Here is a 56,600-nt window from a genome sequence, read left to right as displayed (position 1 = left end):
GTATTCGGTCTCATGCGCATCGCCGACCTGGTGGTGCTGCCCTCGCGCCACGAAGGGCTGCCGCTGGCCCTGCTCGAAGCCCAGGCCCTCGGACGCCCGGTCGTCGCGAGCGCCGTCGGCGGCGTTCCGGAAGTGGTGACGTCGGGCGAGGACGGCTGGCTCGTGCGCGGCGGAGACGCGCTCGCCCTCGCCCGAGCGCTGTCGCTGCTCGCCAACGACCCGCCCCTGCGCGAACGACTGGGTCGCGAAGCTGCCGCGCGCGCGCGTCGACAGCACGACATCCGCGACACGGTGGAGGCCCTCGAGAACCTCTACTGCGAGGTGACCGGAGCGCGCATCGAAGCGCCGCAGTCGCCCCTGCGACTCGTCAGGCCAGCAACGCCTTCGTGAGGTAGGAGGCAATCGCCTGGCGATCGGCGCCGCGCGTCGCATGGAAGATCATGCCGACGTCGGGCAGCAGCTGGTAGGCGGTCTCGGCCTCGAGATCGAGCTTCCCGACCTCCGGCAGATCGAACTCGATCTCGATGCGACCGCCGAGGGTCATCGGCTCGGGGCTCCGCACCAGGCAGCCGTTCTCCGAGAGTGACAGCATGGTGGTCGTCCACTCGCGCGAGCCGTGTCGGCAGGTCGCGGTGAGATGGGTGGCGATCCGCGGCGTCGAGCGCGGGGTGTCTTCGGTGAGCTGCTGGATCAGGCGAAACAGCTCGTGCATGCCGGCGGGACGTCGCACCGCCCCCGCAATGCGCGGGTCGGCGCCGGTGACGCCATGGCGCCCGGTGATCATCAGGATCGGCACCGAGTCGTGCTCGTCGGGCACCTCGGCGAGCTGGCGCTCGTCCAGGATGCGCACGACGGGCTTCATCTCGGGCGAGCCATCGTCGATCGACTCGTGCTCCTCGGGAAGCAGAATCAGATAGCCGAGCTTCCCGAGGATCACCCGGGTCATCGGGGCGTAGGCCTCGGAGGGAGCGTGTGACAGGAGTATGCGCTGCTGCGGGAGCTCGGACATCGCTGCCTGCATCGGCCGACCCTGCGCCGAAATTGAGACGGGCGCGCAGATGCCCTGTGCCAGTAAACTTCCGGTGTGGTTGGAGCGGAGCTGGCCAGGTTCCTGATTCGCCATCGCCTCCAGATCGAGGCGTTGATGCAGTCCCAGCTCGGCCCTGCGGCGCCGCGTCCGGCCAGCCCCGAAGCCGAGCTGCTCCGCCGCTTCCGCTCCTTCGTCGCCGCCCATCTCTCGGGCCGCGGCGCCAGCGAACCCGCCCTGGACGGCGTGCACGTTCACGACCGCCGTGCCGCGGCGCTGCTCGACGCCTGGATCGGGGCGGCCCAGCGCGCCGATGCCGGCGTGGCCGCCGATCTCGAGAGCGCGCTGCGCCCTCTCCAGCAGACCTTCGTGGGACGACTGCGCCAGACATCCCGGCCGCGGCGCGCGAAGGGGGCTCCCCGCGCGAAGCGCCGTGCCGTGACCGCGGCGATCGATCGGGTCGCGGACGGCTTCCTTGCCCTGGACGCGAACTCGGGCCACATCGTCGACGCCAACCCGGCCGCCGGCGCCCTGTTGGGCGTCGCCCGAGACGCCCTGCTCGGGGTCGACGCGATGGCCTTCGTGCCCCAGTCCCGACAGTCGGCCTGGTGGACCGAACTCGAGGCGATGACCGAAGGCGCCGAGCCGCGCCGCTTCGAAGCGAGCCTGCAGGACAGCGCAGGACGCGAGGTGCCCGTGGCCTGCAGCGTCACCCGCTTCGCCACCCGCGATCGCACCCTGGCCCTGGTCGTCGCGCGCCCCCGCTAGCTCGCCCGCGGCCGAAAACGGAGCGGCCGTCGCGGAGAGCCGACCGACTAGCCGGCCAGGTGCTGGCGCAGGAACCCGACCGTGCGGCTCCAGGCCGCGGTGGCCGCCTCGGGGCGGTGGGCGTCGGGCCGCGTGTCGTTCATGAAGGCGTGGCCGGCGTCCGGTACGACGATGATCTCGCTCGCGGGTTCCGCGGGCAGCGCCGCCTCGAGGGCGCGTACATCGTCCACCGGGACGAACTCGTCCTCGGCGCCGAAGTAGGCGAGCAGCGGACAGCCCAGCCGCGGCGCCATCGCGAGGGGCGCCTCGGGCTTCTTCGCCGGGTCGAGGCCGTCCGGGTCGTGAAGCAGCCCATGATCGTGGGAGAGCAGGCCATAGAAGGGCACGGCCGCGGCAAAGCCCAGATCACTGCAGGCCGCCATCAGGGCGTAGCTCCCGCCCATGCAGAAGCCGACCACGCCGACCCGCCCGGCCGTGCGCGTGGCGAGGTAACGCGCACCTTCCCGCAGATCGCCGAGCACCTGGGGATCCGAGAGCGCGCGCATCCAGGCACCGGGGTTGGCGATCTCGACGCTGGATTCGCGCCGGTAGAGATCGATCGCCAGCACGACGAAGCCCTCGCTCGCCAGGCGCGCGGCGAGGTCGCGGGTGTGGTCCGCGAGGCCCCAGACGTCGTGGATCATGACCACACCCGGCCCGTCCCCGGAATCGGGGACGGCCAGGAACCCGAGATCGACTTCCGAGAGGTTCACGTCATTCCCTCGTTTTCTGCAGGCGAAAGCCGTAGTCGCGCAGCAGCGCAGGGATGCCCCGCTTGCCGATCAGGTGAGCCGCGCCCACCACGACGAAGCGGAGCTTCCCGTCCTGGGCGAGCACGGCCAGGCGCTTCGCCATGCTCTCGTTGCGCCCGAAGACGATCTGCTCGTAGAAGATGTCGAGCTCGGGAGTGCGGTGGAGCGAGCGGAACGCGATCTGGGCGAGCTCGGCATCGTCGCCGCGCTCCCAGGCCCGAATCAGGCTCTCGGTCTCGCTCGCGAGCTCGTCGCTGCGACGCAGGGCATCGAGCAGCATGCGCTCCTGCACGTCCCGCGGCAGGCCGGCAAGCAACGCGAACTGGGACTCGGCGGTCTCCAGCGCCGCGATCGGCTTCTTGCGCGCGGCTCGAGTTGCGAACAGCTGATCGATGCCGAACTCGGGGTCGAGGCCCAGCCGCAGGGCCTCGCGCTTGGTGAGATGGGTGGCGAGGAACCAGGGCTCGAACTGCAGATAGGTCGCGAGCGCGTCGCCCCGGTCTTCGAGATAGTCCTCGAGCGCGTCGAGGGTGTCCTCGGAGACGCGATCGCTCAGGGTCTCGGGCGCTTTGACGAAGCCGTAGCGGCGCGCCAGCCGCATGGCGCTCTCGCTCTCGAGTTCGTCGAAGTCCACTTCGAGGACCAGTTCGTCGGAGCGGGCGTAGGCCCGGTCGACGCTCGCCGGCAGTGGCAGCATCGAGGTGCGACCGAGGTGCACCGACCCCAACAGGTAGAAGGCCTCGCCGCCGTCCGGGCGCAAAGCGCGCCACAGCGTGGGGGTCGCGAAGTCAGGCGACTCCGCTTGCGCGGCGCGCGACGTGGTGACCGTCGCGCCGGGCCCGCAGCCCAGACCCACGAACGCCACCAGAGCGGCCATCGCTCGAAGCCCGTGACCCGCCCTGGATTGGGATCGAGACCGACGCATCCCTTCTCTCGTCCTGACTTTTTGCGATTCCCGGACAGCCTTCAGCGATCTCGGACGGCTCCAGCGATTTCACCTCGCGGCCAGCGTTCCGCGTCGGAACGAACCACGCCCGGAAGCCGCGGCGATGATATCAGCTGGCGTCGTGGGACGGCCCAGACGACCTCCCAGGATCAGGCGAGATCGCGGATCGACTCTACGAGCTTGAGCACCGTCCCCTTCGCGTCCCCGAAGATCATCATCGTGTTGTCGTTGAAGAACAGCGGGTTCTGCACCCCGGCGAAGCCCGGGTTCATGCTGCGCTTGATCACGAAGACGTGCTGGGCACGGTCGACGTCGAGGATCGGCATCCCGAAGATCGGACTGCTCTTCTCGGTGCGCGCGTCCGGGTTCACCACGTCGTTGGCGCCGATCACCAGCGCCACGTCGGTCTCGGGGAACTCGGGGTTGATCTCGTCCATCTCGATGAGGTTCTCGTACGGGACGTCGGCCTCGGCCAGGAGCACGTTCATGTGGCCCGGCATCCGACCCGCAACGGGATGGATCGCGAACTTCACGGTGATGTCGTGCTCGGCCAGGATGTCCGAGAGCTCGCGAACTGCGTGCTGGGCCTGGGCCACCGCCATGCCGTAGCCGGGCACGACGATGCAGGAGCGCGCGTTCGAGAAGATGACCGCAGCGTCCTCGGGCGTGTAGCCCTTCGCCGTGCGCGTATCCGGGCCGGCGCCGCTGCTCGCGGCCGTCTCGTCGACCGCGCCGAAAGCGCCGAAGAGCACGTTGCCGAGCGAGCGATTCATCGCATCGCACATGATCTTGGTGAGGATGATTCCCGACGCGCCGACCAGGGTTCCGCTGATCACGAGCCCGGCGTTTCCGAGCACGAAGCCCGTCGCACTCGCAGCGAGACCCGAGTAGGAGTTCAGGAGCGAGATGACGACGGGCATGTCGGCGCCGCCGATCGGGATCACCAACAGGACACCGAGCAGGAGACCGAGGCCGACGACGCCCCAGTAGGGTCCGAGCGCGAGCGGATCGACCACGACCGCCACGGAGAGCCCGAGGGTGAGGAGCGCCAGCGCGCCGTTCACGATCTGCTGGCCCGGGTACACCACCGCCGCGCCGGTGATCAGCTCCTGGAGCTTCCCGAACGCGACGAGGCTGCCGGTGAAGGTGACCGCGCCAATCAACACACCGATCACGATGGCGATGGGCACGATGCCCTCGGGCGCGACCCCCAGGCGCGAGTACTCGAGGAGCTCGGCGGAGGCCACCAGCGCCGAAGCGCCGCCTCCGAAGCCGTTCAACAGCGCCACCATCTGGGGCATGGCGGTCATCTGGATGCGCGTCGCGAGCACGGCTCCGATCGCGCCACCCACGACGATGCCGGCGATGATCAGGCCGAAGCTGACCACCTCGTTCATCAGCAGCGTCGCGACGACGGCGATCAGAAGACCCGTCGCGGCGATCCAATTGCCGCGCGGCGCCGTCTTCGGGGACGCGAGGTTCCGCATCCCGAGGATCAGGAGGATGGCCGAAGCCAGGTAGGCGAACTGGACGATCTGATCGCTCACGCGGCTATCCCCGATCCTTCTTCTTGAACATGCCGAGCATGCGGTCGGTCACCATGAAGCCGCCTACCACGTTGATGGTCGCGAAGACGATGGCGATGAAGCCCAACCAGGTAGAGATCGTCGTGTTCTCCGACCCTGCGGCGAGGATGGCTCCGACGATCGTGATGCCGGAGATCGCGTTCGAGCCGGACATCAGCGGGGTGTGCAGCAGCGGCGGCACCTTCGAGATCACTTCGAAGCCCACGAAGATCGCGAGCACGAAGATCGTGAGCGCGGCGGCGGGATTGTCGAGCACTTAGGCGCCTCCCTCGAGAAGTGTCTTCACGCGGTCGTTGGTGACCTCCCCCTCGTGGGTGAGCATCGCGCCGCTGGTGATCTCGTCTTCGAGATCGAAGGTGAGCTCACCTTCGGGAGCCAGGTGCTTGATGAAGGTCACCAGATTCTTCGCGTACATCTGGCTGGCGTTCGCCGGAATCTCACTGGGCAGGTTCGACCCCGGCAGGATCTGGACCCCGTGGGCCACGGTCGCGCCCGACGGATCGGTGCAGGCGCAGTTGCCGCCGTTCTCCGCGGCCAGGTCCACGATCACCGACCCGGCCTTCATGCCCTGCACGGCGGCCTCGTCGATCAGGAGCGGCGCGGCCTGGCCGGGGACGAGCGCCGTCGTGATCACGACGTCGCTGTTCGCGAGCTTCTTGCCGAGCTCCGAGCGCTGCTTCTCGTAGAACTCCTCGGTCTGGGCCCGCGCATAGCCGCCAGCGTCCTCGGCGTCGCCCGTATCGAGGTCGAGCTCGATGAAGCGCGCGCCGAGACTCTCCACCTGTTCGGCGACGACGGGGCGGGTGTCGTAGGCCTCGACCACCGCACCGAGGCGTCGCGCGGTCGCGATCGCCTGCAAGCCCGCCACGCCCGCGCCGATCACGAAGACGCGCGCCGGCTGGATCGTGCCCGCCGCGGTGACGAGCATCGGGAAGATCTTCGGCAACGACGTCGAGGCGAGCAGGACGGCGCGGTAGCCCGCGATCGTCGCCTGGGACGACAGCGCATCCATCGACTGAGCACGCGTGATCCGTGGCATCAGCTCCATCGAGAACGCGGTGGTCTTGCGGCCAGCCAAGGCGCGCGCGACCTCGGGGGCGTCGAGCGGACGCAGGAAGCCGATGTACGACGCTCCCTCGCGGAGCTGGGCCACTTCTTCCTGGCTCGGTGCCTGGACCTTCACTACGAGGTCGACGGCGAGGGCGTCGGCGGCACTCGAGACCAGCCGGGCGCCTGCCTGCTCGTAGCTGGCGTCGTCGAAGCCAGCGGACTCACCGGCGCCGGATTGCACGACGACTTCGATCTCATCGCGCGTGAGGGTGCGTACCGCGTCCGGTGCGAGCGCGACGCGGCGCTCTCCCGGGGCAGTCTCCGCAGGAACTCCAATGATCACCTGGGAATCCTTCCCGACTCTCTGCACGGAGAGAGCCCGTGCTTGGGTGGCGTTCAGTGCGTGCGAGACGTGTGGGGGTGCGACGCGCGCGGTAGCCCTTCACGCCGGTGTGTCAGGGCACCAGCCCCTTGACCGACGCCGGCAGGTCGCTCGCGACCTGCACGATCGGAATGCCCGTCTGAATGTTCTCGTGCATCTCGACGAATGCGCGCGGCAGATCCTCGAACTTGTAGATCTCTTCGTGGATCGTGGGCTTGAACACGCTGCCGTAGAGCTCGGTGGCCGCGGCGCAGCCCGGCACCGTCTCGTAGTGCAAGTGGTCGATGGTGATCTGGCGGACCGAAACGTTCGCCGAGTTGTAGTCGACGGCCGTCGAGAGCTGCCATCCGGAGGAGATGTTCACTCCCATCCGGCTGAGGATCGCGAGGCCGGCCGGGTAGACGGGACCGCGCAGCATGTCGCAGACGATCTGGCAGCCCTCGCCGTTCGTCAGCCCCTTCACGTGCTTGTTGAACGCCTTGACGTCGTCCTTGCCCGTGAAGCGGTTGAACTCCTTCTGATCGATCGGCTCGATGCCCTGAGCCTCGAGCTGCTTCCGTCGCGCCGGGCTGCCCGAGCAGAAGAAGGCGCGGTGGCCCTCGTGCTTCGCCAGCATCAGGAAGAGTTCGGAGACGCCACCGCCGAAGCCGAGGACGTTCAACTTCGCGCGCTGGTCGCGGCCCACCTTCACGCGGTAGATCCCGAGGGCGCGACGCCACATGTGGTAGGCGGTCGGCGCGCGCAGCGGCAAGGCGGCGATTTCCCAGAGGTTCAGGCCGCAGTCGAGCGGCGCCGGGATGATCTGCCAGGCCCCCACGACCGCCTCTTCGCCGTACCAGCCGATCGAATCGGGCATGTCGTAGGCCCAGATGCGCAGCGGGTAGCCGTACGGGTCGGGATCGCCGTTGCAGTGGGTGATGACGATGTCGCCGGGCTCGAACCCGGTGACGTTCGCACCCACCTCGGTCACTTCGCCCAGCGCGCTGTTGCCCGGGTAGATCTTCCCGCCCCGCGCCTCGGCGATGTTCATCGTGTCGGCGGTCGCGGCGTGGTTGATGTTGTGTTCGGCAGAAACCGCGAGGATCCGGAGCTTGACGTCCTCGGGCCCCACGTCGCGGAGCTTGAGGTCGTCGAGCTGGACGACGCGTGCGATGTCGATTTGGTCGTGGTCACCGCCAACGCGCTCGTGTTCGGCGGCGATCGCCTCGGAGGTGATCGAATAGGCTCGGGGCATGGGGGGGTTGGGTCCTGTGCTAGAACGGCCCCTCGGTGTAGCACGCGCCAACTCGCGCACGCAATTTCCCGAGGAATCCCCAAGGCATGACCGACGGCCTGCGCGATTCGGGCTGGCTCGAGACGCTCTCCGGGCGCCTGGGCGCATCGCCGCAATCGCGCCTCGGGCTGGACCTCGCGCGCCCGGAAGACCGCTCGCGCTGGTGGTGCTGGTGCCGGCTGGCGTCCGAGCGTGATGCCGAGGCGAAACGAGAAGCCGCCCTGCGCCGGCTCGAGACCGACTGGGGCTGCAGTCCCGCGGCGCTCGTCGCCGCCGGGCCCAGCGCCCTGGCCGCCTGTCTCGCCGAGGTCGGGCTGCGCCGACCCGAGCCCGTCGCGGGGAGCCTTTGCCGGGCGGCCCACGCCCTGGTGGTCGACTACGAGGGCGACTTCGAGCGCCTGGCGGGAGCCGCCGACGGCCTGGAGGAACTCGGAGGCGGGCTCGCCCGGCTCGCGCCCGGCTTCGGCGCGACGACCGTGCTCCGGTTCCTGCGGCCACTCCGGGGCGTGTGGCCGGCCGCCGCCGAGACCCCGCTCGCCCCCGCGGCCTGGGCTGCTGCCCAGCATCTGGGTTGGATCTCCGAGGGAGCCGAACCGGCGGACGGCCCGGCGGCTTTTCTCGCGGCGTGTGCGGAGCGGGCGCCCGATCTCTCCCCCGACGAGGTCGAGTTCTGGTTCGAGGCTCTCGGCCAGCGCGCCTGCTTGCGCGGCCGCGTCGATCGGTGCGGACTCGGCGCGGCCTGCCCCGCCCGCGACTCCGACGGGGCCGCGCCGCACGACGGCTTGGAAGGGGACGGCTTCGCGGGCTAGGCTGCCGCCCCCATCGATAGGAACCCTCCCTTGACCGAAGTCACCCGCACGATCCAGAAGCGCACCGGCAATTTCCTCGAAGACTTCCGACCCGGTCAGATCTTCCGCCACAAGGGCGGGAAGACCCTGACCGAGGGGCTCTTCACGACGTTCACCGAGTTCGCGATGACGTCGAACCCGCTGACGAAGAACGCGCGCTACGCCCGCGCGTACGGCTTCGAGGGCCTGACGTCCCCGCCCGGCCTCACGATGCTGATCGCGTTCAGCCAGACCGTCGAGGACATCTCGGAGAACGCACGCGCGAACCTCGAGTACATCGACATGCGCTTCGGCGCGCCGGTCTACGTCGGAGACACGATCGAAGTCGAGACGAAGGTGCTGAACGTGCGTCCGTCGTCGAGCCGCCCCAACCTGGGCATCGTTCACGTGCAGTCGACGGCGCGGAAGAACATCGGCGCGAGCGACGAGGCCGTGGTGATGTCCTGGCAGCGCAAGGTCCAGGTCTACAAGCGCGACGACGACGCCGAGCTTCACCCGGGAGAGGTGGACCCGGATCCGGTCGCCTGCGACCTCTGGCTCCCGGCCCATGACCCGAGCGTCGACTACAAGTCGATGGCGCACCTCTCGAGCCCGGACAGCTACTTCGAGGACTTCGAGGTCGGCACGCGGATCGAGCACTCACGCGGTCGCACCATGACGAGCGAGCACATCCACCTGACCGCGGTGCTCGACAACACGAGCCAGGTGCACTGCAACCAGTTCATGATCGACCAGAACCCGTCCCAGTACGTCGGCGGGCAGCTGATCATCTTCGGCGGCATCCCGTTCACGCTCTGCCTCGGGCTGTCCTCGCCCGACGTCGGCGACAACTCCCTCGGCGACATCTCCTACCCGACGGGCCGCCACACGGCGCCGCTCTTCGCCGGCGACACGGTCTTCGCTGCGACCGAGATCCGCGGTAAACGCGATCTCGAGGGTCGCCCGGATCTGGGCATCCTCGAAGCCCGGCTGCTGGGCCACAAGTTCGTCCAGGACGCCGACGCGCCCGCGAGCGACGACGCCCCGGCCGGCTGGAAGAAGGTCCCGATCTTCGAGCTCGACCGCGAGATCGCGGTCAAGCGACGCAGCCACTACGCCTAGCGTGGCGGTGCCCAGACGAGTTCCCGGCGCCTCCCGGGCGGATGGGTTGCGCTAGCGTCCGCCCAGCGAAGACCCCCCGCTCCCCGCGCCGCCCCCTCCTGGCCGGCGCCCCGGGACGGCCCCTGACAAGCGACGACCCGCGTCTCCGTCCACCGCGTCGGAGGCGCAGAGGAGGCGACCATGCGAAGTGCCAAGGATTTCTTCCAGCCGATGGCGATCGGCGCGCCGGCCCCGCCGCGCGAGATCCCCTTCACGCCTTCCCGGATGATCCACTTCTTCGACCCTTCGAACCCGAAGATGGCGACGAAGGTCCCGGACATAGCGAAGAAGTGCGACGTCCTGCTGGGCAACCTCGAGGACGCGATCAAGGCCGACAACAAGATCGCGGCGCGCGAGGGGCTCGTGAAGATCGGGCGCGAGACCGACTTCGGCGATTGCCAGCTCTGGACCCGCGTGAACTGTCTCGAGAGCCCCTGGTTCCTCGACGACATCTTCACGCTCGTCACCGAGATCGGAAACGAACTCGACGTGATCATGATCCCGAAGGTCGAAGGCGCCTGGGACATCCACTACGTCGACCGCCTGCTTGCCCAGCTCGAGGCGCGCGCCGGCATCCAGAAGCCGCTGCTCATCCACGCCATCCTCGAGACGGCGCTCGGCGTCGCGAACGTCGAGGAGATCTGCGCGGCGAGCCCGCGCATGCAGGGCCTGTCGCTCGGACCGGCCGACCTGGCCGCGTCGCGTCGCATGAAGACGACGCGCGTGGGTGGCGGTCACCCCGGCTACCTGGTGCGCACCGACCCGGAAGGCGAGGACATCGAAGCGCCGCGCACCACGGCGCAGCAGGACCTCTGGCACTACACGATGGCGCGCATGGTCGACGCCTGTAACGCCAACGGGATCCTCCCTTACTACGGCCCCTTTGGCGACATCAAGGACACGGTGGCCTGCGAAGACCAGTTCCGGAACGCCTTCCTGATGGGTTGCGTCGGCGCCTGGAGCCTGCACCCGGTGCAGATCGACATCGCCAAGAAGGTGTTCAGCCCGCCGGTCGAGGAGGTGCTGTGGGCGAAGCACGTCCTCAAGGAGATGGGAGATGGTACGGGTGCCGTGATGATCGACGGCAAGATGCAGGACGATGCCACGGTGAAGCAGTGTCACGTTATGGTGGCGCTCGCGAAACTTCTCGCGAAGAATGACCCCGAGCTGCGCTCGTCCTACGAGTTCAGCGAGGCGGACGTCGCGGACTAGCCCGACCGCCGCCCGAGGTTCCAGCATCGACGGTCTTCGCCCACACCGCGAAGGCGCAGGAGGGGAGACGATGTCCTTCACCCAACGACTCGGGCGCGGGACCGCGCTCCTCGTGTGCCTGTGGCTACCGGTCTCGGCGTTCGCCGCGGAGCACGCCTTCGAGCGCACCGAAAAGCGGGAAGACTGCGCGAGTCACGAAGCGCTGCGTCAGCCGCTCTTCGGAGACACCCACGTCCACACCGCCTTCTCCTTCGACGCGCGCTCCCAGAGCACGCTCAACACTCCGCGCGACGCCTACCGCTTCGCGAAGGGTGAAGAGATCGGCATCCAGCCCTACGACCCCGCGACCGGCAAGGCGATGCGCTCGATCCAGATCGATCGGCCCCTCGACTGGACCGCCGTCTCGGACCACAGCGAGATGCTGGGCGAGGTGCGGGCCTGCTACGTCGAGGGTTCGCCCGGCTACGACTCGGACGCCTGCTGGTACATGCGCAACCTCGGCCCGATGGCGATGGTGAGCGCGGCGCGCACTCTGCTGGGCCGCGAGCGCTTCAACTTCTGCGGCGACAAGCGCGACGGCGCGTGCGCGGTGAACCACCGCGCTGCGTGGCAGGACATCCAGGACGCCGCCGAAGAAGCCTATGACCGCACCGCCGAGTGCAGCTTCACGGCGTTCGCGGGCTACGAATGGACCGCCTCGGTCGGCAACGGCGAAAATCTCCACCGCAACGTGATCTTCCGGAACCACGTGGTCCCCGACTTCGCCATGTCCTGGGTCGACACCCCTTCGGCCTACGACCTCTGGGTCGGACTCGAGCGCCAGTGCGTGAAGGGGAAGAAGGGCTGCGACGTCCTCACCATCCCGCACAACTCGAACATCAGCGGCGACGGCCTGATGTTCGCGAGTGGCAAGCTCCGCACCGAGAAGGACGGCGGTCTGCGCGTGACCAAGGAAGAGGCCCGACGCCGGCAGCGCTACGAGCCCCTCGTCGAGATCATGCAGCACAAGGGCGACTCCGAGTGCCTGCTCGGCGGCGACACGGTCGACGAAGCGTGCGCCTTCGAGAAACTCGACTACGACTCCTTTGCGGGCGTCTCCCGCCTGGCACAGCTCGGCATCACCTCGAACGTGACGCCGAAGCCGAAGCGCTCGGCGATGGTGCGCGAAGCCCTCAAGAAGGGCCTGCTCCAGGAAGCGACGATCGGCGTCAACTCGCTGAAGTACGGAATCATCGCGAGCACCGACACCCACCTCGCGGCCCCCGGTCTGGCCATGGAGTACGACTCGAAGGGCCATGGGGGTGCGGGCAACAACGCGGTCTTCGGCCTGCCCATCGGTCTGCCCGACAACCTCGAGTTCAACCCGGGCGGCCTGGCCGTGGTCTGGGCCGAGGAGAACAGCCGCGACTCGGTGTTCGCCGCACTCACCCGCAAGGAGGCCTACGGCACCAGTGGTACGCGTCCGGTCGTCCGATTCTTCGGCGGCTGGGGCTACGAAGGCGGCCTCTGCGGAAGCGACGGTTTCGCGGAGGCGGGCTACGACGGTGGCGTCCCGATGGGCGGCGATCTCCCGAAGCGCCCCGCCGACGCGGGGGCGCCCCGCTTCGCGGTGTCGGCCCTGCAGGATCCGGGCACCGATGCCCACCCGGGCATGCCGCTGCAGCGCATCCAGATCGTGAAGGGCTGGGTCGAGGGCGGCGCGTCCCGCGAGAAGGTCTACGACGTGGCCGGCGGCGACAACGGCGCCTCCGTCGACACGGCGACCTGCCGTCCCTCGGGCGCGGGTGAAGCGAGCCTCTGCAGCGTCTGGGAAGATCCGGACTTCGATCCGAACGAGCGTGCCTTCTACTACGCGCGCGTGCTCGAGAATCCGACCTGTCGCTGGAGCCAGCAGCTGTGCGTGAGCGCCGGTGTCGTGTGCAGCGACTCGAGCACGATCACGCGCGGCTTCGAGGGCTGCTGCGCCGAGGACCATCGCCCGGTGATCCAGGAGCGCGCCTGGACCTCGCCGATCTGGTACTCGCCGGGGCGCTAGTCCGCGTCAGCGATCGACGTGACCGAGGTCGCGGCCGGGAGCGACCCGGTCGCGCACGAGGCGTTTGAGTTCCTTGCTCTCGGGGAAGCGGCTTTCCGACGCGCGGGAGAAGAGCGCGTCACCGTCGAGGCGCACGTCGAAGACCCCGCCCTCTTCGTTTGGCGTCAGACGCACCCCACCGAGATCGCTCTCGAAGGTCTGCAGGAGTTCCTGGGCCATCCACGCGGCGCGGAGCAGCCAACGACAGCGGGTGCAGTACTCGATCTCGACGACGGGTCGCGCGGTCACGGCGCCTCCTCGCCAGCCGCCGGAGGGGTCGCAGCCTCCCCGATGGCGGCAGCCAGCTGCCGGACCGACAGGGGCGCCGACCCCTCGGCCTTGTTGTTGATGGTGATGAAACTCGGGCGCCCCGACGCGGTCGCCGACGCCACCAACCCCGCCAGCGCTCCGCGCGAGGACACGTCGGGATCGACGATGCGATCGAAGGGCGCGTAGCGCTCCTTCGCCTGCTCGTAGCGACGCCGCCCTCCCAGGTTCCAGCGCGCCACCAGCGCCGGCGCCCGCGGAAAGCGCGCGGCCTGTTCGGCGAGTCCGGGCATGCTGGGGTGGACGGTCAGACAAGGAGCAGCACCCGCCGCGTCGAGGGCCTCCGCATACGCGTCGGAGAGCCACGGCTCGTGGCGGATCTCGACCGCGTAGAGCACGCCCTTCGGCAGGGCCTCGAGGAAACGGTGCAGGCGCACTGCCAGCGCACCGATCGGCTCGGCCTCGCTCGTGCGCTGGGGCGTGAACTGGAAGACGAGCACACCGGCGCGCCGTCCCAGCCCAGCGGCGAAAGGCGCCACGACCTGGTCGCTCGCGTAGGCGGGGTCGAGGTAGTGGGGGTTCGGCTCGCCCGCGCGCGCGCCGAACCGCGGGTGCGACGGAAAGCGTTCGAGCGTGCACACGTCCTGGCCCTTCGCGAGAAAGCGAAAGCCCTCGGGCACCACCTCGGCGTACGCGCGATACGCCTCCTCCGCGAGGGGGGCGTAGTAGCTGCGATCGATTCCGACCGCCCGCAGCAGTGGATGCTGGGCGTAGGCGGCCAGGCCATGCCGCGCGAGCAGGTTCGTCGTGGCCTCGCGGTCGTAGACGATTCCGCTCCAGCCCGGGAAGGACCAGGACGAGGTGCCCAGATACACGCCGCCCGGCAGACGCTCGGCCAGCTGTCGCGTCGCGTCGTCGACGGTCGCCGGTCCCACCCGACGCCAGCGCTCGTGCTCGGGAAAGAACGAGAGCTGGGCTTCGCGCGAGGACGCCATAATGGACCCACTCTAGCGGTGGGCATCGGTTGCTTGCGCCGGGACGGCGAGCTCCCGGATCAGGCCGCGCGGGCGCGGCGGGCCGCCAGCTTCTCCGGCGTGACGCGCGCGCCGGTCTCGTAGTGCTCGGCCAGGGCCAGCGCCGTATCGAGGAGGTTCTTCGCCAGCGTGCGTCGCAGGAAGAGCGCATCCAGAAGCGCGCCCAGCGGCCCGAGGCCGAGGGCGTACCGCAGGGTCAGGACGATGTCGCAGGCGTCCGCGCCCTGGGCTTCGAGCCAGTACCGGAACTGGGCCTCGCGCAGCGGAGGCATCGGGCCCTTCTCGCCACGATGCAGGCGCATCCAGAAGCCCTGCCCCTCGGTCCACTCGGTGACGGTCTCGTTCATCGCCCCGGTCGTCTCGTGAACGACCACGCGACTCGCCCCGACGCCCTCGCGCTGCTCCGTCGTGACCTCCAGGGAAGTGAGGCCGGGCACGTACTCGAGGGCGCGCGTGAAGTCGCACAGCTTCTCCCAGCACGTCGCTTGCGGCAGCGCGATGCGCGCCCGCGCGGTGACTTCACGCATCAATCGACTCCCTCCGGCAGGAACAGCCCCGCGATCGTGCGCAGGTCGGCACGACGCTCGGCTTCCGGTCGATTCGCGATGAGATAGCCGAAGACGCTGGTCAGGCACATCAAGGGCGCGCGTTCGGGTTCGATCCCGGCACGCAGCTCGCCCCGCGCCGCGCCCGCCGCGAAGCGCTCCTCCAACAGGCGCACCAGCGGAAACGGCTGTTCGGCCAACGGCAGCTTCGCAGGGCGCCGGGCGTAGACGAAGGCGACGTCGCGCGCGACGCCGGGCCCCTCGATGCTGTCGTAGGCATCGCAGACGGCGTCGGGCAGGGCCTCGAGCAGCGCGCGCAGATCGGCCGCCGGGCGCAGCTGCTCGACGATCTCGTTCTCCTTGTGCCACTGGAGCTCGAGCAGGACGTGGTCCTTCGTCGGGAAGTGGAAGTAGAAGCTCGGGCGCGAGACCCCCACCGCCCGCGCGATTTCGGCGATGCTGGCCCGCTCGAAACCCACCTTCGCGAACTCGGCCAGCGCCGCTTCGAAGAGCTGGGCGCGCGTGCGCAAACGCTGCTGCTCGCGCGGTCCCGGACGCTCGAAGGGAGACGCCACTACGCGGCCCGGCGCACCGGCAAGGAAGCCAGGCCGTTCACGAGCGGCGATCCCAGCGGCTGCGGTGTCTCCGCCAGCTCGAAGCGGGGCCAGCGGGCGAAGAGCTCCTCGAAGAGCACGCGCGCCTCGAGCCGCGCCAGCGCCGCCCCCAGACAGACGTGCTCGCCGAAGCCGAAGGACAGATGCCGGCGCGCGTCGGACCGGGTGATGTCGAAGCGCTCCGCGTCCGGACCGAAGACCTCCTCGTCGCGGTTCGCTGAGCCGTAGAAGAACACGAGGGCATCGCCGGCGCGGACGGTGCGACCGCGCACCTCGACGTCGGCGGTCGCGCGGCGAGTGACGTGGCGAATCGGTGTCACGAAGCGGAGCATCTCCTCGATCGCGTTCGGCAGCAAGCCCGGCGTCGCGAGCAGGCGCTCGTGCTGTTCAGGGTGGTGCAGCAGCGCGAGCGATCCACCGGCGATCAGGTTGCGGGTGGTCTCGTTCCCGGCGACGAGCAGCGTGAGCCCGAACATCCCGATCTCGAGATCGGAGAGCGGTTGCCCGTCGACTTCCGCGGCAACCAGTCGCGAGATCAGGTCGCCGCGGGGCCGCCTGCGCCGCTCCTCGGCGATCGCCAGCACGTACTGGATCAACTCGGTCGACGCGGCGCGGGTCTCGTCGCCGAACTCTCCGGCGCCCGCCGCGATCATCGCGTCGGACCAACGGCGAAACCGCGGGCCGTGCTCGGGCGGCACGCCCAGCAGCTCGGCGATCACGATCATCGGGAGCGGCACCGCGACGCGCTCGACGAGATCGATGCGGTCGCCCTCCCCCACGGTGTCCAGGGTGTGCCGGGCGATCTCCCGGATGCGCGGTTCCAGCGCGGCTACCTGGCGCGGCGTGAACGCCCCGATCACGGCCTTCCGGAGCTGGTTGTGGCGCGGCGGATCCATCCGCAGGAGCGTGGCGCGAGCCAGCTGGTCCGCACGCGAGGCGTCGGGACGTGGGCGCCCTTCCGCGATGCGCACCAGCTCCGCGAGCTGCGAGCCCTGTTCCGACGAGAACAGGCGGGGTCGCTGGGACATCGACTGGATGTCGGCGTGCTTCGTAACCGCCCAGTAGCCGAAGCGTTCGCTCCAATGGAGCGGGTCTTCGGCGCGGAGGCGTCGGAAGACGGCGTCGGCCTCGCCTCCCTCGTAGAAGGACGCGGCGTGGGGGGAGAAGTCGGCAAGGTCGGGGTTGGGCACGGCGGGTCGCTCCAGCGGGTGCGGAACGAGACCTTGCCAGTTTCACTGACAGTCGTCAACGAATTGATTCGATCGTCGATGAAGGACGCCGGGCGTCAGCGAGGCCTCTCGGCCCCGCGACGCCCTCCCCGACCTAGGACGTGGCCTCCGCCGCCGAGCCCGTCAGCGACCGGCTGCGCCAGAGACCCACGCCCTGGAGGATCGCGAAGAGCAGCACGACGTCGGCGATGCCGAGCGCGAGCCAATCGCCCCCGCGCGAGAGCGCGTCCGACGCCACGATCGGCACCGTGGCCAACACCCAGGCGACGTCGCCCGCGACGACTCCCCAGCCGAGCGCCGCCGGCACGACATCTCGCCGGGAGAGCCAGAACACGAACCCGGCGAAGCCGAGCAGCCCCACACCCAGGCCCATGAGTTCGGAACCGGGGATGCCGCCGAGGAACTCTCCGAGCGCATCGGCGAAGAGCAGGCTCGCGGCCCCGGAGCAGGTCGAGAAGGCGGCGTTCGCCAGCAGGGCTCCCTTGAGCAGACGTTGATCGGACATGGAGTGTCTCCTTATGGTGTCGGGCGCGATCCGGGTGATGCCCGGGTGGAGCCGGTTCGGTGCAGACGAACGCGGGGTGGCTACTCCGCCAGCGCGTGGAGCGCGGCTTCACTCGCGTCGTCGGCCGGGACGAAGGCTTCGATGCGGAGATCTTCGAGGGTGATGTCTCCCGGGCTGCCGACGGTCGTAACCGTGCTGAACAGACGCAGCTCGAGGTCGTCACGCTTCAAGTGGAGCGGGAGGACGGGCCCTTCGGGCACCGTCGGTCGCGCCGGCGGCAGGTCCGGATACCCCCGCGCCGCTTCGAGGAGCGCGGCGAGTTCGTCGGACTCCGAGGCCAGCGCCGCTTCTCTCGAGAGCCGCAGCAGCGTATAGGCCGCGACGTCGTCCCAGTTGACGAGCCAGGGACGCAGCCCACCCGGATGCAAGGTGAGATGCACGAGGTTCAGGGGCTGGGCGGTCCAGACCGGGTCGGTCCCGACGAAGCGGGCAAAGGTGCGCCCGAGCGCAGCGTTCGCGTGCACGACGTTCCAGCCCCGATCGATCAGCAGTGCCGGGTAGGGGTCGTAGCGATCGATCATGCCGAAGAGCACGCGGCGTAGCGTGGCCATCTCCGGCGCGTCGAGGGAGGTCTCCGTGTAGATCGAAGCGAAGCCCGCCCCGGTCAGCCAGAGGTTGCGTTCGCGCAACGGGAGGTCGAGGGCTTCCGCCAGGCGCAGCACCATCTCGCGACTGGGCTCGGCGCGCCCGGTCTCGAGGAAGCTCAGGTGGCGCGCCGACACGTCGGCGTCGAGTGCGAGGGTCAGCTGGGAGACGCCGCGCGCCTTCCGGGCGTCGCGCAGCAGCGCCCCGAACCCGGATTCCGTCGTGCGTCGACCCGCCATGCCGACAGCATGCGGGATCGAGGGAAGCCCCGCGATTACCTGGCGGGTAAGGGACCCGGTGCGCGTGTGGGACGCAGCGGCCGCGACCCGACAGTCACGGCGCCTCGCTCGGTTCCGCGACCAACCGGCGAAGCTCGTCGTGAATCGGTCCCGGGTTCACCCAGACCTGACGCAGGGTGATGCGCCCGTTGCGATCGATCACGAAGGCGGGCGAGGGAGCGCGTCCGTACTGGCGCCAGGCGTCATCGGTCATGCGATCCAGCAGTACGGGCATCGCGAGGTCGAGCTCGGATTGCGCCCGCTCGGCGGCGTCCCGGCGCTCCTGCCAGGAAACGGCCTTCGTCATGCGGACACCGGACCATCCATTCACCCAGGGGTCCCAGACCTCGGGCGTCCACGGGCTCGCCGCATCGATCGGGTGCGCCTCCTGGGTGTAGACCACGAGGAACTGGACCCGGTCGCTCCAGCCCTCGGCCATGCGGTTCATCCAGTGCCGTCGCTGTCGAAACAGCGGGCAGGAGTAGCTTCCGAGCTGGAGTACGACCGGACGCTCCCCGATCCACTCCGAGAGCCGACGCTCTGCTCCGTCGAGGTCCCGGACCGCCACATCGGGCGCGAAGCTGCCCTCGGCCGGAGCTTCCTCCGCGAAGTGCAGCAGATGCCGCGTGGGTTGCGTGGGCAGACACGCGTTCGCGCCCAGGCACAAGCACACCACCAGAACCCGCCACCCGGCGCGACGCCGCGAGACCGGAGGGTGTCGTCGGCGCGGTGCGATTCGAAGAATCGCTGCGCCGACACCAAGGACGGCCGGCGCAGCCGGTCGTCTAGTGAACGCAATCAAGAGGCTACGCCGACAGCTCCAACATCTTCTCGATCGGCTGCAGCGCCCGGACCCGGATCTCCTCGGGCACCTCGACCCGCGGCTCCAGATCACGCAGGCAGAGGTAGAGCTTCTGGAGCGTGTTGAGGCGCATGAAGGGGCACTGGTTGCAGGCGCAGCTCTCGTCCATGCCCGGTGCCTGAATCAGCTGCTTCTCTGGCGCGCGCTGCTGGATCTGGTGGAAGACGCCGTCTTCGGTGGCGATGATCAGCGTGTCCGCATCTCCGTTGACTGCGCGATCGATGATGCCCGTCGTCGACGCGATGAAGTCGGCCTGGTCGAGCACCGCCTGATCGCATTCGGGGTGGGCCAGCACCTCCGCGTCCGGGTGTTTCACGCGCAGCTTCGCCAGCCCCTTCGCGCTGAACTGCTCGTGCACGATGCACGCGCCCTGCCAGACGATCATGTCGTCGCGCCCCGACTGGCCGGCCACCCAGCGCGCCAGGTGCCGATCGGGCGCGAAGATCAGCGGCTCATCATCGAAGTGCGCGGCCATCTTTACCGCGTTGGACGAGGTGCAGATGAGGTCGCTCATCGCCTTCACCTCGGCGCTGCAGTTGATGTAGGTGAGCACCTTCGCCTCGGGGTGCTCGTCCTTGAACGCCTGGAAGGCGTCGGGCGGGCAGCCATCGGCGAGCGAACAACCGGCTTCGAGATCGGGCACGACCACGATCCGATCCGGGTTCAGGATCTTCGCGGTCTCGGCCATGAAGTGGACGCCGCAGAAGGCGATGACGTCTCGGTCGACCTTCGTAGCGGCCTGGGCCAACGCCAGGGAGTCACCGACGAAGTCGGCGAGATCCTGGACCTCGGATTCCTGGTAGTAGTGGGCCAGGATCACGGCGTTGCGCTCTTCTTTGAGCGCCAGGATCCCGGCTTCCAGGTCTTCGGGGAAATCCTGTGCGGGGGGAGTGAGTTGGGCCATGTCGAAAGTTAGCCCGCCCGGGGTGGGGCGACAGGCAGCATGCCGCGTCGCGCGCGAGCCGGACCGAACGAGCGGGGCTCGGGGCCGGGCGGGCTTCGTAGACGTACGTGGGTCTTCGGGAATTCACCCGAACCCGAGGAATCTCGGGGGGTTCCGGGGCGAACCGCAGACGCGGGTAAGCTGGCGCCAAACGAGGCACTTTCGTTAATCTTCTCGCGTACTTGCGCGCCATTCTGGCCGCGCCCGAAACGCGAGTCCACGCCCCATGAGCGCCCCCACTCCCGAACGCGACCGCCCCTGGGTGTTCCGGACCTACTCCGGTCACTCTTCGGCGAAGGCGAGCAACGCCCTCTATCGCAGCAATCTCTCCAAGGGACAAACGGGTCTCTCGGTCGCATTCGACCTGCCGACCCAGACCGGTTTCGATTCGGATCACGCGTTGGCGCGCGGCGAAGTCGGCAAGGTGGGCGTGCCGATCTCCCACATCGACGACATGGCGACGCTCTTCGATCAGATCCCGCTCGATCGCATGAACACGTCGATGACGATCAATGCGACCGCGGCCTGGCTGCTCTCGCTCTACGTCGCGAACGCGGAGCGCAACGGAGTCGATGCGGCGGCGCTCCAGGGCACCACCCAGAACGACATCATCAAGGAGTACCTCTCGCGCGGCACGTACGTGTTCCCGCCCGAGCCGTCCATGCGCTTGATCGCCGACATGGTCTCCTACACGGTCGACAAGATTCCGAAGTGGAATCCGATCAACATCTGCTCCTACCACTTGCAGGAAGCCGGAGCGACACCCACCCAGGAGATCGCTTACGCCATGGCGAACGCGATCGCCGTGCTCGACGGCGTCCGCGACAGTGGCGACGTCTCGCCCGAGGTCATTCCCAACGTCGTCGGCCGCATCTCCTTCTTCCTGAACGCGGGCATCCGCTTCGTGGAAGAGATCTGCAAGTGCCGGGCGATGGCCGAGATCTGGGACGAGATCACGGGTGAGCGCTACGGCGTCGAGAATCCGAAGCTGCGCCGCTTCCGCTACGGGGTTCAGGTGAACAGCCTGGGCCTCACCGAAGCCCAGCCCGAGAACAACGTCATCCGCATCGTGCTCGAAGCGCTGGGGGTCACCTTCTCGAAGAAGGCCCGCTGCCGGGCCCTGCAGCTGCCCGCGTGGAACGAGGCCCTCGGTCTGCCGCGCCCCTGGGACCAGCAGTGGTCCCTGCGGATCCAGCAGATCCTCGCCTACGAGACCGACCTGCTCGAGTACCCGGACCTCTTCGACGGGTCCCACGTGGTCGAGGCGAAGGTCGAAGAGCTCAAGGCGAGCGCGAAGGAAGAGCTCGAACGCGTGCTCAAGATGGGCGGGGCCGTCGCCGCGGTCGAGAGCGCCTACATGAAGCAGCAGCTCGTCGCATCGAACACGAGACGCCTGCGCGCGATCGAGAACGGCGAGCAGACCGTGGTCGGCGTGAACGCCTACACCGAGGCCGAGCCCTCCCCGCTCACCGACGAGGACGAGCAGAGCATCCTGGTGGTCGACGATTCGGCCGAGCGCGATCAGATCGAGGCGCTGCGCGCCTTTCGCGCGAAGCGCAACGACGCCGAAGTGCAGGCCGCGCTCCGCGAGCTCGACGACGCCCTGGCATCCGGACGCAACGTCATGCCCGTCTCGATCCGAGCCGCCCAGGCCGGCGTCACCACCGGCGAGTGGTCCGACACGCTGCGGCAGCGCTTCGGCGAGTACCGGGCGCCGACCGGCGTGGTCGAGGGGCGCGCCGCCGAAGCGAGCGACGGCACCGCCGCCGTGCGCGAACGGGTCCAGGCCATCGAAGCCCAGCTCGGACGCCCGCTCAAGCTCCTGGTGGGCAAGCCCGGCCTCGACGGCCACAGCAATGGCGCCGAGCAGATCGCCGTGAAGGCACGCGACGTCGGCATGGAGGTCGTCTACGAGGGCATCCGGCTGACACCCGAAGAGATCGCCGCGTCGGCCCGCGACGAAGGCGTCCACGTGATCGGCCTCTCGATCCTGTCGGGCTCCCACGGCGTGCTGGTGATCGACGTCCTCGAGGAACTACGGAAGGTCGGCTGCGGCGACGTGCCCGTCGTGGTGGGCGGCATCATCCCGGACGACGACGCACAGAAGCTACGAGCCGCCGGCGTCGCGCGCGTATACACCCCGAAGGATTTCGACCTGACGCGAATCATGGACGAGATCGTCGACGTCGTGGCGGACTCCCGCGCTGCCGCCTGAGCTCGTCCAACGCCTGCGCGCAGGGGACCGCGGCGCCGTCGCGGAGGCGCTGAACCTCGCCGACGATCGGCGTCCCGCGAAGCGCGCCGAAGCGCTCGCCCTGCTCGACGCCCTCGACCAGGACGCACCGTTCCCGGGAGCGGCGCGGGTGGGCGTGACCGGTGCGCCCGGCGCTGGGAAGTCCACGCTGCTCGACGCGCTGGTGCGCGGCTTGCGCCGACGCGACGCGACCGTCGCCGTCGTCGCCGTCGACCCCTCGAGCCAGCGCACCGGCGGCGCGCTCCTCGGCGACCGGATCCGCATGCGCTCGGGGGCGGGGGACCCGGGCGTGTTCATCCGTTCGATGGCCGCGCGCGACCGGCTCGGCGGTCTCGCCGAGAGCACCTGGGCCGCGGTCTCGATCCTCGCCGCCAGCTTCGACCACGTCTTCGTCGAGACCGTCGGCGTGGGTCAATCCGAAGGCGAGATCGCGGCACTCGCCGACTCCCTGCTCTTCGTGGCCAACCCGGGCGGCGGTGACACCCTCCAGTTCATGAAGGCCGGCATCCTCGAGTTGCCGGACCTCTTCGCCGTGAACAAGGCCGACGTCGGACCGCTCGCCGAGCGCACGGCGCGCGAGCTCGAAGGCGGTCTGCGGCTCACCGAGCGCGACCCCAAGGACTGGGCGCCGCCCGTCGAACTGGTGTCCGCCCGCGACGGGACGGGCATCGATGCCCTGCTCGACCTGCTCGACACCCACAGGGAACACGCCCTGGCCGCCGGACAGCTCGCGGCGCGCCGCGAGAGTGGACGCCGGCGGTTCGTGGTCGAGAGTCTGCGGCGTCGCTTCGGCAGCTTCGGCCTCGAGCGCGTCGGCGGCGTCGCCGGGGTCGAAGACCAGCTGAACCAGTCGACGGACGAGAGCGCCTTCGCCGCCTTGGCGCGACTCACACGCACGCTCGAGGAACGACTCGGCGGCGCGTGAGGTCCCGGTGAGCGGTCCGCTCGAGGAACTCTTCGAAGAGCTGCGCTCCCAGTGCTCGTCGGGCAGCTGGTCACGTGGCGTGGAGCTCGCCCGCGCAGAGGCGGTGAGCGGCGAACGCGAGACTGACGACGAGATCGTCGTGCGCGTGGCGGTCCCGAACGCGGTGGTGTCCCCGACGGTCGTGCTCTACCCGGACGACGCCGACTGGGACTGTGACTGCGCGAGCCGTGAACCCGCTTGCGAACACGCGGCGGCCGCCGTCATCGCGGTGCGCCGCGCGCGCAATGCCGGCCAGTCGCTGCCCGCCGGGCGCCAGGCCGAGGCGGGAAGACTCGCCGTACGACTGACGCGCGAGAATGGCGCGCTCTCCTTCGAGCGGGTCGTCGTTGCCGAGACGGGCGAGAGCCCGCTGCGCAGCACGATCGCGGCCGTGCGTTCGGGTCGCGTGGACGGTCCCGACTTCCTGGCGACCGGCGAAGACGTCGCGCTCGAGAGCGCGCTCGGCACCCAGCGTCGCGGCGTGCTCCCGCGCGGCGTGTGGAGCGCCGTGCTCGCAGCGCTGGCGCGCATCGCCGACGTCCAGCTCGACGGAACGCCGATCACGGCCAGTAGCGAGCAGGTCGGGTTCCAGGGGCGGCTCGAGGACGGTCCCGCCGGCTTCCGTCTGCGCGTGCGTCCCGACCCGCGCATCCTGGAACGCTTCGAGGGCGACCTCGTGCTCCTCGACGACCAGACCCTGTGTCGCGCCGGCGCCTCGAACCTGTCGGGGCGCGAGCTCGAGGAGCTGCGTCGCGGCCGCGACTACGCCGCCGACGAAGCCGCTGCGCTCGTGACGGAGGTGCTGCCTTCGCTGCGCGAGCGGATCCCCGTCGAGATCGCAACGAACCGGCTCCCGAAGACCCACCGCGAACCGCCGCGCCTCTCCTTCGAGATCGCGCGCGACGGCGACACGCTGCGCGTGTTGCCGCTGCTCGTGTACGGCGACCCGCCGACCGCGCGCGTCGACGCGGGTCAGCTCGTCGCGCTCGGGGGCCCCGTGCCGCTGCGGGACGAAGCGGCCGAGCGGGCGCTGTTGCGTCAGCTGCAGAGCGAGCTCGAGCTCGCACCCGGCCGCCGTCTCGAGAGCACGGGCGGCGATGCCCTCGCGCTCGCCGACCGCCTGCGCCGCTGGCCGGACCTCGCCGACGATTCCACCCTGCGCGGCTTCGCACGACGCGGGTCCCTCGAACCCCGCCCGACGTTGGACGGGGATCGCTTCGACCTCTCCTTCGCCGGAGGGGATGGGGAGGGCACGGCCTCGGCAGGCGCCGTGCTGAGCGCATGGCGCGAAGGCGAGAGCTGGGTCCCGCTCGACGGCGGCGGCTTCGCCGAGATCCCGAGCGACTGGCTGCGTGCCCACGGTGCTCGGGTGGCCGACCTGCTCGCCGCACGCGGCGAGCGCGACGCGCTCCCGCCCACGGCCTGGCCGGAGCTCATCGCCTTCGCAGCAGACCACGACCTGACGCCGGCCCCAGACGTGCTCGCTCTCTGCGAACGGCTCGAGGGCGAGGACGACGCATCGCCCGCCCTCCCCGACGGGCTCCGAGCGACGCTGCGCCACTACCAGGAGGACGGCGTCGCCTGGCTGGGGCGCCTGCGCGACGCGGGCCTGCCGGCCCTGCTGGCGGATGACATGGGGCTCGGCAAGACCCTCCAGACCCTGTGCGCCGTGCGCGGACGCACGCTGGTCGTCGCCCCCACGAGCGTGCTGCCCAACTGGGCGGCGGAGGCGGAGCGCTTTCGGCCCGACCTCTCCGTGTGTCGCTACCACGGTGCCAGCCGAAGCCTCGATCCCGATGCCGACCTCACCGTCACGAGCTACGCGCTCCTGCGCCTCGACGCGAAGAAGCTGGGCGAGATCGACTGGGACTGCGTGGTGCTCGACGAATCCCAGGCCATCAAGAATCCGGACAGCCAGGTGGCGCGGGCGGCCCACGCCCTGCCCGGTCGGTTTCGGATCGCACTGTCGGGTACGCCGGTGGAGAATCGCCTGGCGGAGCTGTGGAGCCAGTTCCAGTTCCTCGCGCGCGGCTGGCTCGGCGACCGCAAGCGCTTCGACGAGATCTACGCCAAACCGATTGCGGCGGGCGACGCCGAAGCGGCGGAGCGGCTGCGACGCCGCATCCGGCCCTTCGTGCTGCGCCGACTCAAGCGCGACGTCGCCCCCGAGCTGCCGCCGCGCACCGAGATCGTGTTGCACGTCGAGCTCTCCGAACCCGAGCGGACGCTCTACGACACGATCCGCGCCGCCACCCGCGACGACGTGGCGAAGCGCTTCGCGGCGGGGGCGAACCCGCTACAGGCCCTCGAAGCGCTGCTGCGCCTGCGACAAGCGGCGTGTCACGGTGGCCTCGTTCCGGGCAGCGAGGTGACGACGTCGGCAAAGCTCGAGGTGCTCCGCGAGCGTCTCGAGTCGTCGGTGGCCGAGGGGCACAAGGCCCTCGTCTTCTCTCAGTGGACGTCGCTCCTCGATCGCGTCGAGCCCGTCCTGCGAGACGCCGAGTTGCCCTTCGCCCGACTCGACGGCAGCACCGCCGACCGCGGGGCGGTGGTCGACGCGTTTCAGGCCGAGGACGGCCCGCCCGTCTTGCTCGTGTCGCTGCGCGCGGGCGGCAGCGGGCTCAACCTCACCGCGGCGGACACGGTGTACATCCTCGATCCGTGGTGGAATCCGGCCGTCGAGGCCCAGGCCGCCGACCGCGCGCACCGCATCGGGCAGACCCGGCCCGTGGTCGTCGCGCGGCTGGTCGCGACGGACACGGTGGAAGAGCGCGTCCTTGCGTTGCAGGAGCGCAAGCGCGCTCTCGGCGAGGCGGCACTCGGCGAGGGCACGGTGGCCCCGCTCAACCGCGAGGAGATCCTGGACCTTTTGCGTTCGTAGGCAGATCGCCCGGGTCGAGCTCGGGCCCGGTGCGCTCTCCGATGTACCAGTAGAGCCAGGCTTCCTCGGGGCCCGCCGGGCCCTCGACGGCTTCCCAACTCCGTCGAAAGGTCTCGCCCTCGTAGCGGTCGGCCGCGTCGAGGAGCGACTCGGCTTCCCCCTCGACGATCGCGAAGAGCTCCCCCTCGACGCGATCCCCCTCGGCCTCGGGCGGAACGAGACCGGGGAAGGCACCGAGGTCCAGCAGGCGACCGGCGACACTGCCCGCGCCGAGGAAGCGGACGCGCCCCTCGAGGAGACCGTGCATCGGTGCGCCGCGACGCAGCGTGCCATAGACGAAGATCTTCATCGCGGAACGGATTCTCGCCTATGCTGCCCGGCGATGGGAAAAGTCTTGAAGAGCGTGGGCATCGCACTGCTCTTGTCGCTGGTGAGCGGCCTGCTGATCGGGACCTGGCTGCGCATGCGACTCGATCGACCCACCGTAATCCTCGGCGCGACACCGGCGCGGCTAGCGCCCGATGCCCTCCCACTCGACGTCGGGCTGCCCGGCCCGCTTGTTCGCGACGCGCGCCATCACGAACAAGAGATCGGATAGCCGGTTCAGGAAGGCGAGCCCGGTCGCGGAGACGTCTTCGTGGCGGGCGAGTTCGACGCAACGTCGCTCGGCCCGGCGGCAGATCGTGCGCGCCACGTGAAGCGCCGCCGCCGCCGCAGTTCCCCCCGGCAACACGAAGCGCTGCAGGGGTTCGAGCTCCTCTTCGAGCGCGTCGATCTGGGTTTCGAGGGCCGCGACGTCGGCATCGGTCGGCTCGGGCACGCCGCTCTTCGCGCGATGGGCCGGGTCCGGCGTCGCGAGTGCCCCACCCAACGCGAACAGGAGCGACTGGATCTCCTGCAAGGCGGGTGCGAGATCGCCGCTGTCCGTGGCGGCGGCCGCAACGCCCACGCTGGCGTTCAGTTCATCGACAGCGCCGTAGGCTTCGACGCGCAGCGCGTCCTTCGGTACCCGGCCTCCGCCGAAGAGATCCGTCTCGCCGGCATCGCCCCGGCGCGTGTAGACCTTCATGCGTCTCGATCCTCGTCCTTCGGAGCTTCGTCGGCATCCTCGCCGCGCAGCGCGGCGTCGAGCCGGCGCTCCTGCTCGGCGTCGAGCGGAGCGGGCGGCGGCGCACCGTCCCCGCCTCCGCCGCCACCTCCGCGCCGGGTCGCCATCACCAGGAACCAGGCCAACAAGCCACCGCCGCCGAAGAAGGCGAACGCCGGCAAGAGGTACGCGGTGATCCCGATGCCGTCGGTGCGGGGCGTCGAGCGGATGTCGTCGCCGTAGCGCTCGTAGAGCTCGGCCTCGATGTCCTGGCGACTGCGACCCGCCGCGGCCTGCACGATGATCCACATCCGCAGGCTCTCGGCTTGCGGGCTCGGGCACTCGGTGAGCGTGCGCCCCGGACAGAACGGGCTCAGCAGCTCACCGGCCATCGCATACGCCCAGGGCGGCGGACCTTCGGGGTCGTCGGCCGCTTCCTGAGCCGCGGTTCCGTCGGCGGCGAGCGCCAGCAGCATGGCCACCATCACGCCCGCGGCGCGCGGCGCATGGGCTCGGCGCATGCGCGGTGCCGCGACTCTCCCTTGGTGCATCACTGGTCGGCGCCCTCCGCGGCGGCAGCGTACCCCAACACGCGCTCCGCGAGATCGCGGAACGCGCGCCCGACCGGCGTCCCGGTTCCGGCCCCGACGGCATAGAGGTCGCCCCGATCCGCCGCGCGCGCCAGAGCGGCGTCGAACGGAATCTGGGCGAGCAGGGGAATGCCCATCTTGTGCGCGAGCGTCGCAGCGGGGGCTTCCTGAAACAGCGCCGATTCGTGACCGCAGGCATCGCAGACGACGCTCGCGAAGTTCTCGACGAGTCCCAGCACCGGGATCCGCGCCTCGTGGGCGCGTCGCAACGAGCGCTCCACCGCCAGCAGCGACACCTCGCTGGGGATCGTCACGGCGACGGCGACCACCGTGTCCGGCAACCAGCGCCGCAGGGCGGGCAGGCGGTCGGAACCCGGCGCCAGATCGACGACGAGGGTGTCGAGCTCGCCCCAGGCCGTGCGACCGATCAGATCGGCGAGTGCCGACTGCTCCATCGCACTGCGCAGCATGGCGCCCTCCCCCGCCGCGCCGTCCCAGTCGAGCGCCTGATTGCCTTGCAGGAAGAAGTCCATGCTCTGCACGCGGATCCCACCCGGCCCGACGGCGGGACGCAGTTGGCCGTCGCCCCCGACCCGAATCGGTTGGCCGCGGAGCCCGAGCATCTTCGCGGCCGAGGGTCCGTGCAGGTCGGCGTCGAGCAACCCCACGCTGCGGCCGTCGTGGCCGAGGCACGCGGCCAGCTGGGTGGCGACGGCGCTCTTGCCGACGCCCCCCTTGCCGCTCATCACGGCGACGATGCGCCCGACCTCTGCCAGGCTCGCCAGGGTGCGCTCCCGAACGCGCTCCGCGTCCTCGAGCGAATCGAGCAACTCGGGCGCGTCGGGACTCGTCACTTCTCGTCGAGGGGCCAGCCCAGCTGCTCGAACCCGCCCGCGTCGCGTCGTGGTTGCACCCCATGACGCGGCGGTTCGGCCACCACGCGGGAGCCCGGCGCGATGGACTCGGTGATCCAGACGTTGCCGCCGATCACGCTCTCACGGCCGATCACCGTCGAACCGCCGAGGATGGTGGCGCCGGCGTAGATCGTGACCCCGTCTTCGATGGTGGGGTGGCGCTTTTGACCGCGCAGCGACTCACCCTGGCGCGGCGACAGCGCGCCGAGGGTCACGCCCTGGTAGATCCGGACGTCGTCGCCGATCTCGGTCGTCTCGCCAACCACCACGCCGGTGCCGTGGTCGATGAAGAAGCGGCGCCCGATCCGGGCACCGGGGTGGATGTCGATGCCGGTTCGGTCGTGGGCGTGCTCGGCCATCATCCGCGGCAGGATCGGCACGCGCAGCGCCGCCAGCGCATGGGCGATGCGATGGATCGCGATCGCCCGTACGGCGGGATAGGCCGCGACGATCTCACCGAACCCGCGGGCCGCCGGATCGCCCCGGTAGGCGGCCTCGACGTCCTCGGCCAGCCGGCTGCGAATGATCGGGAGCCGGGGCAGGAAGTCCTCGACCACGGCCATCGGCTCGAGGCCGTCCGGGAGCTGGACCGCGCACAGGAGTTCGTGCAGGCGCATGGCCAGCTGGGGCACTTCCGAGCGCAGGGTCGAACGCTCGTGCTGCATCAGCACCAGGCGCTTCGTGCGCTCGACCCAGTCGGCCACCTCGGTGCGCTCGGGCAGGCCTTCGCTGGCGGCCTTGGCGAGGGCGCTCTCGGAACTCGCCACCAGGGCACTCACGGTGCGTTCGACGACGTGGGGATCGAGCATCGGATCACGAGACCCGAGGAGGACGGACTTCCCGGAGGACATGGAGCGGGCTCCTTGGGGCGCGCTGCCAGTGTAGCGTGCTCCCCGCTTGAGGCCCCCGGGGGCCAGTAGTACGATGCGGGTCGAGCGAGCGTGGACCCCATCCTCCCCTCGGCCTGGCGTTCGCTCTCTGCGGCCCGCGTCGTGCCTTCGGAGCGCGCGGGCCCGTGCAAGCATGCGACCGGCCTCGCCCGCGCGGGAGCCGTGAATGATGGGGTCCGCTGACGTGGCCAGAAACGGGTCGGGCAAAGAGGTCTACAGCCACTCGCGGCTGTCCTCCTTCGAGAACTGCCCCCAGAAGTTCCAGTACCGCTACCTCTGGAAGATCCCGGCCGAGAGCGAGTCGATCGAGGGCTTCGTCGGCAAGCGCGTTCACGAGGTGCTCGAGCGCCTGTACAAGACCGCGGCCACCGGTCGCGTTCCGACGCTGCCGAAGGTGCTGTGGCGCTACCGCAAACTCTTCGAGGAAGCCTACGACCCGACCCGCGTGCGGATCGTGCGCGCCGGAACCCCGCTGCTTCACTACATCGAGCTGGGCGAGCACTGCCTCTCGAACTACTACCACGACCACTACCCCTTCGACGGTGACGAGACGCTCGCGGTCGAGGAGCACGTCCGGTTCGACCTCGACGGCACCGGTCAGTACCGCCTGCAGGGGTTCATCGACCGCATCGCGCGCACCAGCGACGGCACCATCGAGATCCAGGACTACAAGACGTCGGCCCGGGTCCCGAGCCAGTCGCAGATCGACTCCGACCGCCAGCTCGCGCTCTATCAGCTGGGCATCGGCGCTCGCTTCGGCGAGGGTCGGCCCGTACGTCTCGTCTGGCACTACCTGCGCCAGGGCAAGACGCGGGTCTCGACACGCACGCCGGCCCAGCTCGACCAGCTGCGCGACGACACGCGCGGGCTGATCGACCGGATCCGCAGCGCGCCCGCGTTCCCGGCGAAGACCAGCGCCCTGTGCCGCTGGTGCGAATACCGGCTCGGTTGCCCGGCCAGCCCCGAGCGCGACGAAGAGCGTCCCGTCTACGCGCCGCGTCCTGCCGCCACGCGACCGCCGCGGCGCAAGCGCGATGACGGCCCCGCGCCGGCCGTCGCGGATCCGGGCCAGCTCAGCTTCGGTTTCTCGCCGGGCGTCGGCTCTTGAAGCGGGCTCCCGAGCCGCCCGAAGGCGCGGCGGTCACGACCCTCCGACACGCGGTCCCGTTCTTCGAGACCGATGCGATGGGCATCGTCCACCACTCGAACCATGTCCGGTACTTCGAGCTGGGCCGGATCGCCTGGCTGCGCGAACACGACCAGCCCTACGAGCGCTACGTCGAAGCGGGCTATCACTTCGCCACGATCCGGGTGGAAGTCGACTACCACATGCCCGCGCGTTTCGCGGACGAAGTCGAGATTCGGGTATGGGCCGATACGGTCCGCTTCGCGTCGCTGCGGATGGCCTACAACCTGTGCGTCGAGGGAGCCCCGATCGCCACCGGGTTCACCGAGCACGCGGCCGTCGACACCGATGGGAAGGTCCGCCGGCTGCCCTCCGAGCGGCGCGACGCCCTGGCTGCGCTGGTCGGAGACAGCGAACCGCGCACGCGCGTGCGCTGAAACGCTTTGCGCGGGGGTCTAGGACAGACCCAGTCGGCCGCGCACCCAGCCGCCGAGCTTCCCGGTTACGAACTCCTCACACCAGGCGGCGGCGCGCTGGATCACGGCGAGGGCGTCCCCCTGGCCGGGCCAGTGATCGCGCACCACGTCCGGGTGCACGTGGTTGATCAAGCGGGAAAGCGCCGCGGTCACGACCACGAAATCGTCGATCAGTCCGATCGGCCCGAGCAAGAGCGCCGGGAGGACGTCGATGGGCGAGAGCACGTAGCCGATGCCCACGAGGGCAACGAGCTTCGAGGTGCGCGGGACGCGGCGGTCGCGCAAGAGACGCGAGAGCAACACGGTGAAATCGGGCAGGAGCAGCAGCATGTCGCGGAGGTCCGTCGACGATCCGGGCACCACCTCGCGCACGCGACTCCGGAAGCGTTCGTACACTCGCTGCTCGCGCGGGTTCAATTCGATGGTGATGGGTTCATCGGCCATGGTTTCCCCCGGCGCCCAGGACGTTCGGCGCGGACGGCAGCGCCACGCCGTCGATCAAGAACTCGGTGTGGCGATCGCCGCCGTCGTAGCGTTCGGTCGCGAAGAAGGGCTCCTCGGCATCGAGCGCGCGCGGCAACAGGACGGACACGTCGTGGACGAGCGGCAGCTCTGCGAGGCGCTCGAGCGGTTGCCAACGCAACGCGCGGCCCTCGGGCGAATGCACGCGCGCGTCGACGGCGCTTCCCACGAACACGAACAGCACATGGGCGTGACCAACCATCCCGGTCTCGTGGACCACGCCGCGCAGCGAGAGCGCATCGACGTCGAGTCCGGCTTCTTCGCGCAGCTCACGTCGCGCGGCGGCTCGGATGTCCTCGCCCGCCTCGACGTGACCGCCGATCCCGTTCCACTGGCCGCGAAAGCGGTCGCCCTCTTCGGGGTGTTGCACGAGGAGCACGCTGGAGTCGTGCATCACGAAGGAGACGGTGACCAGGCGGGCTTCGTGTCTTTGGCGTGCCACGCTAGAAAGGTAGCGAAGCGCCCACCCGATCCGATGAAGATCGATCCGGTGGAGATGGGGTCCGGATCGATCAGGTGAAGATGCCGGTGCGCTCGGCGACGCCGTGATCGAGCAGCGACTTGATCTCGCGCTTCACGACGTCGACCCGGGTCTGGATCTGGGCGTCGTCCTCGTCGGCTTCTCCTTCGAAGCGCAGCGGCTTCCCGAAGTGGATGCGGTACTTCACCGGAAGCGGGAGCATCCCGAGCGGTCCGAGCCACGGGAACCCGAGGGTGATGGGCAGCGCCGGCATCCCGATCATCCGGCCCAGCCCTTTCAGGTTCGCGAAGCCCGGCTGCTGCTCCTCGGAACCCACGATGCCGACGGGCACGATCGGGGTGTCGGTCTCGAGGGCGAGTCGCATGAACCCGAGGCCGAAGCGCTGGAGTTCGTAGCGATCGCGGTAGAGCTTGTTCATGCCCCGGACGCCCTCCGGGAAGGCGATCACGCACTCCTCGTTCTCGAGCATCAGCGTGCAGTTGCGGGGCGTCCCGGCCATGGCTCCACCGCGCGCCGCGATCACGTTCACCATCGGCACCGTGGACACGAAGTACTCGGCCATGCCGCGCGCGAGGCGCGGCGGGTTGGCCTCCAGGAGCAGGGCCGTCGACAGCATGGTTGCGTCGAAAGGCAGCTGTCCCGCGTGGTTGGCGATGACGAGGACCCGCCCTTCGGGCATGTGCTCGATGCCGTGGGTCTCCACCCGGAAGTAGTACTTGTAGAGCAGCGCTCCCGGGAAGGTGCTGCTGCGCATGGTTTCGAGAGACATCCCGAAACGGTCGAACCCGTACTCGTTCAGCTCGTTCGGAACCCGCGCCAGCTGGGCGTCGATCTCGGAGCGGAGATCGCTGTCGCCGCTCGGCACCAACTCGCCCGCCAGCTCCTGCAGCGTGTCGACCCAGCCTTCTCCCGCCATCCCTAGTGCACCACGCTCGAGAAGATCTCTTCGAGCCCGAAGAGAGGCCGGAAGTTCGTAGCCTCGACGAAACGGTCGCCCGCGATCGTGACGGGGTACTTCAAATAGTCGATCACGCCCGGCGGATACGGGTTGAAGCCCCAGCGAAAGCCGCGATCGAAGTAGCCACGCAGGATCGGCTCGGGCACGGGCAGCGCGCTGCCCCCCGTCTCGCGAATCGCCGTGTGGAGCGGCACCTGGCCGGGACCGGTCACGTTGAACACTCCCTGCAGGCCGTGTTCGAGGGCGAGGGCCACCGCCTCGGAGACGTCCTGCTCGTGGATGAACTGCATCATCGGGTCGAAGCCCATCACGGTGGGTACGCGGCCCTGACGCAGGTACTGGCCGACGATCGAGTGGACGTAGGTCCCGAGCACGTTCACCGGACGGATCACACAGGTATGGAGGTGCGGATAGCGCCACAGGTAGGCCGAGGCGAGCGCATCGACCTCGACGAGGTCGCGGATCTCCGGGTAGGAGCGACTCGCCGACAGCGGCGCGTCTTCGTCGAGGTAGTAGGGATTCTCGGGGAACGCTCCGTAGACGTAGGAACTGGAGAGCACCACGACCTTCTGCACGCCGTGGTGGATGCAGTGATCGAGCAGCTGCTTCGTGCCGCGCACGTTCGTGTCGTAGCGCTCGCGGTCACTGCCCCGGAAGTGTCGGATGAAGCCCAGATGCACCAGCGCGTTGGGCATCTCCGTGCGGATCACGTCCTCGAACTTCTTCTTCCGGATATCGACGAGGTGAACCTGGACACCCCGAGGGGCGCCTTCCCAACCCACTCGGTCGACGCCGCAGACCTCGTAGTTCTCTCGGAGCCGGCGGGCCAGGAGCCGTCCCTGGCCTCCCGAAATCCCCGTGATCAATACCTTTTCCATCGACGCCTCGGGGGGTTACCGCTCTACCGTATCAGAACCGGGGCCCCGCGCCGAGCACTCTGGACGGCCGTGCTAACGTGCCGGCTCGCTAGAGCCCCTGAGGGAACGTGGTCGAACCGTCATCGCGCTACGAAGACATCAAGATTCCGCTCTCCGAGTCGGTGCACGGCATGGAAGAAGTGTCGGCGGTGCTCGGCGTGCCCCGCTGGTGGCCCACCGGGTCCCGCGTGAGCGTGGTGATGGCACACGGCGCCGGGGCCGACATGAACGATCCGGCGATCGTGGGCGTGCACCGCGAGCTGACGGAGCGCCGCTACCTCTCGCTGCGGTTCAACTTCCCCTTCGCGGAGGCGGGGAAGCGGAAGGTCGACGAGATGCCGGTGCTGCGCCGGGCGCTGCGCGCGGCGATCAGCGCGCTGGGGCGCGACCCGACGGCGGCCCCCGCCCATCTCTTCTTGGGGGGCGTGGGGATGGGCAGCCAGGTGGCGGCCGACCTCGCGAGTTCCCGCGTGCGGGTCGATGGCCTGTTCCTGGCGGGCTACCCGCTGCATCCGGCGAGCAACCCGGAAGAGCTGCAGCCCGAGCAGCTGTTCCGGATCGTATCCCCGGCCCTCTTCCTCCAGGGCGACCGCGACAAGTTCTGCGATGTCGACGCGCTGCGCCGCACCCTGACGCGCGTGGGCGCCCCGACGATCCTGAAGGTGATCCAAGAGGCCGACCACAAGTTCAAGGTCCTGAAGAAGTCAGGACGTACCCCGGAAGAGGTCTACGAGCAGATGAGCAATGCGCTGGACGAGTGGATCCAGGCGCTGCTCGGCGGCACTGCGTGAGCGGGGAGTCGGACCTCTACTTCGAACAGATCCCCGTCGGGCGGATGGCCAATCTCGCCTACCTGATCGGAAGTCGCACCACCCGCGAAGCCGTGATCGTCGACCCGGCGTGGAGCGTGGACGCCCTGCTCGACCAGGCCGAAGCCGACGGCATGAACGTTACCGGCGCCCTGGTCACCCACTACCACCAGGATCACGTGGGCGGCTCGATCTTCGGGATGGACATCGAAGGCGTCGACCGCCTGCTCGAGCGCCATCCGGTTCCGCTCTACGTGAACGAGCACGAGGCCGACGGCACCAAGCAGGTGACCGGGGCGTCCGAGTCGGACCTCTCCCGGGTGGCCGCCGGCGACACGATCGAGTTGGGCCCGGTCCGCGTCCGCATGCTCCACACCCCGGGGCACACCCCGGGATCCCAGTGCTTCCTCGTGGAGGAGGACGGGCAGCCCAGCCGACTGGTGTCCGGGGACACCCTGTTCCTGGGCGCCTGTGGCCGGGTGGACCTGCCGGGCAGCGACCCGGAGGCCATGTACCGGAGCCTGAACGAGACCCTGGGCCGCCTGCCGGACGAGACCCTGGTCTACCCGGGCCACCTCTACTCGACCGAGGCCTACGACACCCTGGGCAACGAGAAGCGCAGCAATCCGTTCCTGCGTGTGACCAGCCTGGAGCAGTTCCTCCAGTTCATGGGCGTGGCCTGAGCGCTCGCCGGGCCCCCCAAAGTTCGTTTGGAATCGCGTCCCTACCCGACTCGCCGAGGCGCCGGGTGGGCGCTCCGGGCTGACGCGGAGTCCGCGTAAGCCACTGGTTCGGTACGGTTTTTCCGCCGTCGGCGGCTTGCGGGGCCCGTCGCGGTCGACTAGGGTTCGCCCGCCTTGAATGGCCCCCGGCGCCTGCGCGCCGGGTTTTTCGTTTCCCCCTTCCCCCCCCTTACCTGGAGGCCATCCCCCATGAAGATCATGGTGTGCCTGAAGCAGGTGCCCCATCAGGATGCCCGTTTGGACATCAATGGCGGCGGCACCTGGATCGTGGAAGACAACATCAAGTTCGAGATCAACAGCTACGACACCTACGCCCTCGAAGAGGCGCTCCGCATCAAGGACGATGGAGAAGCGGATGTCGTGGTGGTCTCGATCGGACCCGACCGGGTCACCCAGGCGCTGCGCACCGCGCTGGGCATGGGCGCCGACCGCGCCATCCACGTGAACGATCCCGACACCGAGGGCTCCGACGCCCTGGGCATCGCGAAGGTCCTCGCCGCGATCGCCAAGGAAGAGAACCCGGACCTGATCTTCATGGGTCTGATGTCGGACGACGGCAACTTCGCGTCGGTACCGCCGATGCTCGCCGAGCTCGTCGGTGTGCCGCACACGACGGCCGCCGTCGCCATCTCCCGCGCCAACGGCACGCTCACCATCGATCGCGAGATCGAGGGCGGCGCCTCCGAGGTGCAGGAGCTCCAGACGCCCTGCCTCGTGGCCGTGCAGACCGGTCTCAACCAGGTCCGCTACGCGTCGCTCAAGGGCATCATGGCCGCCAAGAAGAAGCCCCTCGATACCAAGACCGCGGCCGACCTCGGCCTCGGCGGTCAGGTGGGCGAGAGCGCGGCGAAGGTGAAGATCGAATCGATCGCTCCGCCCCAGAAGGGTGATACCGCGGAGATCCTGTCCGGCTCGACGGACGAGGTCGTCGGTGGACTCGTGGGCAAGATCAAGGAGCTGGGGGTTCTCTAGCCCCCCGAAGGAGTCAACCGTGGGTAGCATTCTCATCGTTACGGAAATCCAGAACGGTCAGATCCGCGAGGCGAGCTATGAGCTCGCCGCCTTCGCCCAGAAGGTCGCGGGTGCCAGTGGCCGCGACGTCCAGAGCCTGGTCGTGGGCGACGGCGTGAGCGGCGAGGCCGAAGCCTTCGCGAAGAAGGGCGGCGGCACGGTCCACACCGTCGACAACGCCCTGCTCGCGAACTACAACGCCGAAGCTGCGGCGGGGGCGATCAAGGCCGCCATCGCGGCGACGGGCGCGGACCTGGTGCTGATCTCGAACACGCCCAGTGGCTGGGACGTCGCCCCGCGCGTCGCCGCGGCCCTCGACGCCGGCTTCGTCAGCGACTGCTTCGACGTCGACGTCGCCGACGGCAACCTCGTGTTCAAGCGCCGCGTCTTCAACGGCAAGCTCGACGCCACCATGACGACGAGCTCCGAGAAGGTCGTGGCCACCGTGCAGCCTGGCGCCACCGCGCCCTACGACGGCAGCACCGACGGGTCGGTCCAGGCCCTCGACGCCACGATCGAGGCGAACCACAGCAAGTTCGTCGAGATCAAGGTGTCCGAGGCGAAGGGCGTCGACCTCTCGAAGGCCGAGGTGATCGTCTCGGGTGGCCGCGGCGTCGGCGACCCGGAGAAGTTCGGGGAAGTCATCCAGCCGCTCGCCGATGCGCTCGGCGGTGCGATGGGTGCGAGCCGCCCGGTGGTCGACGCGGGCTGGCTCCCGCACGAGTACCAGGTGGGTTCCTCGGGCCAGGTCGTGACGCCGAAGCTCTACATCGCCGCCGGTATCTCCGGTGCCATCCAGCACCTCGTCGGAATGAAGGGCTCGAACTACATCATCGCGATCAACAAGGATCCCGATGCGCCGATCTTCGAGGTCGCGAACCTCGGCGTGGTGGCCGACCTCTTCGAGATCGTGCCCGCCCTGACCGACGCGGTGAAGGCCGCCAAGGGCTAGCCCCGGTCAGCCGGTGCCGCGTCGCGAGACGCGGGCACCGAAACGACGCAGAAACGACGGCCCCCGTTCACGCGGGGGCCGTTTTTTTGAGCGATTGCATTGACTTGGACGAGATGCGGCAGTAACTAGGAATGGCAGGCCGCATCCGACCCCCCGTCGTAGGCGACGCGTTGGCAAGGCCTCTTGCAGTTCTTCTCAGTGGTGTCCTCGGGCGATCCGCCCGGGACGTGCTCCCCGTTGCCGTCGATCCTTCCGCCGCGCGAACCGCAGACGACGGGGCGACCTCACCGCGAGGCCGAGGGTGAGCGCGAGCGCCGCCCGGGCCGGGTCCAGGGGCCAGGACTCGCATCCGCGCCGGTTCGGGACGGGAACCGGATCCACAGCACCGCTGCAGGCCGGGGGGGCCATGCACGCGCCGCGTCGCATCGCATTCATCAATGAAAAGGGTGGGAGCGCCAAGACCACCCTGGTCGCGAACCTGGGCGCCTACCTCGCGCTCCATCGTGGCCACCGGGTGCTGGGGATCGACATGGACCCCCAGGGCCAGCTCGCGAAGGTCTTCGGCGTCGACCATCGCGCGCCGGCGCGATCGGCGATCGACCTGCTGCTGGACGAGATGCTCGGCGACAGCCTCGACGCCCGCGCGACGGACAGCGCCGTGCTGCCGGTGGTCCACACGCGCATCCCGGGGCTCGACCTGGTCGTTGCGAACAAGTCGCTCGGCCTGTTCCCCGGCTTCCAGGACGCGAGCGACCCCGACCCGACCGGCCGCCTCGCCGCGACCCTCGACGCCGCCCAGGAGCTCGACCGTTACGACTTCGTGTTCTTCGACGCGCCGCCGTCCTTCGGGCCGCTGACGCTGAACGTGTTGCGGGCGGCACAGGAGGTCGTGGTCCCCGTGCCGCTCACCTACCTGGCCCTCGACGGCTGCGCCGAGCTGATGCGCACGCTGGCCACCGTGCGCGATCGCTACGACCACCCGGACCTCACCGTGACGATGGTGGTGCCGACCTTCGCCCGCCGCACGAAGCTGGCCCAGGAGATCCACGACCAGCTGAAGGCCCGCTTCCCGAAGGAAGTCGCCCACAGCGTGCTCGGCTACCACGTGCGCATCGACGAGGCCCAGGCCCGGGGCATGAGCGTGTTCGAATTTGCCCCGCGCGACCGCGGCGCGAAGACCCTGGCGCAACTCGCCGAAGAACTCGAGCTGCGCGCTCCGGTGGACGAGCATGTCTGAGTCGAGCGAATCCCAAGCGGGCGCCTGGCTCCCGGAGTCCAGCGCGGAAGAGGCACCGGCGCTGCTGCCCGAGCGCGATCCCTTCCTCGAGTCGGGCGCACCTGACCCGGTCGAGGCGCGCCTCGACTGGCTCGAGCACGAACGCGGTCGCTCCCGGCGCCCCGCCCGGACCCGCACCCGCGCCACCACGCCTCGCCCGCGACCGCGCCGCGCGCCCGCCGCCGAGGGCGTCCCCACGCTCGCCGAGATCGAGCTGCCCGAGGACCTCCAGCTCCTGGACCGGGTGCTCCCCGAGCGGGCCCGACGCGCACTCGCCGCACTCGGTCACCTCGTCGAGGGCGAGGGACGCTACGACCGCTTCGGGTTCTCGCCGGAGGCCGCGCGTCGCACGCTGCCCTGGTTCTACGCCCTCTACCGTGCCTACTTCCGGGTCACCAGCTCCGGACACGAGCACCTGCCCGAACGGGGAGCGTGCGTGCTGGCCTCGAACCACGCGGGGCTCTTGCCCTTCGACGCGGCGATGACGGTGGTGGACTGTCTGCTCCACACGGATCCGCCGCGCCTGCCTCGCGCGATCGTCGACCGCTGGGCCGGCGAGCTGCCCGGCGTGAACGTGTTCTACGCGCGGGTGGGCCAGGTGATCGGGACGCGTGAGAACTTCTCGGACCTCCTGGGTCACGACCAGCTGGTGCTCGTCTACCCGGAAGGAGTCGCCGGCATCCGCAAGACGATCACCCAGCGCTACCGGCTGCAGCCCTTCCGCGTCGGCTTCGTCGAGCGCGCGCTCCGCGCCGGGGCGCCGATCGTGCCGATGGCGGTGATCGGCTCCGACGACCAGACACCCGTCCTCTATGACTGGGAGGGCCTCGCGAAGCGTCTGGGGATTCCTGTCGCGCCGATCACTCCGACCTTCCCCTGGCTCGGGCCGCTCGGGCTCCTGCCCTATCCGGTGCGCTACCGCATCGTCTACGGCGAACCGCTCGACTTCCACGAACGCTTCGGTCCGGAAGGCGCCGACGATGCGCGCCTCGTGAAGCATCTCTCGAAGCAGGTGCGCACGCGCATCCAGCGGCTGATCGATCGGAACCGCCCGTGAAGCGTGTCCTGGTCACCCACGCCGACGAGCCGATCGGTCGTCGGGTGGTGAAGTGCCTGTTCCACGACCCCGAGGTCGAGGCGCTGTTCCTGGTAGGGAGCGGCCCCACGCCCCGTTCCTTCGACCGCTACCTGGCCCAGGACGGGCCGGCGGTCCGCTACGCCCGGGTCGCCCTCTCCCGCCATCGGCCGGCCAGCGATCTGTTCCACTCGGCGGCGTTCCGCGAGTTCGAGATCGACAGCGTGGTCCACCTGCCCCAGCACGGCGCGACCTCGGTGCCCAGTGCGCCCGCCCTCGGCGGCCTCGACGCGCGGACGGCCGAGGTGCGGCTGGTGCTCCAGCACTGCCTCGAGACCCCGACGATTCGCCACCTGGTCGCGCTGGGCAGCGCGTTCGTCTACAAGCTGCAGCCCGGGAACGCGAACCGCCTCACCGAGGACAGCGAGCTCGACTTCGACCCGAAGATCGACCCGGAGCAGAAGGCGTGGGTCGACGCCGACATGATCATCCACGGCGAGGTCCACAACGACCGGCTGCGCGTGGTGCTCTTGCGAGCGCCGACAGTGGTTGCGGCGGGCGGCGATGCCTACCTGAACCCGGCGCTCCAGGGCCGCTCGCGGCGGGCACGCCCGCTCGGCTTCGACCCGATGTGCGCGGTCATCTCGGACAAGGACACGGCCCGCGCACTCCAGGCCGCCGTCCACAGTGACCGCCCGGGCATCTACAACGTCGCGGGTCGCGAGGCCGTGCCCTTCTCCCAACTCGCCCGCTGGACCGGGCGCGCCGCCTGGGCGGTGCCGAGCCCGATCCTGGGCTGGACGCGGATCGCGCTGCCTTGGAGCGGCGGTCGCTCGGCGCCGGCGCCGCTGTCGCGCAGCCTCCGCTACGGCTTCACCCTCGACACCCAGCGGGCCGAGCGGGAACTCGGCTTCGCACCCGGCGATCGGATCGGGTTGGCCCGCGCCGGCGACGGCAGCTTGCGGCTGGAAACGGCGTCCTCGGCCTGAGATTCGGGCTCCAGCAGGGGCCCCGGGTTGCCGCTAGACTGCTCGCCCACCGAAGGGAGCCTCATGGCGGTCGATACCTCTCAGTTCCGCAACGGCCTCAAAGTCGAGATCGACGGTGAGCCGTTCGTGATGACCTACTTCCAGCACGTGAAGCCTGGCAAGGGCGGCGCCTTCGTGCGGACGAAGATCAAGAACCTGCGGACGGGTCGGGTCCTCGAGAAGACCTTCCGCTCGGGCGAGAAGCTCGACGAGGCCGACGTCGAGGACAAGAAGATGCAGTACCTCTACCAGGACGGGGAGTCGCTGATCTTCATGGACCAGGAAACCTACGACCAGATTCCTTTTACGCTCGAGCAGATCGGCGACGCCCGGAAGTATCTCAAAGAGAACCTCGACGTCGACGTCGTGTTCTGGCGGAACAAACCGATCAACATCGAGCTGCCCGCCTTCATCCAGGCGGTGATCACCCAGTGTGACCCCGGCCTCAAGGGCGACACGGCCTCGGGTGCCACGAAACCCGCCACCCTCGAGACCGGAGCGGTCGTGCAGGTGCCCCTCTTCATCAAGGAAGGGGAAACCATCCGCGTCGACACCCGCTCCGGCGAGTACGTCGAGCGGGTTGGCTAGCGCTCCCGCGGAAGCCCCGGCTCCCGGTCGCTCGCCCCGGCGGGCCCTGGTCTTCTCTGGCGGCGGCGCCCGCGGCGCCTACGAAGCCGGAGTCGTCCGCTACCTGGTGGAAGAGCTGCCGAAGCGCATCGGCAAGCCGGTCACCTTCGACATCCTGTGCGGCACCTCGGTCGGGGCCATCCACGCGTGCTACATGGCCGCGACCTCCCAGCAGGGCCCCGTCCGCGGCGCCCAGCTCGTCGACTTCTGGCGGCGGATGAAGATCGAGGAGGTCCTGCCCTTCAGCCGGCGCGACCTGCTGGGCCTCCCCCGGCGAATGCTGGGGCTGCGACGCATGGCCGACGCCATGCGGGGCGGAAGCCCGCCGGAGCGCATCTACGGCCTCCTGAACACCCAGCCCCTGGAGCGCATGGTGGTGCGCGCGGTGCCGTGGCGACGGATCCGGAGCAACGTCAACCAGGGCCACGTGAGTGCCGTGTGCGTCGCCGCCACCGAGATCGCCACGGGCCGCGTCGTCGCCTTCCTCGAGACCCGCGACCGCGACCTGCCGGGCTGGACGCGCGATCCCTCGGTGGTACCGAAGGTGACCCACCTGCGTCCCACCCATGCACTGGCCAGCGCCGCGATCCCGCTGCTCTTCCCGGCCGTGCGCATCTCCCAGACCTACTTCGCCGACGGGGGCCTGCGCCTCAACACGCCGCTCTCGCCGGCGCTTCGACTCGGCGCCGACAAGGTGCTGGTGGTGGCGCTGCGGCCCCACGCCCAGCACGCCCATGCGCAAACCCTCGCGCGGCACCGGGTCGAGGACTACGCGAACCCCGCCTTCCTGTTCGGGAAGATCCTGAACTCGATGCTGCTCGATCACCTGGACACGGACCTCGCGCGCATGCGCGTGATGAACGACATGATTCGCGACGGCGAGAAGGCCTTCGGTGAGGAGTACACCCACCGGCTGAACGAGGTGTCGACGAGCGAGCGCGGCCAGCGCTTCCGCCTGATCGACGACCTGGTGATCCGGCCCACCGCCGACCTCGGTGCCCTGGCCGCCGACGTGCTGCAGGACATCCCGGAAGCGAAGCTGCGCTCGCCCTTCTTCCGGCTGGCGATGCGCAACCTGGGCGACGACCCGCGCAGCGCCGAGAGCGACCTGTTTTCCTACCTCCTCTTCGACGGCGACTTCCTCGCCCCTCTGACCGAGCTCGGCTTCCGCGACGCCGCCGCCCGCGAAGACGAACTCGCGCGCTTCTTCGAGGACTGAGCGAGCGACGATCGGGTCCGGTCGTCGCCGCTCCGCGACGCCGCTCAATCGCGGGCGAGGATGCGGGTGGCGTCGCCCGAGCGGTCGATGCGCACCGGGAACATCTCGGTGAGCCCGGCGAGCAGCGCGTCGATGTCCTCCGCGCGGAACGAGGCGGTCACCTGCAGGGCGCCGAGGTCGGGATCGGCGAGCACGACGGGGCGGTCGTGGTAGCGACTCGCGTCGGCCACGACATCGGCAAGCGTGGCATTCGTGAAGACCAGCCGACCGCGCCGCCAGGCTCCGACCGACTCGACCCGCACGTGCGCGAGATCGCCCGCGCCGCGCCGATCGGACACGATGACGCGCTGGCCGGGATTCAACCGAACTCCGCGATCCAGCGAGGACTGGCCGTCGCCGACACCGACGATCCCCTCGGCGACCGCCACGACCGTCCGTTCGCCTCGCCGCCGCATCTCGAATGCGGTTCCGAGCGCGCGCGCCTGGGTCGCCCCCGCGGTGACCTCGAAGGGTCGATCGGCATCGTGCGCGACCTCGAAGTAGGCCTCGCCCGAGAGGAGTCGCAGCCTGCGGTGTTGCCGGTCGAATGCGATCTCGAGCTCAGAAGCACCGCCGAGTGTCACGCGCGTGCCGTCCGACAACGCGGTGGTCGTCACCTCCGCATGCGCGGTCGAGAGCGTTCGGGGGGAACCGGACCAGGGCCAGCCCAACCCGCGTTCGGCGGGGGATGCCCACCAGAACACGGCCGCGAACAGCGTGCCGACCAGCGCCAGGGACGGCACCAGCCCGAAGCGGGTCGCGGAGCGCCGACGAGGCCGTGCCGGTGCCACCCGCACCTGCGGAGCGGGCTCGTCGATCCAGGCCGCATCGAGGTCTGCCCGGTCGAGGCTTCCGAGCTCGCGCCAGAGCGCCTCGGCGCGTGCGAGCGCCGCCGCGTGGCGCGGGTCCGAAGCCAGCCAGGCGTCGAACTTCGCCTGCGCTTCGGCGGGCAAGGGCCCGTCCGCCAGAAGCGCACGCCACCCATAGGCGGCGTCCCGGATGTGATCCGGCAATCGCTCCATGTATCGCGTCCCGTTAGCGCTTCGAGAGAGCTGCGTCGATGTCCGCCGTCGCACGCGCGACGTGCTTGGTCACCGCCGTGCGCCCGATGCCGATCCGCTTCGAGACCTCGGAGTAGCTGAGCCCCTCCACGCGATTGAGGAGGAAGACCCGGCGTCGCTGCTCCGGCATCTTGCGAAGGGTCGCAAGCACGACGTCCAACCGTTCCTTCGATTCTAAGACGCGCTCGGGGGTGAGGACGACACCCTCGTTTTGCATCGAGCGAGAATCTCGGGCGTAGCGGTGACGCACCTGCTGGGCCCGCTTGTCGGAAATCGCGATGTTCGAGGCAGTGCGCCACAGAAAAGCGGCAGGATTGTCCACCTCGCGCGTCGGCCGATGCCCGATCAGCTTCGCGAACGCCCGCTGGGCGACGTCCTCGGGCTCGGGAGGACCGGCGCCGAACGCGGCGTAGAGGGACGCGACCAGGCGCTCGAAGTGCTCGACGTAGAGCTGGCCCACCGCCGAAGCCGACCAGACCGAATCACCCACCTGCTTCACGCCCGCCGCGCTCCTGTAGTCGTTCCACCGCGCCATGCTAGTCGACTTTGAAATTCATTTTCAAGTGGAACCGGCACGCCGCTCCCGTTTTTTCGTGATTTTTCAAAGGCTTGCGTCTCCGGGCCCAAGGCCCGATCTGGGGCAGGGGCCGGCGCGCCGCCGCAAAGGTTCGGCCCTGCGCCGGTCCGGCCGGAGTCGGGACGCGACGCGGGCGACCGGGGGTGTCGTTTTCCGACGCCCACGCGTCGTTCCTGACGTGAATCCCGTCCCCCATCCGCGGAGCCGGCGGTCTGGCTGCGATGCGAACCGCCCGCGCACGGCGCTTGGCCGCCTCCTCGTGACCATCTGGCTCCTGTGCGCAAGCGGCGCACTCGCCGCAGACGCACCCCTTGCCGTCGATCTGCCGGCGCAGTCGCTGCAGACCTCCCTGCTCTGGTTGGCGGAGCACTACGGCTTCCCCTTGATCGCACCGGCGGAAGTGGTCGCCGGCCGCACGGCGCCTGCGATCGCCGGAACCTGGACGGCGGAAGAGGCGCTGCGCGAGGTGCTGCGCGGCAGTGGCCTCGAGGGCCATCGGCTGAACTCCGGGGCCGTGCTGATCCGCACCGTGCCTCCGAAACCTCCTCCGGTGGTGGTGGAGCCGGCGGCGCCCGATCCCGAGCCCGACCCGTTCGATGGCGGTGAGATCATCGTGGCCGGGACCAAGGACCGCTCCACCCTCCACGAGGAAGCGGTGTCCGTGGAAGTCTTCTCGGAGCAGCGCATCGATGGCGAGTCCATCTTCGAGCTCGACGAGCTGCTCTTGCGCACACCGAACGTGACGCTCTCCGGGCCGACCAGCAATGTCACGATCCGCGGCATCAGCCGGAACGGGACGACGGGAACCGACAACACGGTCGCGGGAGTCACCTCGAACGTCTATTCGGATGGCGCGCCGGTGTCGACCATCGCCCTCACGGGCGGCTTCGAGTCGCTCTGGGACGTCGGCCAGGTTGAGGTCCTGCGCGGCGCTCAATCGGTCACCCAGGGGCGGAACGCACTCGCCGGCTCGATCTACCTCTCGACGCGGGACCCGACGTATCACTGGGAGGGACGGGCCCGCGCCCGGGCGGGCAACTTCGACACGCGACAGTACGCCATCGCAGTGTCCGGCCCCCTCATCGACGACCAACTCGCGTTCCGCGTGAGCTCGGACCTCCAGGAGAGCGACGGCGTCGTGAGACGCGCGGAAGACGGTTCGGAATTCGACCCGACCGAGAGTCTGCTCGTCCGCGGCAAGCTCCTCGCCGAGCCCGAGGCGATCGAGGGCCTGCGCGTCGAGCTGCTCGTCGAGCACGCCGAGAGCGAGGTGGGCGGAACGTCGTCGTTCGTCAACGCTCCGTTTGGAGCAGACGACCCGGCCTTCGCCAGCTTCGACTTCACCGACCGCAAGACCTTCAACGACCCGCAGCGCAACGACACCGAAGTCATCCGCGTGGTCGGCGACGTCACCCACGAGTTCGACGAGAAGCTGAAGCTGCGTCTCATCGGCACCTACGAGGACGCCGAACGACGCCAGAGGGTCGGCAGCCTGCGCGACCCGGGGAGCTTCGATCGAAACCTCGAGTCGATCGAGAACACCGCCACGTATTCGGGCGAAGCGCGGCTCGAGCTCGAACTCGACTGGCTCCGGCTCGTGGGTGGCGGCTACTACTTCGAGGATCGCCGCGAGCTCGGGGGCACCCAGGTGCTGCTGCTCGCCCCGCTCTCCATGGGAATCCCGATCGATCCGATCGATTCCCGCCTCAGCGCGGATCAAGACGTCGACTCGAAGACGCGCAACTGGGCGCTGTTCGGAAGCGCACGCGCCGACTTCCACGAGCGTTTCAGCGTCGAGATCGCCCTCCGCTACGACAACGAGACGACCCGCACGAAGAGCGCTCCCGTGACGAACCTCTTCGTCGATCCGCCCAGCTGCGTCGCGCTGACCGGCATCACCCCGCCGCCCACCTGCATCGCCCTGGTGCGCGCGTTCTCGTCGGAGCGAGTGGACCCGAACCAATCCGGTGGGTTCGGGGTCTGGCTCCCGCAGGCCGAACTCACTTATCGCTTCACCAGCAACCACTCCGTCTTCGTCACCGCCCAGCGCGGCTATCGCGCCGGCGGAACGTTCCTGCAACGTTCGGGCGAGCGCTTCGTCGTGGGCGAATTCGACCCCGAGTTCCTCGACCAGGTCGAGGTCGGGTTCCGAACCCGCTGGCGCGATCGGACGCTCACTTTCAACGCGAACGCCTTCTACTCGAAGTACGAGGACCAGCAGCTCACGGTCCCAGGACCCAGCATGACGCTCTTCGACAGCCAGGTCGTCAACGCAGGCGAATCGACGATCGCCGGCGTCGAAGCGACGGCCGAATGGAAACCCATCTCGGGTCTGCAGCTCTATGCGAGCTTCGGGTATCTGTTCACCGAGTTCGACGACTTTCCCTTCGCGCTGCCCGGCATGCCCTTCGAGAACCTGGAAGGGAACGAGCTCCCGCGCGCCCCCGAGTACTCGGTCTCGGTCGGCGGCCGCTATCAACACGACACGGGACTCTTCGTCGACGGCGGCGTCACCGTGGTCGACGGCTACGAGACCGACATCGCCAACCTGGGCCAGACCGAGCTGGGCCCCGGCCTCGCAGAGAAGGTGGGCAGTCGCACCATCGTGAACCTGCGGGGCGGCTACGCCCACGAGCATTTCATGCTCTACGGGTTCGTCACCAACGCGCTCGACGAGGACGAGCCCGTGGGCGTCAACCTGGGGAGCGTGAACCGAAACACGGGAACCGTGAGTCTGTTCGGCAACCCCTCCCAATCGCTGACGCCGCCGCGCATGGTCGGGGCGGCACTCGAGGTCTACTTCTAGGAAGCCATGGAAGCGGTGCTGGTCTGTTGGCTGTACGTCTGCAGCGCGCTGGTTCGCGGACCGCGGGAGGTGCGATCGAGCACGAAGGCGCCGGGCCGGCGCATGACGCGGGCGCTCGGTGCCACGGCCGCGCTCGGCGCTCTCTCGTTCCTCTCTCACCACACGGGCTTCGAACGCGGCCTGCCCCTGTGGGCCGCGTCCCTTTCCCTCGCCGCCATCCTGGATCTGTGGATCGCTGCGTTCCGTCGCACCTGGCAGCCGTGGCTGCTGTCGTCGGCCCTCGCTTGCGTCGGCCTCGCGGGTTGCCGCGCCTGGCTCACGTGAGCCCGCTTCTGATCGCGGGAGTCGTGACCCTCGCCGGACTGGCCGGGGTCGGCCTCGGGTTCGCGACGCGCCGGGCGCCGCGGCTCCTCGGCGCCCTGGTCTGGGCCTTCGCCGCGGCACTCCTCGTCACGTCGGGACTCGTCGCCATGCTCTCGCTCTCGTTTCGCGACGAGGTGCGGGTGGCCACGATGACGCTGCCGCTGGTGTGGGTCGTCTTCGAAGTGATCTGCTTCTGGACGGAAACGGGACGGCGTGCCCTGACTTGGCTGGCCGTGTTCGCCAGCGGCGGCGCGCTGGCGACCCTGACCGCGCGGGTCGTTGGGTAGAGGCACGCATTGGAACGCGATCGGCATCGCCGCCTCTACGATCTGCATTCCTGGACGGGCATCACGCTGGGCTGGTTCGTGTACCTGGTGACCTTGACGGGTTGCTTTGCCCTCTTCGAGAAGGAGATCCGCACCTGGGAGGATCCCGCGAGGCGCCTGACGCTTCCGGCGCAAGGGGCCCCCATGCAGTCGGCCCTCGAGCGCTTCGTCGCGGAGGCCTCTGCTGGGATGGAGATCCGCTTCGTCGCGTTCACGCCCGCCACCGGGATCGAGCCCTACCACGCAGCGCGGGTGGGCACCCGCGCCACCGACGGCACGTCGGGCATGGTGCACCGTCGCTGGAACGTCGCGACGGGCGAGCCGCTCCCCGAACACGCCATGGGGCTCTCGGAATGGCTGCTCGAGTTCCACCGCAGCCTGATGTGGCCGGACGCGTGGGGCGGATATCGCGTCGGCCGCACCCTGGTCGGCATCGCGGGGGTGGCGCTGCTGCTCTCCTTGCTCACGGGAGCGCTCATCCACACGAAGTGGGCACGTTCCTTTCACGTGCTGCGCGTAGACCGATCCGACCGCTTGCGTTGGCAAGACCTGCACAAAGTGCTCGGACTCTGGCTGCTGCCCTTCGCATCGGCGATCGCCGCGACGGGAGCCATGCTCGGGATGGTCGTCGTGAGCCCGGCGGCGGTCTTCCTGGCCATCGGCGGAGACCGGTCCGCCATCGACCGCGGCAACCGTCCCCCGCCCGCTCCGCCGACGGCGGAACGGGCCGCCACGGCGATGCTCCCGATCGAACGCTTCCTAGAGATCCGCCACCCGGCGACGGGACACGTCCCTGCCCTCGTGCAGTTCCGCCGTTGGGGCGAACCCGACGCAACGGCCGAGCTGCGTTTCCCCGTGGAAGAGCGGCTCGCGCGGTACGAGATCCGGGTGGTGAATGCGGTCTCGGCGGCGGAGGTGCCGGGCCACGCCGGCAACCGGCCGGTCACGACCGCGCAACGCCTCTACGGAACCGTCGCTCCGCTCCACTTCGGGACCTACGGCACGCTCGCCACGAAGGTCGTCTACGCGCTCCTGGGCACGCTGCTGGCGATCGCCGTGCTCCTCGGAAACGCGATGTGGATCTCGCGTCGCTCCCGGCTCGGCGCGGTCTCGACGGCGAGCCGGCGCTATCGGAGGCTCGACCGGGCGAACGTGGGAATCGCGCTAGGCATCCCGCTCGCCACCTTCGCCTGCTTTCACGCCGACAAGCTGTGGTTCGGTGCCGCCGGGAGTCCCCGCGTCGGCATCGGAGCCGTGTATCTGTCGGTCGCCGCGGCCACGGGCCTCTACGCAGCCGTCCGTTCCGACCGGGACGCGGCCCTCCGTGAACTCCTCCGTCTCCTCGCCGGGCTGTGCGTGGGAGTGCCGCTCGTCGACGCCGCGACCGGGGGTGGCCTGGTGGCGATCGAGGACCTCGGGCGCGGGGTACCTCATGCGTGGGTGAACGCCAGCGCGCTGCTGACCGGACTGGCAATCTGGGCGGCCACCCCCGGGTTGAGCCGGTTCGCCGCGCGCTCGGCGCGCCGCGCGGCGGCGGCACGTGGTGACGCGGACGCCGACGAGGGCACTCGGGCCTGAGTTCGCGGGCCGCGGGGTCCCCCAGGGCGACGCGCCGGAAAAAGAGGCCCGCGGCCGGATTCGCGGTGTCGTTTCGCGGGGTTCGCTCGTCGTCTCCCCGAAAGCCGCGCGATCGGCGCGGCCGGAAACCGAGCATGACCCCGAAGCAGCTTCCTGCGACGGTCTCGCGCCAGGCAAAACCCATCGACCCGCTCCCCTCGCCCGGGGTGGTGCGGGCTCCGGAGAAACGGACATCCCTTCCATGCTTCAGTCGAATCGGATCTTCCTTGCCCTGGCCTTCCTGCTTTCTGGATCTCCCGCGACGGCCGTGATGCCCGAAGTGACGCTGGATTACGAGGGCACCCTCGACACGTGTGTCGGTGTCTGCACGCTGTTCGCGAGCGTCGGCGATCCCTTCACGGCCGAGTTCCGCCAGGTAGCGCCCGGGCCGGGCACGCACACCCTGGGAACCGATATCGGGATCCCCAACGTGCCGCAGAGCCAGGACCCGCAGTCCGACGTCCAGAACACGGCCTGCCTGCGCGACTTCGGCGTCGGGACGGTCGTGTTGGGGACCGCTTCGATCGGACTCCACGTCAACGGAGCCCCCGAGAGCCCCGGCGCGACGAGCCTGGACCTCGATGCTTCGAACAATGTGACCGGGGGGTTCCTGAACGTCCAGACGCTGGACGGGCTGCCGGAGCTGCTCGGCCAGCCCCGACTCATCACCGACATCGACGTCGATGCGGGAACCTTCGTCACGATGTTCGACACCGGCGTCGGCCTGGTGACGATCGCCTCGGGCACCGGCGCGTTCTTGCCGGAGCCCAGCTCGGCGTGGATGCTCTGTGTCGGCGGCGGCGCGATCATCGGTCTGAAGCGACGCAAGCGCACCTGATCGATCCCTGAGGGCCCTGGCGACGGGAGCCCGAAGCGCTTCACGAGGGTCCAGATGGAACCGTGGGACGGCCGCGCCATGAACGCGACGCGCGGGAACCGGGGGCGCGGACGCCCCCTGCGAGGGTGGGCGCGCGCCGGGCGATGGGCGTTCGTGGCCTGCCTGTTCGGCTTCCTGGCGTGCGCGTCGCCCGGACCGCCCGAGCGACCGGCGGGCCGCGAGGCGCGGGGCGACTTCGCGTACCTCGAGAAGCGCCTCGACTACGCGGGGGAGCGCGCGCTCTCCGAGCTCGAAGGCGTGTCGCTCGCCCTCTTCGATCGCGATCGCGTGCTCTTCGCCGCCGGCTACGGCGAGGCCGACGCGGCGAACGGGCGTCCCGCGACGGCGGACACGCTCTACCGCGTGGGATCGATCTCGAAGCTCTTCACCGCTATCGCGGTCCTGCAGCTCGTCGAGGCAGGCCAACTCGAGCTGGATGCGCCCCTCACGCGCTACCTGCCCGCGTTCCGCCTGGGTCCTCCCCCGCCCTTCCTGCCCGGATCCGCCGCGTGGTCGCTCGACGACATCACGCTGCGCAGCATGCTGACGCATCACTCGGGGATTCCGAGCGACATCCTGAAAGGCTTCTTCAGCGACGACCCGCCTCGCCAGGCGGACTACGTCGAACTGATCGGGACCTACCACGCCCAGGCGCCCGTGGGCTTCGTGATGGCGTACTCGAACATCGCGTACACGCTGCTCGGGCAGGTCGTCGAAGTCGTGAGCGGGGTCCCGTTCCCCGAGTACGTCCGCACCCAGATCCTCGCGCCCGCGGCGATGGACGCCTCGTCCTTCGAACCCACCCCCGAGATCCTCGATCGCGTCGCGCGTTCGTACCGGGGCGAAGATGAGGTCCCCGCGCGCCGCATCGGCCAGCTCGGTGCCGGCGGGCTCTTCAGTTCGGTTCAGGACCTCGCCCGGTTCGGACAGATGGCGCTGCGAGGGGGAGAAGGCGAGCGGGGACGCGTCCTCGAGAAGACCACCCTCGCGTCGATGTGGGTCCAGCAGAATGCCGAGGTCGCCCTCGATGGCGAAGTCGAGATCGGCCTCACCTGGTGGCGCAACCCGCCCGGCAGGAAGATCCGGAACGGGGGACTCGCAGTCGGGCACAGCGGCGCCATGGTGGCGCACCGGGCGCACCTGCTGCTGCTCCCCGAACGCAACCTCGGGGCGGTCGCGGTCACGAACACCGCCGAGGGTGGCTTCCGCGCCCACCGGCTGATGCAACTCGCGCTCCGGCTCGGCATGGAGGCGAAGTACGGCATCGCGCCGGACGCGCCCGAGCCGCCTGACGTCGCGACGCCCCGCACCGACGCTCCCTCGCTCGACGCGCTCGCGGGCCGCTGGGCGACGAGCGCGGCCGCACTCGCGCTGCGACGTCAGGGAGGCGCCCTGCGATCGCAGAACCTCGCCTGGGCCAGTGCCCTGGAGCTCGTGCCCGCGGCGGAAGGCACCTTCGAACCGCGGATCCGGGTCTTCGGGCTGTTCCCCTACGCGACCGACTTCCTCGCGCGCAACCGGCTGCGCTTCGAGCGGGTCGGCGACCTCGATGCCGTGTTCCTCGAAGCCAAGAACAGCCCGAGCACCCTGTTCGGTTGGCGGGCGAACCCATCGCCTGCGACGGAGGCCTGGCGCGCGCGCGTCGGTGGCTATCGGCTGACGAACGGCGAAGGGGACTTTCGGTTCTTCGAGCGCGCCGAGCTCTCGATCCAGGGCGATCGCCTGGTCGTCTCGCTGTTCGCGGTGGGCGAGCCGATGCCCCTCTCCCAGTATTTCGAGCCGCTGTCGGACACCGAGGCGGTGTCGTGGTCGCTGGGACGCAGCGGGGGAGCGCGCATCCGGGTGACGCGGGATCGACAGGGCGAGGTGATCGAGGCGCTGGGCTATCGGCTGCGACGCGAGTGAACCCCGCTTCGGGCGGACCCCCGCGGCGCGTCGGGCGGGTTTCCGGAGCGAAACTCAGCGCAGCCCGAGTGAACGCGGTCCCAGCCTCGGCGTAGCGTCGGGCCGAGCCGCGCGCCCACGCGTCCCGGTGCGCAGCGAGCCATTTCGCGGAGGAAAGCCCGCCCGACGCGCGCGCCACCTCCCCACCATGCGGTAGAGTTCCGGCGTGCGGGGGGACCAGCTCGCTCGACAGTGGCAGCTGATTCAGCGCCTCGCGAAGAGTCGTGTCGGCGCCTCCCTCGACGACCTCGCCGACGAGCTCGAAGTCGTCCGACGCACGGTCTACCGCGACCTCGATGCGCTCATGCTGGCTGGCTTCCCGGTGGTCAGCGAGAAGCGGGACGGTCGGGTCTACTACCGCTTCCTCGAGACCTTCCGGCTCGGCGACGTCCCGTTCACGCCCGACGAGATCCTCGCCCTCGCATTCGGGGAAGACCTCCTGCGCGTGCTCGAGGGGACGGTCTTCCACGACTCGATCCGCTCGGCGCTCTCGAAGATCCGCGCGGGGCTCGGCCCGGAGCTCACCGAATACCTGTCGCGGCTGGGCGAGTCGTTCCGCGTGCTGCCGGGCCCGCACAAGAGCTATGCGCACCTGCGCGAGACGATCCGCACCCTGAGCGACGCGGTGCTGTCCCAGAAGAGCGTGAAGATGCGCTACCGCACGGGCCGCACGGGCGCGGTCTCGTCACGCAAACTCGATCCCTATCGGGTCTGGTACCGCAGCGGGGGCCTCTACGTGGTCGGCCACGACCACAAATCCGATGAGCTGCGCACCTTCGCCGTCGACCGGATTCGCGCGATCCAGGCCACCGAGGATGCCTTCGCCGTCCCGGACGACTTCGACTTCGAGACGACCATGGCCAACGCCTTCGGGGTGATCGCCGAACCGGCCACGACGGTGCGCATCCTCTTCGATCGCCGCTGGGCGAGCTATGTCGAAGAGCGCACCTGGCACCCGAGCCAGGAACTCGTCTCCCGCCCCGGCGGACGCATCGAGCTGGTGATGGAGGTCGGCGGCACGGCCGACCTGCGCACCTGGATCCTCTCCTTCGGTGCCGGCGCCGAGGTGCTCGAACCCGAAGCCCTGCGCAACTCCGTCGCCGAGGAGCTCGCCGGCGCCCTGGTGCGCTATCAGGATTCGCCGAAGCGCAAGCGCGCGCCGCGTTCGCGGGGCCCGCGGTCCGGCGCCCGCGCCTAGCCCGGCGTCACTCCGCGCTAGAGCGCGTCTCGGATGCGCTTGAAGCCCTCCCGCAGATCCGACACCAGCTTCTTCGCGTCGGCCTCGAGCTCCTTCAACGGCTCGCGCGCGGAATCGGCCGCCCGCCGCGAACGCATCTCCAGGGCTTCGAGCCCCCGCTCGAGCGCCGTCCAGCGCGCACGCACCTCGGCCTTGCCCAAATGGATCTGCACCCGGAGCTCGTCGCGCAGCCGCTCGAGGTCGCGCACTTCGCCCGTGATCCAGGAAGAGAAGGCCGACTCACCGGCGCCGTCCGCGGGCGCGTCGGTGTGCTTCGGGTCGAGGTAGGCGGCGTCGAGCAGATCGCTCTGGGTCAGGATGCCGCGCAGGGTGCCGTCGGAGTCGACGATGGGGAGACCGCTGATCTGGCGCTTGCGGAAGATGCGCGCGGCCTCCTCGAGGGTGGTCGTGGGCCCCGCCGCCACGACATCCTTCGTCATCACGTCGCGCACGGCGATGCAGCGCAGGAACGCGCGGCGCCGCTCGGGCGTGAAGTCGAAGGCCTGGGTGAGCGACGCACCCAGGAGGTCGCTGCGAGAGACGATGCCCACCAGCTTCTCGTTCTCGACGACGGGCATGTGGCGGATGCGACCGAGGCTCATCACGTCGTCGGAGAGATCGAGGGTCTCCTCGGGCGCGAGGGTCACGACGTCGTGCTTCATGATCTCGCTGACGAGACGTTCGCGCGTTTCCATGGGGAATCCTCCAGTGGGTTTCCTCCTCTTCTTGTGCACGACCGATGCCAACGCGCCTGCGCGCGAGCGCGCCCCCCGTGACGTCGCCAGGGGCGCCCTGCCCCACGACCGGGGCAAGCGTCCCCGCGCGCCCCCGGGCGCAGCCCGGACTACCCTGCGGCGGCCAGTCTGACGGAAGCAGGCCGGGCGGAAGCAGCCATGGGTGCCGGACCGCGCGGCCTGTCCAGCGAAGGAGGTGCGCGATGCGAGGCCACGATTTCGGAGGAGTGTGGATCGGTTTGATCCTCGGCGGCTGCACCGTGCTGCCCGGGATGGCGCTGGCCGAGGAGTCGGCGAGCGTGCGACTCGACCGGGCGTGGCAGTCGTTCCACGCGGGACTCGCCGAAGCCCGCGACCGGCTCGAGAACCGGGAGGACTTCCCGCCCGAGCCCAGCGATCGGAACCTGGCCGAGGGCTACCGCTATCTGCTGGGACACGTGGTGCGCATGGCCGAGGCGGAACTGCGCCTCGACCCGCGCTTCCCCGAGTTCCACCGCTCGGTCGACATGCTGCGCAAGCACACCGGCGAGAACCCGGACGCGATGTATCTGAAGGCCCCGATCGACGGGACCGGGAGCTATCGCATCCGCGGCCGGGTCGCCGACACCCGGGAGTGGCGCAGCTCGGAACGCCACGCGAGCGGACCGAAGGCCCCGCGGCTCGTCACTTTCCAGACCATCACCGACATCCCGGGCAACACGGGGGAGCTCGCCGAGATGGGCCAGTGCGCGAGCCAGACCCTCGGCTTCGTCAACAGCTTCGAGATCGAGCCCGACGCCTCCGGCGAGTTCGAGATCCGCATCGGACCGAAACGCCCGAAGGGCTACGACGGACTCTTCCTCCCGTCGCGTAAGCAGCTCGCTTGCGCGGCCAACCAGACGAGCGCCGTGCGCGACGCGAAGTACGTCGCCGTGCGCGAGATCTTCTCGGATTGGGAGCACGAACGACCCCTCGAGCTCGAGATCGAACGGCTCGACTCCGTCGGGGCGAGCCGACCGCCGATCACCCCCGAACAGATGGCCGAAATCCTCGAGCGCCTCGCGGTGCATGTGCCGAACCACATCCGGTTCTGGAGTCTGCTCCAGGAGTTCCCGCTCGAGGTGCGCCGCGACGCGAACGGCGACGGCGTGCGCAACCTCCCGGTCAACGGCATGAACGAAGCTCGTCCGCCCTTCACTGCCGGCGGTGCCGCCGGCTCGAAGCAACTCTACGCGAGCGGCGTCTTCGAGCTCGCGCCCGACCAGGCGCTGGTGATCCGGGTCGAAACTCCGAAGGAGCCCCACTACATCGGGTTCCAGCTGAACAACTTCTGGATGGAAGGCCCCGATCAGCAGAACTACACGAGCAGTCGGACCGGTCAGCAGCTGCCGCCGGCGTCGGACGGTGCGCGCTACTACGTCGTGTCCCACCGCGACCCGGGCGTTCCGGGGTGGGTCGCGACCACCGGGCTCCCGAAGGGCTTCCACACCCTGCGGCTGGTCTATCGCGACGATCCGGATCCGGCGGACCTGCCGACGATCACCACCCACCTTGGGCCGGTGGATCGGGTGAGTGACCAGCTGCCCGACGACACGCCGGTGGTCACGGTGGAGGCGCGCCGCGCCGAGGTGGCCGTGCGCCAGGCCCACATCAAGCAACGCTGGCGCGCCTACTAGGGCTGGCCGGTCTCGCTCGCATCGAAGGGCGCGTCGAACCCGAAGCGCTCGCCGAACCAGCTCCAGACGCGGCGATCCGCGTCGCGCGACGGCAGCCACGCGGCGGCTTGCTGGGCGACGTCGCGGGCGGCGTCAGCCTGGCCGGCGCGAAGCAGAGCGTGCACGCGGAGATAGACGAGGGCCGGGTTTCGCGGTTGCTGACGTTGTGCGCGCGAGAGCGCGAGCGCCGCGCCCAGGTAGTCGCGCGCCGCGTAGGCCCGCGCGGTGTCGTGGAGCGCCTGGCGTCGCGGGTCTGCCCGACGCCCGCGTGCCGCACGCCGCGCGTAGGTCGCGACTTCCTGGACGGTCGTACCGAGGATCCAGTAGACCGGCACTTCCACGTCGGTCGTCGCGAGCAGGCCCTCCAGACGCTGCAGGCGCGCGGGGGTGTCGAGGGTGGGCAGACGCCCGCCGGCGCGTTCGTTGAACTGGTCCTGGACGGCGAAGTAGCCGAGGGTTCGCTCGCGTAGCGCCGCAGGCCACACCGCTTCGATGAAGGGACTCTG

The 56,600-nt window shown here is 69.7% G+C and carries 57 protein-coding genes (2 of these 57 running past the window's edge); 28 read left to right on the top strand and 29 right to left on the bottom strand.

Annotated elements, in window-relative coordinates:
• A protein-coding gene (locus AAF430_02830) for a glycosyltransferase (GenBank protein ID MEM7409154.1) crosses the window boundary here: on the top strand, nucleotides 1–390 show its final stretch. The gene continues 777 nt to the left of window position 1, outside the view; 390 of the gene's 1,167 nt are visible here — the last part of the coding sequence; its start codon lies off the left edge, out of view; the stop codon is at nucleotides 388–390.
• Here the strand turns inward: AAF430_02830 and AAF430_02825 are convergent.
• Nucleotides 368–1,009, bottom strand: a complete 642-nt coding sequence (locus AAF430_02825) for a PilZ domain-containing protein (protein MEM7409153.1) — start codon at nucleotides 1,007–1,009, stop codon at nucleotides 368–370. The two genes, AAF430_02830 and AAF430_02825, sit on opposite strands and share 23 nt — an antisense overlap.
• Nucleotides 1,010–1,084: 75 nt before the next feature.
• Between AAF430_02825 and AAF430_02820 the strand changes: the two genes are divergently transcribed.
• Nucleotides 1,085–1,795: a PAS domain-containing protein gene (locus AAF430_02820; protein ID MEM7409152.1), complete on the top strand. Its 711-nt coding sequence runs from the start codon at nucleotides 1,085–1,087 to the stop codon at nucleotides 1,793–1,795.
• 47 nt (nucleotides 1,796–1,842) lie between these two features.
• Here the strand turns inward: AAF430_02820 and AAF430_02815 are convergent, their stop codons facing one another.
• The 6 genes from AAF430_02815 to AAF430_02790 form a co-directional block, all read right to left on the bottom strand.
• A complete protein-coding gene (locus AAF430_02815) occupies nucleotides 1,843–2,547 on the bottom strand; it encodes a dienelactone hydrolase family protein (GenBank protein ID MEM7409151.1) in 705 nt (234 codons plus the stop codon).
• A gap of 1 nt (nucleotide 2,548) precedes the next feature.
• Nucleotides 2,549–3,463 (bottom strand): TraB/GumN family protein, encoded by a 915-nt coding sequence (locus AAF430_02810; GenBank protein MEM7409150.1) that lies wholly within the window; start codon nucleotides 3,461–3,463, stop codon nucleotides 2,549–2,551.
• A 218-nt stretch (nucleotides 3,464–3,681) separates the two neighbouring features.
• The gene (locus AAF430_02805; GenBank protein ID MEM7409149.1) at nucleotides 3,682–5,079 is read right to left on the bottom strand and encodes an NAD(P)(+) transhydrogenase (Re/Si-specific) subunit beta; all 1,398 of its coding nucleotides are present in this window, start codon (nucleotides 5,077–5,079) and stop codon (nucleotides 3,682–3,684) included.
• Between the two features lie 4 nt (nucleotides 5,080–5,083).
• On the bottom strand, nucleotides 5,084–5,374 hold the full coding sequence (locus AAF430_02800; protein ID MEM7409148.1) for an NAD(P) transhydrogenase subunit alpha: 291 nt from the start codon (nucleotides 5,372–5,374) through the stop codon (nucleotides 5,084–5,086).
• The gene (locus tag AAF430_02795) at nucleotides 5,375–6,511 is read right to left on the bottom strand and encodes a Re/Si-specific NAD(P)(+) transhydrogenase subunit alpha (protein ID MEM7409147.1); all 1,137 of its coding nucleotides are present in this window, start codon (nucleotides 6,509–6,511) and stop codon (nucleotides 5,375–5,377) included.
• 112 nt (nucleotides 6,512–6,623) lie between these two features.
• Nucleotides 6,624–7,784, bottom strand: a complete 1,161-nt coding sequence (locus AAF430_02790; protein ID MEM7409146.1) for a zinc-binding alcohol dehydrogenase family protein — start codon at nucleotides 7,782–7,784, stop codon at nucleotides 6,624–6,626.
• Between the two features lie 86 nt (nucleotides 7,785–7,870).
• Here AAF430_02790 and AAF430_02785 point away from each other — a divergent pair, with 86 nt between their 5' ends.
• The 4 genes from AAF430_02785 to AAF430_02770 all read left to right on the top strand — a co-directional run bounded on the left by AAF430_02785 (nucleotide 7,871) and on the right by AAF430_02770 (nucleotide 13,058).
• Entirely contained in the window at nucleotides 7,871–8,632 is a 762-nt protein-coding gene (locus tag AAF430_02785; protein MEM7409145.1) for a hypothetical protein, read from the top strand.
• Between the two features lie 30 nt (nucleotides 8,633–8,662).
• Entirely contained in the window at nucleotides 8,663–9,772 is a 1,110-nt protein-coding gene (locus AAF430_02780) for a MaoC family dehydratase (protein ID MEM7409144.1), read from the top strand.
• 180 nt (nucleotides 9,773–9,952) lie between these two features.
• Nucleotides 9,953–11,023, top strand: a complete 1,071-nt coding sequence (locus AAF430_02775; GenBank protein ID MEM7409143.1) for a CoA ester lyase — start codon at nucleotides 9,953–9,955, stop codon at nucleotides 11,021–11,023.
• A gap of 70 nt (nucleotides 11,024–11,093) precedes the next feature.
• Nucleotides 11,094–13,058, top strand: coding sequence for a DUF3604 domain-containing protein (locus tag AAF430_02770; protein MEM7409142.1), 1,965 nt, complete (start codon nucleotides 11,094–11,096; stop codon nucleotides 13,056–13,058).
• Between the two features lie 6 nt (nucleotides 13,059–13,064).
• Here the strand turns inward: AAF430_02770 and AAF430_02765 are convergent, their stop codons facing one another.
• The 9 genes from AAF430_02765 to nadA form a co-directional block, all read right to left on the bottom strand.
• Nucleotides 13,065–13,346: a SelT/SelW/SelH family protein gene (locus AAF430_02765; GenBank protein ID MEM7409141.1), complete on the bottom strand. Its 282-nt coding sequence runs from the start codon at nucleotides 13,344–13,346 to the stop codon at nucleotides 13,065–13,067.
• Nucleotides 13,343–14,359 (bottom strand): DUF72 domain-containing protein, encoded by a 1,017-nt coding sequence (locus AAF430_02760; protein MEM7409140.1) that lies wholly within the window; start codon nucleotides 14,357–14,359, stop codon nucleotides 13,343–13,345. Before AAF430_02760 ends, AAF430_02765 begins: the two co-directional genes overlap by 4 nt.
• Before the next feature lie 59 nt (nucleotides 14,360–14,418).
• On the bottom strand, nucleotides 14,419–14,925 hold the full coding sequence (locus AAF430_02755; protein ID MEM7409139.1) for an SRPBCC family protein: 507 nt from the start codon (nucleotides 14,923–14,925) through the stop codon (nucleotides 14,419–14,421).
• A complete protein-coding gene (locus AAF430_02750) occupies nucleotides 14,925–15,518 on the bottom strand; it encodes a helix-turn-helix domain-containing protein (protein MEM7409138.1) in 594 nt (197 codons plus the stop codon). The genes AAF430_02755 and AAF430_02750 overlap by 1 nt, the downstream gene beginning before the upstream one ends.
• On the bottom strand, nucleotides 15,518–16,747 hold the full coding sequence (locus tag AAF430_02745) for a cytochrome P450 (protein MEM7409137.1): 1,230 nt from the start codon (nucleotides 16,745–16,747) through the stop codon (nucleotides 15,518–15,520). Before AAF430_02745 ends, AAF430_02750 begins: the two co-directional genes overlap by 1 nt.
• Nucleotides 16,748–16,880: 133 nt before the next feature.
• The gene (locus tag AAF430_02740; protein ID MEM7409136.1) at nucleotides 16,881–17,291 is read right to left on the bottom strand and encodes a hypothetical protein; all 411 of its coding nucleotides are present in this window, start codon (nucleotides 17,289–17,291) and stop codon (nucleotides 16,881–16,883) included.
• Nucleotides 17,292–17,371: 80 nt separating this feature from the next.
• A complete protein-coding gene (locus AAF430_02735; GenBank protein MEM7409135.1) occupies nucleotides 17,372–18,175 on the bottom strand; it encodes a helix-turn-helix transcriptional regulator in 804 nt (267 codons plus the stop codon).
• A 94-nt stretch (nucleotides 18,176–18,269) separates the two neighbouring features.
• A complete protein-coding gene (locus AAF430_02730) occupies nucleotides 18,270–18,881 on the bottom strand; it encodes a deiodinase-like protein (protein MEM7409134.1) in 612 nt (203 codons plus the stop codon).
• Between the two features lie 139 nt (nucleotides 18,882–19,020).
• The gene (gene nadA, locus AAF430_02725; protein MEM7409133.1) at nucleotides 19,021–19,980 is read right to left on the bottom strand and encodes a quinolinate synthase NadA; all 960 of its coding nucleotides are present in this window, start codon (nucleotides 19,978–19,980) and stop codon (nucleotides 19,021–19,023) included.
• Nucleotides 19,981–20,245: 265 nt separating this feature from the next.
• Between nadA and AAF430_02720 the strand changes: the two genes are divergently transcribed.
• The 3 genes from AAF430_02720 to AAF430_02710 are packed head-to-tail and all read left to right on the top strand — an operon-like array spanning nucleotide 20,246 to nucleotide 26,118.
• Nucleotides 20,246–22,234 (top strand): protein meaA, encoded by a 1,989-nt coding sequence (locus AAF430_02720; protein ID MEM7409132.1) that lies wholly within the window; start codon nucleotides 20,246–20,248, stop codon nucleotides 22,232–22,234.
• Nucleotides 22,224–23,198: a methylmalonyl Co-A mutase-associated GTPase MeaB gene (meaB, locus tag AAF430_02715; GenBank protein MEM7409131.1), complete on the top strand. Its 975-nt coding sequence runs from the start codon at nucleotides 22,224–22,226 to the stop codon at nucleotides 23,196–23,198. The genes AAF430_02720 and meaB overlap by 11 nt, the downstream gene beginning before the upstream one ends.
• 7 nt (nucleotides 23,199–23,205) lie before the next feature.
• Nucleotides 23,206–26,118: a DEAD/DEAH box helicase gene (locus tag AAF430_02710; GenBank protein ID MEM7409130.1), complete on the top strand. Its 2,913-nt coding sequence runs from the start codon at nucleotides 23,206–23,208 to the stop codon at nucleotides 26,116–26,118.
• On the opposite strand, the gene AAF430_02705 is transcribed toward AAF430_02710, so the two are convergent.
• From AAF430_02705 to epsC, 5 genes are all read right to left on the bottom strand, one after another.
• Nucleotides 26,081–26,467 (bottom strand): gamma-glutamylcyclotransferase family protein, encoded by a 387-nt coding sequence (locus AAF430_02705; GenBank protein ID MEM7409129.1) that lies wholly within the window; start codon nucleotides 26,465–26,467, stop codon nucleotides 26,081–26,083. The genes AAF430_02710 and AAF430_02705 overlap by 38 nt on opposite strands.
• Nucleotides 26,468–26,629: 162 nt before the next feature.
• Nucleotides 26,630–27,187 carry a cob(I)yrinic acid a,c-diamide adenosyltransferase gene (locus AAF430_02700; GenBank protein MEM7409128.1) on the bottom strand — a complete coding sequence of 186 codons (558 nt, stop codon included), beginning with the start codon at nucleotides 27,185–27,187 and terminating at the stop codon, nucleotides 26,630–26,632.
• A complete protein-coding gene (locus AAF430_02695; protein MEM7409127.1) occupies nucleotides 27,184–27,756 on the bottom strand; it encodes a cytochrome c-type biogenesis protein CcmH in 573 nt (190 codons plus the stop codon). The genes AAF430_02700 and AAF430_02695 overlap by 4 nt, the downstream gene beginning before the upstream one ends.
• Nucleotides 27,756–28,649: a P-loop NTPase gene (locus tag AAF430_02690; protein MEM7409126.1), complete on the bottom strand. Its 894-nt coding sequence runs from the start codon at nucleotides 28,647–28,649 to the stop codon at nucleotides 27,756–27,758. Before AAF430_02690 ends, AAF430_02695 begins: the two co-directional genes overlap by 1 nt.
• A complete protein-coding gene (epsC, locus tag AAF430_02685; protein ID MEM7409125.1) occupies nucleotides 28,646–29,560 on the bottom strand; it encodes a serine O-acetyltransferase EpsC in 915 nt (304 codons plus the stop codon). The genes AAF430_02690 and epsC overlap by 4 nt, the downstream gene beginning before the upstream one ends.
• 205 nt (nucleotides 29,561–29,765) lie before the next feature.
• On the opposite strand from epsC, the gene AAF430_02680 reads away from it, so the two are divergent.
• On the top strand, nucleotides 29,766–30,707 hold the full coding sequence (locus tag AAF430_02680) for a PD-(D/E)XK nuclease family protein (GenBank protein MEM7409124.1): 942 nt from the start codon (nucleotides 29,766–29,768) through the stop codon (nucleotides 30,705–30,707).
• Nucleotides 30,704–31,162 carry a thioesterase family protein gene (locus AAF430_02675; protein MEM7409123.1) on the top strand — a complete coding sequence of 153 codons (459 nt, stop codon included), beginning with the start codon at nucleotides 30,704–30,706 and terminating at the stop codon, nucleotides 31,160–31,162. The genes AAF430_02680 and AAF430_02675 overlap by 4 nt, the downstream gene beginning before the upstream one ends.
• An 18-nt stretch (nucleotides 31,163–31,180) precedes the next feature.
• Here the strand turns inward: AAF430_02675 and AAF430_02670 are convergent, their stop codons facing one another.
• From AAF430_02670 to AAF430_02655, 4 genes are all read right to left on the bottom strand, one after another.
• The gene (locus tag AAF430_02670; GenBank protein ID MEM7409122.1) at nucleotides 31,181–31,645 is read right to left on the bottom strand and encodes a DUF1232 domain-containing protein; all 465 of its coding nucleotides are present in this window, start codon (nucleotides 31,643–31,645) and stop codon (nucleotides 31,181–31,183) included.
• On the bottom strand, nucleotides 31,635–32,165 hold the full coding sequence (locus AAF430_02665; protein ID MEM7409121.1) for an NUDIX domain-containing protein: 531 nt from the start codon (nucleotides 32,163–32,165) through the stop codon (nucleotides 31,635–31,637). The genes AAF430_02670 and AAF430_02665 overlap by 11 nt, the downstream gene beginning before the upstream one ends.
• A gap of 70 nt (nucleotides 32,166–32,235) precedes the next feature.
• Complete coding sequence (locus AAF430_02660) at nucleotides 32,236–33,120, bottom strand: lysophospholipid acyltransferase family protein (GenBank protein ID MEM7409120.1); 885 nt, start codon at nucleotides 33,118–33,120, stop codon at nucleotides 32,236–32,238.
• Between the two features lie 2 nt (nucleotides 33,121–33,122).
• Complete coding sequence (locus tag AAF430_02655) at nucleotides 33,123–34,040, bottom strand: NAD-dependent epimerase/dehydratase family protein (protein MEM7409119.1); 918 nt, start codon at nucleotides 34,038–34,040, stop codon at nucleotides 33,123–33,125.
• Between the two features lie 107 nt (nucleotides 34,041–34,147).
• Here AAF430_02655 and AAF430_02650 point away from each other — a divergent pair, with 107 nt between their 5' ends.
• The 9 genes from AAF430_02650 to AAF430_02610 all read left to right on the top strand — a co-directional run bounded on the left by AAF430_02650 (nucleotide 34,148) and on the right by AAF430_02610 (nucleotide 42,819).
• Nucleotides 34,148–34,870, top strand: a complete 723-nt coding sequence (locus AAF430_02650; protein MEM7409118.1) for an alpha/beta family hydrolase — start codon at nucleotides 34,148–34,150, stop codon at nucleotides 34,868–34,870.
• Entirely contained in the window at nucleotides 34,867–35,571 is a 705-nt protein-coding gene (locus tag AAF430_02645; protein ID MEM7409117.1) for an MBL fold metallo-hydrolase, read from the top strand. Before AAF430_02650 ends, AAF430_02645 begins: the two co-directional genes overlap by 4 nt.
• A gap of 249 nt (nucleotides 35,572–35,820) precedes the next feature.
• Complete coding sequence (locus AAF430_02640; GenBank protein ID MEM7409116.1) at nucleotides 35,821–36,603, top strand: electron transfer flavoprotein subunit beta/FixA family protein; 783 nt, start codon at nucleotides 35,821–35,823, stop codon at nucleotides 36,601–36,603.
• 19 nt (nucleotides 36,604–36,622) lie between these two features.
• Nucleotides 36,623–37,594: an electron transfer flavoprotein subunit alpha/FixB family protein gene (locus AAF430_02635; protein MEM7409115.1), complete on the top strand. Its 972-nt coding sequence runs from the start codon at nucleotides 36,623–36,625 to the stop codon at nucleotides 37,592–37,594.
• A 406-nt stretch (nucleotides 37,595–38,000) separates the two neighbouring features.
• Nucleotides 38,001–38,831 carry a ParA family protein gene (locus tag AAF430_02630; protein ID MEM7409114.1) on the top strand — a complete coding sequence of 277 codons (831 nt, stop codon included), beginning with the start codon at nucleotides 38,001–38,003 and terminating at the stop codon, nucleotides 38,829–38,831.
• Entirely contained in the window at nucleotides 38,824–39,927 is a 1,104-nt protein-coding gene (locus AAF430_02625) for a lysophospholipid acyltransferase family protein (GenBank protein MEM7409113.1), read from the top strand. Before AAF430_02630 ends, AAF430_02625 begins: the two co-directional genes overlap by 8 nt.
• Nucleotides 39,924–40,934, top strand: coding sequence for a hypothetical protein (locus tag AAF430_02620; GenBank protein MEM7409112.1), 1,011 nt, complete (start codon nucleotides 39,924–39,926; stop codon nucleotides 40,932–40,934). Before AAF430_02625 ends, AAF430_02620 begins: the two co-directional genes overlap by 4 nt.
• Nucleotides 40,935–40,997: 63 nt before the next feature.
• Nucleotides 40,998–41,561 carry an elongation factor P gene (gene efp, locus AAF430_02615; GenBank protein MEM7409111.1) on the top strand — a complete coding sequence of 188 codons (564 nt, stop codon included), beginning with the start codon at nucleotides 40,998–41,000 and terminating at the stop codon, nucleotides 41,559–41,561.
• Complete coding sequence (locus AAF430_02610; GenBank protein ID MEM7409110.1) at nucleotides 41,554–42,819, top strand: patatin-like phospholipase family protein; 1,266 nt, start codon at nucleotides 41,554–41,556, stop codon at nucleotides 42,817–42,819. The genes efp and AAF430_02610 overlap by 8 nt, the downstream gene beginning before the upstream one ends.
• Before the next feature lie 44 nt (nucleotides 42,820–42,863).
• Here AAF430_02610 and AAF430_02605 read toward each other — a convergent pair whose 3' ends face one another.
• Both AAF430_02605 and AAF430_02600 read right to left on the bottom strand, forming a co-directional pair.
• Complete coding sequence (locus AAF430_02605) at nucleotides 42,864–43,880, bottom strand: FecR domain-containing protein (GenBank protein ID MEM7409109.1); 1,017 nt, start codon at nucleotides 43,878–43,880, stop codon at nucleotides 42,864–42,866.
• A 13-nt stretch (nucleotides 43,881–43,893) separates the two neighbouring features.
• Nucleotides 43,894–44,454, bottom strand: a complete 561-nt coding sequence (locus AAF430_02600) for a sigma-70 family RNA polymerase sigma factor (protein ID MEM7409108.1) — start codon at nucleotides 44,452–44,454, stop codon at nucleotides 43,894–43,896.
• A gap of 301 nt (nucleotides 44,455–44,755) precedes the next feature.
• On the opposite strand from AAF430_02600, the gene AAF430_02595 reads away from it, so the two are divergent.
• The 7 genes from AAF430_02595 (at nucleotide 44,756) to AAF430_02565 (ending at nucleotide 53,627) form a co-directional block, all read left to right on the top strand.
• Nucleotides 44,756–47,302, top strand: coding sequence for a TonB-dependent receptor (locus AAF430_02595; GenBank protein ID MEM7409107.1), 2,547 nt, complete (start codon nucleotides 44,756–44,758; stop codon nucleotides 47,300–47,302).
• Between the two features lie 6 nt (nucleotides 47,303–47,308).
• Complete coding sequence (locus AAF430_02590; protein ID MEM7409106.1) at nucleotides 47,309–47,626, top strand: hypothetical protein; 318 nt, start codon at nucleotides 47,309–47,311, stop codon at nucleotides 47,624–47,626.
• A complete protein-coding gene (locus AAF430_02585) occupies nucleotides 47,623–47,952 on the top strand; it encodes a hypothetical protein (GenBank protein ID MEM7409105.1) in 330 nt (109 codons plus the stop codon). The genes AAF430_02590 and AAF430_02585 overlap by 4 nt, the downstream gene beginning before the upstream one ends.
• A gap of 9 nt (nucleotides 47,953–47,961) precedes the next feature.
• On the top strand, nucleotides 47,962–49,569 hold the full coding sequence (locus AAF430_02580) for a PepSY-associated TM helix domain-containing protein (protein MEM7409104.1): 1,608 nt from the start codon (nucleotides 47,962–47,964) through the stop codon (nucleotides 49,567–49,569).
• Between the two features lie 241 nt (nucleotides 49,570–49,810).
• Complete coding sequence (locus AAF430_02575; protein ID MEM7409103.1) at nucleotides 49,811–50,446, top strand: PEP-CTERM sorting domain-containing protein; 636 nt, start codon at nucleotides 49,811–49,813, stop codon at nucleotides 50,444–50,446.
• 54 nt (nucleotides 50,447–50,500) lie between these two features.
• Nucleotides 50,501–52,390, top strand: a complete 1,890-nt coding sequence (locus tag AAF430_02570) for a serine hydrolase domain-containing protein (GenBank protein MEM7409102.1) — start codon at nucleotides 50,501–50,503, stop codon at nucleotides 52,388–52,390.
• A 205-nt stretch (nucleotides 52,391–52,595) separates the two neighbouring features.
• Entirely contained in the window at nucleotides 52,596–53,627 is a 1,032-nt protein-coding gene (locus tag AAF430_02565) for a YafY family protein (GenBank protein ID MEM7409101.1), read from the top strand.
• Nucleotides 53,628–53,644: 17 nt separating this feature from the next.
• Here the strand turns inward: AAF430_02565 and AAF430_02560 are convergent, their stop codons facing one another.
• A complete protein-coding gene (locus AAF430_02560) occupies nucleotides 53,645–54,361 on the bottom strand; it encodes a CBS domain-containing protein (protein MEM7409100.1) in 717 nt (238 codons plus the stop codon).
• Between the two features lie 242 nt (nucleotides 54,362–54,603).
• Between AAF430_02560 and AAF430_02555 the strand changes: the two genes are divergently transcribed.
• The gene (locus tag AAF430_02555; GenBank protein MEM7409099.1) at nucleotides 54,604–56,055 is read left to right on the top strand and encodes a hypothetical protein; all 1,452 of its coding nucleotides are present in this window, start codon (nucleotides 54,604–54,606) and stop codon (nucleotides 56,053–56,055) included.
• On the opposite strand, the gene AAF430_02550 is transcribed toward AAF430_02555, so the two are convergent.
• Nucleotides 56,052–56,600, bottom strand: the 3' portion of a protein-coding gene (locus AAF430_02550) for a spermidine synthase (GenBank protein ID MEM7409098.1). 2,301 nt of this gene lie beyond the right edge of the window; the window shows 549 of its 2,850 coding nt (coding positions 2,302–2,850); its start codon lies beyond the right edge, outside the window; the stop codon is at nucleotides 56,052–56,054. The two genes, AAF430_02555 and AAF430_02550, sit on opposite strands and share 4 nt — an antisense overlap.

Source organism: Myxococcota bacterium (genome assembly GCA_039030075.1).
Classification (GTDB): Bacteria; Myxococcota_A; UBA9160; order UBA9160; family SMWR01; genus JAHEJV01.
The sequence above is the reverse complement of the archived record's forward strand: the minus strand, read 5'-3'. Positions and strand labels throughout refer to the sequence as shown.

Bases quoted from the DNA above. Each gene is read 5' to 3' on its own strand.
- AAF430_02825 (MEM7409153.1), bottom strand. From the start codon at position 1,009: ATGTCCGAGCTCCCGCAGCAGCGCATACTCCTGTCACACGCTCCCTCC.
- AAF430_02810 (MEM7409150.1), bottom strand. From the start codon at position 3,463: ATGGCCGCTCTGGTGGCGTTCGTGGGTCTGGGCTGCGGGCCCGGCGCG.
- AAF430_02790 (MEM7409146.1), bottom strand. From the start codon at position 7,784: ATGCCCCGAGCCTATTCGATCACCTCCGAGGCGATCGCCGCCGAACAC.
- AAF430_02785 (MEM7409145.1), top strand. From the start codon at position 7,871: ATGACCGACGGCCTGCGCGATTCGGGCTGGCTCGAGACGCTCTCCGGG.
- AAF430_02775 (MEM7409143.1), top strand. From the start codon at position 9,953: ATGCGAAGTGCCAAGGATTTCTTCCAGCCGATGGCGATCGGCGCGCCG.
- AAF430_02770 (MEM7409142.1), top strand. From the start codon at position 11,094: ATGTCCTTCACCCAACGACTCGGGCGCGGGACCGCGCTCCTCGTGTGC.
- AAF430_02760 (MEM7409140.1), bottom strand. From the start codon at position 14,359: ATGGCGTCCTCGCGCGAAGCCCAGCTCTCGTTCTTTCCCGAGCACGAG.
- AAF430_02755 (MEM7409139.1), bottom strand. From the start codon at position 14,925: ATGCGTGAAGTCACCGCGCGGGCGCGCATCGCGCTGCCGCAAGCGACG.
- AAF430_02740 (MEM7409136.1), bottom strand. From the start codon at position 17,291: ATGTCCGATCAACGTCTGCTCAAGGGAGCCCTGCTGGCGAACGCCGCC.
- AAF430_02735 (MEM7409135.1), bottom strand. From the start codon at position 18,175: ATGGCGGGTCGACGCACGACGGAATCCGGGTTCGGGGCGCTGCTGCGC.
- nadA (MEM7409133.1), bottom strand. From the start codon at position 19,980: ATGGCCCAACTCACTCCCCCCGCACAGGATTTCCCCGAAGACCTGGAA.
- AAF430_02720 (MEM7409132.1), top strand. From the start codon at position 20,246: ATGAGCGCCCCCACTCCCGAACGCGACCGCCCCTGGGTGTTCCGGACC.
- AAF430_02705 (MEM7409129.1), bottom strand. From the start codon at position 26,467: ATGAAGATCTTCGTCTATGGCACGCTGCGTCGCGGCGCACCGATGCAC.
- AAF430_02700 (MEM7409128.1), bottom strand. From the start codon at position 27,187: ATGAAGGTCTACACGCGCCGGGGCGATGCCGGCGAGACGGATCTCTTC.
- AAF430_02695 (MEM7409127.1), bottom strand. From the start codon at position 27,756: ATGCACCAAGGGAGAGTCGCGGCACCGCGCATGCGCCGAGCCCATGCG.
- epsC (MEM7409125.1), bottom strand. From the start codon at position 29,560: ATGTCCTCCGGGAAGTCCGTCCTCCTCGGGTCTCGTGATCCGATGCTC.
- AAF430_02680 (MEM7409124.1), top strand. From the start codon at position 29,766: ATGATGGGGTCCGCTGACGTGGCCAGAAACGGGTCGGGCAAAGAGGTC.
- AAF430_02670 (MEM7409122.1), bottom strand. From the start codon at position 31,645: ATGGCCGATGAACCCATCACCATCGAATTGAACCCGCGCGAGCAGCGA.
- AAF430_02660 (MEM7409120.1), bottom strand. From the start codon at position 33,120: ATGGCGGGAGAAGGCTGGGTCGACACGCTGCAGGAGCTGGCGGGCGAG.
- AAF430_02655 (MEM7409119.1), bottom strand. From the start codon at position 34,040: ATGGAAAAGGTATTGATCACGGGGATTTCGGGAGGCCAGGGACGGCTC.
- AAF430_02640 (MEM7409116.1), top strand. From the start codon at position 35,821: ATGAAGATCATGGTGTGCCTGAAGCAGGTGCCCCATCAGGATGCCCGT.
- AAF430_02630 (MEM7409114.1), top strand. From the start codon at position 38,001: ATGCACGCGCCGCGTCGCATCGCATTCATCAATGAAAAGGGTGGGAGC.
- AAF430_02625 (MEM7409113.1), top strand. From the start codon at position 38,824: ATGTCTGAGTCGAGCGAATCCCAAGCGGGCGCCTGGCTCCCGGAGTCC.
- efp (MEM7409111.1), top strand. From the start codon at position 40,998: ATGGCGGTCGATACCTCTCAGTTCCGCAACGGCCTCAAAGTCGAGATC.
- AAF430_02605 (MEM7409109.1), bottom strand. From the start codon at position 43,880: ATGGAGCGATTGCCGGATCACATCCGGGACGCCGCCTATGGGTGGCGT.
- AAF430_02600 (MEM7409108.1), bottom strand. From the start codon at position 44,454: ATGGCGCGGTGGAACGACTACAGGAGCGCGGCGGGCGTGAAGCAGGTG.
- AAF430_02590 (MEM7409106.1), top strand. From the start codon at position 47,309: ATGGAAGCGGTGCTGGTCTGTTGGCTGTACGTCTGCAGCGCGCTGGTT.
- AAF430_02575 (MEM7409103.1), top strand. From the start codon at position 49,811: ATGCTTCAGTCGAATCGGATCTTCCTTGCCCTGGCCTTCCTGCTTTCT.
- AAF430_02570 (MEM7409102.1), top strand. From the start codon at position 50,501: ATGGAACCGTGGGACGGCCGCGCCATGAACGCGACGCGCGGGAACCGG.
- AAF430_02560 (MEM7409100.1), bottom strand. From the start codon at position 54,361: ATGGAAACGCGCGAACGTCTCGTCAGCGAGATCATGAAGCACGACGTC.
- AAF430_02555 (MEM7409099.1), top strand. From the start codon at position 54,604: ATGCGAGGCCACGATTTCGGAGGAGTGTGGATCGGTTTGATCCTCGGC.